At 70.7% G+C, this 57,671-nt stretch carries 12 protein-coding genes, 12 tRNA genes and 1 pseudogene (2 of these 25 cut by a window edge); all 25 read right to left on the reverse strand.

What is annotated here, in order from left to right; translation table 11 throughout:
* Window positions 1–4,634, reverse strand: partial view of a type I polyketide synthase gene (locus tag WMF43_RS31815; protein WP_437670502.1) — the start only. Its footprint begins 11,989 nt before the window's first position; the window shows 4,634 of its 16,623 coding nt (coding positions 1–4,634); it begins with the start codon at window positions 4,632–4,634; its stop codon lies off the left edge, out of view.
* Window positions 4,627–22,074, reverse strand: a pseudogene (locus tag WMF43_RS31820) (type I polyketide synthase); the annotation flags it as partial. The pseudogene WMF43_RS31820 and the gene WMF43_RS31815, both read right to left, overlap by 8 nt.
* 32 nt (window positions 22,075–22,106) lie before the next feature.
* On the reverse strand, window positions 22,107–44,576 hold the full coding sequence (locus tag WMF43_RS31825; protein ID WP_437670504.1) for a type I polyketide synthase: 22,470 nt from the start codon (window positions 44,574–44,576) through the stop codon (window positions 22,107–22,109).
* Between the two features lie 580 nt (window positions 44,577–45,156).
* Window positions 45,157–46,629, reverse strand: coding sequence for a flavin monoamine oxidase family protein (locus WMF43_RS31830; RefSeq protein ID WP_437670506.1), 1,473 nt, complete (start codon window positions 46,627–46,629; stop codon window positions 45,157–45,159).
* Between the two features lie 26 nt (window positions 46,630–46,655).
* Window positions 46,656–48,443, reverse strand: coding sequence for an ABC1 kinase family protein (locus WMF43_RS31835; protein ID WP_437670508.1), 1,788 nt, complete (start codon window positions 48,441–48,443; stop codon window positions 46,656–46,658).
* A gap of 216 nt (window positions 48,444–48,659) precedes the next feature.
* Entirely contained in the window at window positions 48,660–48,920 is a 261-nt protein-coding gene (locus tag WMF43_RS31840; protein ID WP_437670509.1) for a hypothetical protein, read from the reverse strand.
* A gap of 36 nt (window positions 48,921–48,956) precedes the next feature.
* The gene (locus WMF43_RS31845) at window positions 48,957–49,307 is read right to left on the reverse strand and encodes a hypothetical protein (RefSeq protein ID WP_437670511.1); all 351 of its coding nucleotides are present in this window, start codon (window positions 49,305–49,307) and stop codon (window positions 48,957–48,959) included.
* Window positions 49,308–50,544: 1,237 nt separating this feature from the next.
* Window positions 50,545–51,024 (reverse strand): hypothetical protein, encoded by a 480-nt coding sequence (locus WMF43_RS31850; RefSeq protein WP_437670513.1) that lies wholly within the window; start codon window positions 51,022–51,024, stop codon window positions 50,545–50,547.
* Between the two features lie 112 nt (window positions 51,025–51,136).
* Window positions 51,137–51,649, reverse strand: a complete 513-nt coding sequence (locus tag WMF43_RS31855; protein ID WP_437670515.1) for an HNH endonuclease — start codon at window positions 51,647–51,649, stop codon at window positions 51,137–51,139.
* A 59-nt stretch (window positions 51,650–51,708) separates the two neighbouring features.
* A tRNA-Leu gene (locus tag WMF43_RS31860) sits at window positions 51,709–51,781 on the reverse strand.
* A gap of 4 nt (window positions 51,782–51,785) precedes the next feature.
* Window positions 51,786–51,867 (reverse strand) — tRNA-Leu (locus tag WMF43_RS31865).
* A 24-nt stretch (window positions 51,868–51,891) separates the two neighbouring features.
* Window positions 51,892–51,965: transfer RNA gene (locus tag WMF43_RS31870), tRNA-Pro, on the reverse strand.
* 85 nt (window positions 51,966–52,050) lie between these two features.
* Window positions 52,051–52,125: transfer RNA gene (locus tag WMF43_RS31875), tRNA-Glu, on the reverse strand.
* A gap of 43 nt (window positions 52,126–52,168) precedes the next feature.
* A tRNA-Gly gene (locus tag WMF43_RS31880) sits at window positions 52,169–52,242 on the reverse strand.
* A 229-nt stretch (window positions 52,243–52,471) separates the two neighbouring features.
* A tRNA-Ala gene (locus WMF43_RS31885) sits at window positions 52,472–52,543 on the reverse strand.
* Window positions 52,544–52,648: 105 nt separating this feature from the next.
* Window positions 52,649–52,770: transfer RNA gene (locus WMF43_RS31890), tRNA-OTHER, on the reverse strand.
* A gap of 82 nt (window positions 52,771–52,852) precedes the next feature.
* Window positions 52,853–54,532, reverse strand: coding sequence for a TROVE domain-containing protein (locus WMF43_RS31895; protein WP_437670517.1), 1,680 nt, complete (start codon window positions 54,530–54,532; stop codon window positions 52,853–52,855).
* 115 nt (window positions 54,533–54,647) lie between these two features.
* Window positions 54,648–54,722 (reverse strand) — tRNA-His (locus WMF43_RS31900).
* A 13-nt stretch (window positions 54,723–54,735) separates the two neighbouring features.
* Window positions 54,736–54,808 (reverse strand) — tRNA-Pro (locus tag WMF43_RS31905).
* Window positions 54,809–54,907: 99 nt separating this feature from the next.
* Window positions 54,908–54,979, reverse strand: a tRNA-Asn gene (locus tag WMF43_RS31910).
* A gap of 166 nt (window positions 54,980–55,145) precedes the next feature.
* A tRNA-Gln gene (locus WMF43_RS31915) sits at window positions 55,146–55,218 on the reverse strand.
* An 11-nt stretch (window positions 55,219–55,229) separates the two neighbouring features.
* A tRNA-Lys gene (locus tag WMF43_RS31920) sits at window positions 55,230–55,303 on the reverse strand.
* Window positions 55,304–55,747: 444 nt separating this feature from the next.
* On the reverse strand, window positions 55,748–55,924 hold the full coding sequence (locus tag WMF43_RS31925) for a hypothetical protein (RefSeq protein WP_437670519.1): 177 nt from the start codon (window positions 55,922–55,924) through the stop codon (window positions 55,748–55,750).
* A gap of 86 nt (window positions 55,925–56,010) precedes the next feature.
* Entirely contained in the window at window positions 56,011–57,219 is a 1,209-nt protein-coding gene (locus WMF43_RS31930; protein WP_437670521.1) for a tetratricopeptide repeat protein, read from the reverse strand.
* 15 nt (window positions 57,220–57,234) lie between these two features.
* Window positions 57,235–57,671 carry the final stretch of a protoporphyrinogen/coproporphyrinogen oxidase gene (locus tag WMF43_RS31935; RefSeq protein WP_437670523.1) on the reverse strand. It continues 634 nt past the right edge of the window, so the window shows 437 of its 1,071 coding nt (coding positions 635–1,071); its start codon lies beyond the right edge, outside the window — the gene reads right to left on this strand; its stop codon occupies window positions 57,235–57,237.

A 57,671-nucleotide genomic window follows, 5' to 3' on the forward strand; every position in this document is an offset into this window, starting at 1 on the left:
TAGTAGGCGGTCAGGAACACCGCCGGCGTCGCCGCGCCCTGCGCGAACGACCAACCTTCGGGCATCCGGATCACCATGCGCGCGTCCGCTACCGCCAGCGGGCCGATGGACCGAGGGAACATGCCCATCACCCGGTCGCCGGGGGCAAGGCCGCTCACGCCCGGGCCAACCTCGGTGATCACCCCCGCGCCCTCGGCCCCGAGGGGGCCAGCATCGCCGGGATACATGCCCAGCGCGTTGAGCACATCGCGGAAGTTGAGGCCGGCGGCGCGGACCGCGATGCGAACCTCCCCGGACGCGAGCGGAGCGCTCCCATGCGACGACGCAACGAAGCTCAGCCCATCGAGCGACCCGCGCGTCGGGATGTCCAGGTGATACGACGCCTCGCCCGGGGGTATCGCCAGCACCTCGCCCGCCCCGAGCCGCCCCAGCCGCGGCACGCGCACCGCTCCGTCCCGCAACGCAAGCTGCGGCTCGCCGGCGTTCAGCGCCGACGGCAACGCCCCATACGACGCCTCACTCGCGTCCACATCGACCAGCTGGATCGGATGGTCGCCGTACTCGGATTGCGCCGTGCGACCAAGGCCCCAGAGCGGCGCGTGCTCCAGGTCCAGCACGTCCTCCTCCGCTCCGGCCGCGATCGCTCGGCACGTCAGCAGCACCAGCCGCGTGCTCGACAGCCGCTCGTCGCTCACCCACCGTTGCAACAGCGACAAGGCCCGATGGGTCGTGGCATGCACGGCGGCCGGAGACGCGCCCGTCGCGCCCACCCACGGGACGAGCACAAGCTCGGGCGCCTCGTCGCCGCCCTCCAGCGCCGCGCTCAACTCCTCGAGGTCCGCCATGCGGCAGACGCGTACCGACGACGCCTCCAGCGCCGCCGTGAGCCCGCGCGGACCTTCACCGAGCAGCACCCACGCGCCCGTCAGCGGCGGCGCGGAGCACTCCGCCAGCGTCGGCCAGTCGACACGATACAGCCCGTCGTGCGCAGCGGCGAGCGAGGAGTGCAGATGCGCGGCCGAAGCAGGCCTCGCGCGGAGCGCTTCCACGGAGGCCACCAGCTTCCCCGCGGCGTCAGCCAGGGTCACGGCGATTGAGCCGTCCACCTCGCGAGGTGACAACCTCACGCGCAGGCTGGAGGCTCCCGTCGCGTACAGGCGCACGCCGCTCCAGGCGAAGGGCAACAACACCCTCCCTTCGTCGGTGCCCGACAACGCCAGCGCGTGCAGCGCAGCATCGAAGAGCGCCGGGTGCAGAACGTAGTCGCCCGCCGTCTCCGCGATGGTCGCCGGCAGCCGGACTTCGGCCAGCACATCGGCTCCCTGCCTCCACGCCGCCACGAGCCCCTGGAAATCCTCCCCGCCGTACGCCAGCCCAGCTTCCGCAAGACGTTCGTAATGGCCCGTCAGGTCCAGCGGCCTGGCGCCTTCCGGCGGCCAGCTCTCCATGTCGACGTGCGCTTCTGCGATGACAGGGCCCAGCGTGCCGGAGGCATGGCGGCGCCACGGCGCCTCCGGGGCTGCGTCCGCCGCGCGCGTGTGGATCGTCACCGCCCGGCGCCTCGCCTCGTCGGGCGCCCCCACCGACAACTGGAGCTGCAGCGCGCCCTGAGGCGGAAGGGCAAGGGGGGACTCCAGCGTCAGCTCCTCCACGCAGCCGAGACCCACATGCTGGGCTGCCACGAGGCAAAGCTCCACAAGCGCCGTGCCCGGCAAGAGCACCGTGTCATGAACCCGGTGCCCGGCGAGCCACGGGTGCTCCGACAGCGTCAGGCGCCCGGTGAGCAACAGCCCATCGCTGTCTGCGAGGCTCACGGCCGCGCCCAGCAGCGGATGGCCGGCCGCTCCCAGCCCGGCCGAGGCGACGTCGGCGACGCGCCCCTTCGGCGCCTCCAGCCAGTGGCGCTGTCGCTGAAACGCGTAGGTGGGAAGCTCCACCCGGCGGCCGGCTGGCAAGATCTTGGTCCAGTCCACGGCCAAGCCCCGCGCAAACAGCTCGCCCACCGAGAGCAACACGCGCCCCAGCGTCCCGTCGTCGTTGCGCAGCGAGCCTACCACCGCTCCTTGCGCCTTCGAGGCGTGCAGCGAGGCCTGCAAGGCGAGCGAAAGCACCGGATGTGGGCTGACCTCGATGAAGAAGCGATGCTGATCGCTCAGCAGCTTATCCGTCGTCTGCGCGAAGCGCACCGGCTCGCGCAGGTTCTTCACCCAGTAGGCGGCCGACAGCTCATCGCCCGACAGCCGCTCCTCCTCCACGGTCGAGTAGAACGGAAGCACTGCCTTGCGCGCATGAAGCTCGCCCAGCGCCGACAAGAGCTCACCCTGGATCTCGTCGACATGGGTGCTGTGCGAGGCGTAGCTGACGCGCACCTTCCGCGCGAAGATCTGCGCGCCTGACAGCTCCGACACCAGCGCCTCCACCGCCTCCGCGTCCCCCGACACAAGCGTCGCGCTCGGACCGTTGTACGCCGCGATACCCACACGCTTCCCGTAACGCGCGAGGTGAGGCTCGAGCTCGGCTGCCGACAGCTCCACCGCACCCATCGCCCCTTTGCCCTCCAGCCTACGGAGCAATCGGCTGCGCACCGCGACGACCTTCGCCCCCTCCTCCAGCGACAGCGCACCGGCCACCACCGCCGCGGCCACCTCTCCCTGGCTGTGCCCCACCACCGCTTCAGGCTCGATCCCCATCGACCGCCACACCGCTGCCAGCGACACCATCATCGCGAACAGCACCGGCTGCACAACGTCCACCCGCTCCAGCGACGCGCTCCCCTCTTCTCCGCGCAGCACCGCCGTCAACGACCAGTCCACATGCGGCCCCAGCGCTCCGCTGCACGCCTCGATCTCCCTCCCAAACACCTCCGACGTCTCCATCAGGCTCCGCGCCATCCCCACCCACTGCGAGCCCTGGCCTGGGAACACGAAGACCACCCGCCCCGCGCTCCTCGCCTGCCCCTGCGCCGCGCTCGGCGAGGCCTTGCCCTCGCCGAGCGCGCCCAGCGCATCGAGCACCATCGCGCGCTCGCGCGCCACCACCACCGCCCGGTGCTCGAACCGCGTGCGCGTCGTGGCCAGCGACCACGCCACGTCGCTCAGCGACTGCTCCGGATGCGCCTCGATGTGCGCGCTCAGCGCTGCCGCCTGCGCCCGCAGCGCCGCCTCCGACTTGCCTGACAAGAGGAGCGCCAACGGCCCATCCCAGGCCGCCGGCGCCCCTTCGTTTTCTTGCCCGGCAGCGCTCTCCGGCGCGGGCGCTTCCTCCACGATGACATGGGCATTGGTGCCGCTGATGCCGAACGAGGACACTCCGGCACGGCGCGGGTGGCCACTCTCCAGCCACACGGCCGGCTCGGTCAGCAGCCGCACCGTGCCCGCAGACCAGTCGATATGGGGCGACGGAGGGTCGGCGTGCAGCGTCTTGGGCAACAGCCCGTGCTGCATCGAGAGCACCATCTTGATGACGCCCGCGACGCCGGCCGCCGCCTGGGTGTGGCCCAGGTTGGACTTGATCGTGCCAAGCCACAGCGGCCGCTCGCTCGAACGCTCCTGACCATACGTCGCGAGCAGCGCGTGGGCCTCGATCGGGTCGCCCAGCGCGGTGCCGGTCCCGTGCGCTTCCACCACGTCCACGTCCGCCGGCGAGAGTCCGGCGTTCTCGAGGGCCTTCTGGATCACCCGCTCCTGGGCGGGGCCGCTCGGCGCCGTCAATCCCTGGCTGCGCCCATCCTGGTTGGTGGCCGAGCCGCGGATGAGCGCCAGCACCGGATGACCGTTGCGGCGGGCGTCCGAGAGCCGCTCCAGCAGCAGCATGCCGGCGCCCTCCGACCAGCCCATGCCGTCCGCGGCTGCGGAGAAGGCCTTGCATCGACCATCCGCGGCGAGCGCCTTGAGGCGGCTGAAGCCGATGAGCCCGCCGGGCGTCGCAAAGACGCTGGCGCCTCCGGCCAAGGCCATCGTGCACTCGCCCGCGCGCAGCGCCTGGCAAGCCAGGTGGATCGCGACCAGCGAGGAGCTGCAGGCGGTATCGATGCTGACCGCGGGGCCTTGCAGCCCGAGGGTGTACGCGATCCGGCCCGAGGCGATGCTGGTGACGGTGCCAAGCAAGCTGTAGCCGTCCTTGGCGACCTCCAGGCTCGGGGCGAGCTCCTGGTAGTCGTCGGAGCAGATGCCGATGAATACCCCTGTAGAGCTCTCGTGGAGAGACGAGGGGTCTATGCCTGCGCGCTCGATCGCTTCCCAGGAGGACTCGAGCAGCAGCCGGTGCTGAGGACCGACCGCCACGGCCTCGCGGGGACTCAGGCCGAAGAAGTCGCTGTCAAACAAGTCCGGGCGGGCGACGAAGCCGACGCGCCGGGAGTAGGTGGTGCCGACGTGATCGGGGTCCGGGCTGTACAGCCGGTCGAGATCCCATCCGCGGTCTCCGGGGAAGCCCGTGATTGCGTCGGCTCCCAGAGCGAGCAGCTGCCAGAGCGCCTCGGGGGTCGTGGCGCCCCCCGGATAGCGGCACGCCATCCCCACGATGGCGATGGGTTCGTGCGACCTGGTCTCCGCCTCTCGCAGCAGCTGACGAGTCTCATGGAGCTGATGAGTGACGCGCTTGAGGTATTCACGGAGCTTCGACTCGTTACTCATAAGCGATTCCCTGGGCGTCGAGATCCTGGTCAATCAACGCGAACAGCTGGTCGTCGTCGGCGGAGTCAATCTGTTGAGCGAGGCTCGTGTCGGCCGGCGCCTTCACCGTCAGCTTCGCCAGGAGCGCCTGCAGGCGTGCGGCGGCGGCCTGCCGCGTGCGTTCGTCGTGGTCCCCGTGCAGGAGAAGGCTCTCGAGCTTGTTGAGCTCACCGAAGACGGTCGGTGACTCCGCCGGCGCATCAACGGCCAGCTTCGTGCGCAGGATCCTCACGAGCGCCGAGGCGGTCGGGTGGTCGAACAGCAGCGTCGAGGGCAGGCGCAGGTCGGTGGCGGCCCCCAGCCGGTTGCGCAGCTCCACCGCCATGAGCGAGTCGAGCCCGAGCTCCTGCAGCGGCCTCGCCGGGTCGAGGGCCTCCGGATGGGATAGACCAAGCACCGGCGCCACCTGGTTGCGCACGAACTCGAGCAGCGTCTTGTCGCGCTCGGTTGCAGGCAAGGCCGCGAGCCGCTGCTTGAGCGACGAGGCCGCGCCGCGACCATGCGCCGCCGCGCGCCGGGGCGACGTGCGCACGAGCGCGTGAAGAAGCCGCGGCGCTGAGGCCTGGGCCCGCAACGCCCCGAAATCGAGCCGGAGCGGCGCGAGCAGCGCCTCGGGGCGCCCGAGCGCCGCGTCGAACAGGGCAAGTCCCTCCTGGGGCGACAAGGGCAACACGCCCTGGCGGCGCAGCCGCGCTTGATCCGCCTCGGCAAGGCGCGCCGCTCGGCCCACTTCACCCCACGCTCCCCACGCGAGGCTCTGACCCGAAAGCCCCTGCGCCCGGCGATGCGCCGCGAGCGCGTCGAGGAACACATTCGCTGCCGCGTAGCTGCCTTGCCCCGCGTTACCAAAGACCCCGGCGCCCGACGAGAACAGCACGAACGATGACAGGTCCAGCGGGCGCGTGAGCTCCGACAGGTGCATCGCCCCATCGACCTTGGCCAGAAACACACGATCCACCCGCCCCGGGTCCAGGGCGCTCAGCACCCCGTCGTCCAGCACGACCGCGCCGTGGATCACCGCCGTCAGCGGGTGGTCCTGCGGAACGGACGCCAGCAGGTGCGCCACGGCCTCTCGGTCCGACACGTCACACGCCGCGATGGTGACCTGGGCGCCTTTGCCTTCGAGCTCGGCTTGCAGCGCTCCGGCTCCCGGAGCCGCAAGGCCCTGACGCGAGGTGAGCAGCAGATGGCGGACCCCATGTGTGTCCACGAGGTGGCGCGCCAGCAGCGCGCCGAGGCCCCCCGTTCCCCCGGTGATCAGCACCGTCCCCTCCGGCGCCAGCGCGCGCGGCATCGTGAGCACCAGCTTGCCCACGTGACGCGCCTGTCCGAAGAAGCGGAACGCCTCGGGCGCCCGACGCGCGTCCCACGCCTGGACCGGCAAGGGCTGGAGCACCCCGCGCTCGAACAAGGTCACAAGCTCCCGGAGCATCTGCTGAATGTGGTCGGGGGACAGCTCGGTGAGGTCGAAGGCCTGGTAGCGGACTCCAGGGTGGGTTTTGGCGATCGACGGCGCCTCGCGGACGTCGGTCTTGCCCATCTCGATGAACCGCCCTCCGCGCGGCAACAGGCGCAGCGAGGCGTCCACGTACTCGCGCGCGAGGCTGTTGAGCACCACGTCCACGCCCTGACCCTGCGTGGTGCGACCGAAGTGCTCCTCGAACCCGAGCGTGCGCGACGAGCCGATGTGGCTGTCCGTAAGCCCCTGCCCGCGCAGCACGCTCCACTTCCCAGCGCTGGCCGTCCCGAACACCTCGGCCCCCAGATGACGCGCCAGCTGGACCGCGGCCATGCCCACGCCTCCGGCCGCGGCATGCACCAGCAGCCGCTCGCCGGGCTGGAGGCGCGCCAGCTCCACAAGCGCATAGTAGGCCGTGACAAAGGCGCTCGGGGTCGCCGCGCCCTGCGCGAAGGACCAACCTTCGGGCATCCGGATCACCATCCGAGCGTCCGCTACCGCCAGCGGGCCGATGGACCGAGGGAACATGCCCATCACCCGGTCGCCGGGGAGCAGCCCTTGCACGTCCGGTCCAACCTCGGTGATCACGCCCGCGCCCTCGAGCCCGAGCGGGCCTGCATCGCCGGGATACATGCCCAGCGCGTTGAGCACATCGCGGAAGTTGAGGCCGGCGGCGCGGACCGCGATGCGAACCTGCCCGGACGCGAGCGGAGCGCTCCCGTGCGACGACGCGACGAAGCTCAGCCCATCGAGCGACCCGCGCGTCGGGATGTCCAGGTGATACGACGCCTCGCCCGGGGGCGGCACCAGCACCTCGCCCGCCGTGAGCCGCCCCAGCCGCGGCACACGCACCCCTCCGTCGCGCAACGCAAGCTGCGGCTCGCCGGCGTTCAGCGCCGACCGCAACGCCCCAAACGACGCCTCACTCGCGTCCACATCGACCAGCTGGATTGGCTGGTCGCTGTACTCGGATTGCGCCGTGCGACCGAGGCCCCAGAGCGGTGCGTGCTCCAGGTCCAGCACATCCTCCTCCGCTCCGGCCGCGATCGCTCGGCACGTCAGCAGCACCAGCCGCGTGCTCGACAGCCGCTCGTCGCTCACCCACCGCTGCAACAGCGACAAGGCCCGATGGGTCGTGGCATGCACGGCGGCCGGAGACGCGCCCGTCGCGCCCACCCACGGGACGAGCACAAGCTCGGGCGCCTCCTCGCCCCCCTCCAGCGCCGCGCTCAACGCCTCGAGGTCCGCCATGCGGGACAGGCGCACTGACGACGCCTCCAGCGCCGCCGTGAGCCCGCGCGGACCTTCACCGAGCAGCACCCACGCGCCCGTCAGCGGCGGCGCGGAGCACTCCGCCAGCGCCGTCCAGTCGACACGATACAGCCCGTCGCGCGCCGTAGGTACCGATGAGCGCAGCTGCGTCGGAGAGACTGGCCTCGTGCGGAGCGCTTCGATGAGGGCGACTGGCCTGCCCTCGGCGTCGGCCAGCCTCGCCTGGATCGCTCCCTCCCTATCCCCGGAGGACAGCCTCACGCGCAGGCGAGAGGCGCCGGTCGCGTACAGGCCGACCCCTCCGAACACGAAGGGCAAGGACGTCGTCATCTCATCGCCCGATAGCAGCGCCAGCGCGTGCAGCGCGGCATCGAAGAGCGCCGGGTGCAGGCCATAGTCGCCCGCCGTCTCCACGAGGCCCGCCGGCAGGCAGACTTCCGCCAGCACGTCGGCTCCCTGCCGCCACGCCGCCACGAGCCCCTGGAAGTCGTCTTTGCCGTACGTGATCCCAGCTTCGGCCAGACGTTCGTAATAGCCGGCGAGGTCCAGCGACGTCGCGCCTGCCGGCGGCCAGCTCGCTATGTCGAAGCGCGCTTCTGCGACAGAAGGGCCCAGCCAGCCGGACGCATGACGGGTCCACGGCGCCTCGGAGCCTGCCTCCGCCGCCCGCGTGTGGATCGTCACCGCCCGGCGCCTCGCCTCGTCGGGCGCCCCCACCGACAACTGGAGCTGCAGCGCGCCCTGAGGCGGAAGGGCCAGGGGGGACTCCAGCGTCAGCTCCTCCACCCAGCCGAGACCCACATGCTGCGCCGCCGCCAGGCACAGCTCCACAAGCGCCGTGCCCGGCAAGAGCACCGTGTCGTAAACCCGGTGCCCGGCGAGCCACGGGTGCTCCGCGAGCGAGAGACGTCCAGTGAGCAATAGCCCATCGGCGTCGGCCAGCGTCACCGCCGCGCCGAGCAGCGGATGATTCGCCGCACCGAGCCCGGCCGAGGCGACGTCGGTCGCGCGCCCCTTCGGCGCCTCCAGCCAGTAGCGCTGTCGCTGAAACGCGTAGGTGGGAAGCTCCACCCGGCGGCCGGCTGGCAAGATCTTGGTCCAGTCCACGGCCAAGCCCCGCGCAAACAGCTCACCCACCGAGAGCAACAGGCGCCCCAGCGTCCCGTCGTCGTTGCGCAGCGAGCCTACCACCGCTCCTTGCGCCTTCGAGGCGTGCAGCGAGGCCTGCAACGCGAGCGCCAGCACCGGATGTGGGCTGACCTCGATGAAGAAGCGATGTTGCTCGCTCAGCAGCTGATTCGTGGTCTGCGCGAAGCGCACCGGCTCGCGCAGGTTCTTCACCCAGTACGCGGCCGACAGCTCATCGCCCGACAGCCGCTCCTGCTCCACCGTCGAGTAGAACGGAAGCACTGCCTTGCGCGGATGAAGCTCGCCCAGCGCCGACAAGAGCTCCTCCTGGATCTCGTCGACATGGCTGCTGTGCGAAGCGTAGCTGACGCGCACCTTCCGCGCGAAGATCTGCGCGCCCGACAGCTCCGACACCAGCGCCTCCACCGCCTCCGCGTCCCCCGACACGAGCGTCGCGCTCGGACCGTTGTACGCCGCTATCCCTACACGCTTCCCGTAACGCGCGAGGTGTGGATCGAGCTCGGCTGCCGACAGCTCCACCGCACCCATCGCCCCTTTGCCCTCCAGCCTACGGAGCAATCGGCTGCGCACCGCGACGACCTTCGCCCCCTCCTCCAGCGACAGCGCCCCGGCCACCACCGCCGCCGCGACCTCTCCCTGGCTGTGCCCCACCACAGCTTCCGGCTCGACCCCCATCGACCGCCACACCGCTGCCAGCGACACCATCATCGCGAACAGCACCGGCTGCACCACGTCCACCCGCTCGAGCGACGCGCTCCCCTCTTCTCCGCGCAGCACCGCCGCCAGCGACCAGTCCACATGCGGCCCCAGCGCTCCGCTGCACGCCTCGATCTCCCTCCTAAACACCTCCGACGTCCCCATCAGGCTCCGCGCCATCCCCACCCACTGCGAGCCCTGGCCCGGGAACACGAAGACCGTCTTCCCCGCGCTCCTCGCCTGCCCCTGCGCCGCGCTCGGCGAGGCCTTGCCCTCGCCGAGCGCGCCCAGCGCATCGAGCACCATCGCGCGCTCGCGCGCCACCACCACCGCCCGGTGCTCGAACTGCGTGCGCGTCGTCGCCAGCGACCACGCCACGTCGCTCAGCGACTGCTCCGGATGCGCCTCGATGTGCGCGCTCAGCGCTGCCGCCTGCGCCCGCAGCGCCGCCTCCGACTTGCCTGACACCAGGAGCGCCAACGGCCCATCCCACGCCGCCGGCGCCCCTTCGTTTTCTTGCCCGGCAGCGCTCCCCTCCAGCGCTGGAGCCTCCTCGAGCACGATATGCGCGTTGGTGCCCGACAGACCGAAGGCGGACACGCCCGCGCGCCGGGGGCGACCGTCCGGGCGGCGCGGCCACGGCTCGAGGGTATCGACCACACGCACCGGCAGCGCGTCCCACTCGATGTACGGATTCCGGGGCGTCGTGTGCAGCGTCGCTGGCAACGCCTCGTGCCGCAGCGCCGCGACCATCTTGGCGAGACCCGCGAGCCCGGCACCGCTCTCCAGGTGACCGATGTTGGTCTTGACCGCACCCAGCAGCAGCGGCTGATCCGCAGGACGCCCTTGACCATAGACCGCGGCCAGGGCCTGCACCTCGATCGGGTCGCCCAGCGACGTGCCCGTGCCGTGGCACTCCACGACGTCGACCTCCGCCGGCGAAAGCCGCGCGTCCTGGAGCGCTGCCCGCAGCACCTTCTGCTGCGAGGTGCCGTTGGGGGCGGTGATCCCGCTGCTCTCTCCATCGTGGTTGATCGCGCTGCCCCGGACCAGGGCGAGCACCGGGAGGCCCTGCGCGCGCGCGTCGCTCAAGCGAGAGAGCGCGACGACCACGACGCCCTCGCCCCGGCCATAGCCGTCGGCGTTCGCGGAGAACGTCTTCGAGCGGCCGTCGCCGGCAGCCGCCCGCGTGCGGGAGAGGAGCTGGAAGGATTCGGCGGCGAGCATCACCTGCACACCGGCGGCGAGCGCGAGGCCGCACTCGCGCTTCCGCAACGCCTGACAGGCGAGGTGCATCGCCACGAGCGACGACGAACAGGCGGTGTCGACCGAGAGCGCTGGCCCCTGCAGCCCCAGGGTGAAGGCGAGGCGACCGGCGGCAAACGAGGTGGCCGTCCCCATGATGGTATAGGCCTCCCCCTCGCCGGAGTTGCCCTGGAGGAGCGCGTACTCGCTCGCTCCGATGCCCACGAAGACGCCCGTCTGCGAGTCCTTCAGCGACGCCGGGACCACCCCAGCCTGCTCCAGCGCCTGCCATGCCGCCTCGAGCAACAGCCGGTGCTGCGGATCGATGTGCCTCGCCTCCCGCGGGCTGATGCCAAAGAACGTGGCATCAAACACGTCAACCCCCTCGATGAAGCTCGCCTCGCGGACGTAGCTCTTGCCCTTCGCCTCGGGATCCGGGTCGTACATCTCCTCGGCGTTCCAGCGCATCACCGGGATCGGCCCGGCGGCGTCGATCCCCTGCGAGAGCACGCTCCAGAAGCTCTCCAGATCCACCGCGCCTCCGGGCAGCCGCAGCCCGACGCCGACGATGGCGATCGGGTCGTCGCCGGCCGCGGAGGCCGCGCGCGGGCTCCCCTCCTCCACGGCGGCGCGGGCGTCTTGACCGAGGCGCGGCAGAAGGGCGTCATGCAGGAACCCGGCGAGCCGCCGGGGCGAAGGCTGGTCGAAGACCACCGTCGCTCGCAGGGACGCCGAGGTCTCCTGCTGAAGCCGTCGACGCAGCTCGACCGCCATGAGGGAGTCGAGGCCAAGGTCGGAAAAGCCCCGGTCGGGGTCGATCGAAGCGACGTCGGCGTGGCCGAGGACCGCGGCGACATGGCCCTTGACCACGGAGAGCAGATGCTCGCGCTGCTCGCGCGCTGCCAGGGCACGGAGGCGAGCCATGAGCGGCGCTTCGCGCTCGCGGAGCGAGAGAAGATCCAGTCCGGCCAGAGCCTGCTGCGCTTCGGGCAGCTCATCGAGCAGCGGGCGCGGGCGCCCTGCGGCGAACGACGGCGCGAAGCGCGCCCAGTCCATGTCCGAGACGACCAGCGCGGACTCATCGCGGCCCAGCGCCTGCTCGAGCGCGGTGAGCGCCAGCTCGGGCGGCATCGCAGAGACACCACCGCCGCGGAGCCGGCCCACAACCGTCCTGTCGACCATTCCGCCATCAGCCCAGGCGCCCCAGGCCACGGAGGTGGCGGCAAGGCCGAGGGCCCGGCGGTGGTCGGCCAGCGCGTCGAGGAAAGCGTTGGCGGCGGCGTAGTTGCCCTGCCCCGCATTGCCGAGGACCCCTGCGAGCGAGGAGAAGAGCACGAAGGCCGAGAGGTCGAGCGCGCGGGTCAGCACGTGAAGGTTCAAGGTGGCATCCACCTTGGGCGAAAACGCGCGCTCCATACGCTCGGGGGTGAGGGCGCCGAGCACACCATCATCGAGCACACCGGCGGTATGGAAGACAGCCGTGAGAGGAGCGTCCTCGGGGATGAGCTCGAGGACCTTGCTCAGCGCGTCGCGGTCGGCCGCATCGCAGGCCGCGATGGTGACGCGCGCCCCGAGGGTCGTGAGCTCGGCGGCAAGATCGGCGGCGCCGGGGGCCTCGGGACCACGACGGCTGATCAGCACCAGGTGCTCGGCGCCGCGCCGGGCGAGCCAGCGCGCGACGTGCGCGCCGAGCGCGCCCGTTCCGCCGGTGATCAGCGCGGTCCCGCTCGGCCTCCAGGCTCGGACGGACGCCGCATCTCCCAGCGGCGCGCGCACGAGCCGGCGCGCGAACAGGCCTGTTGAACGCAATGCGAGCTGGTCTTCCGACGCTTGATTGCCGAGCGCAGACACGAGCCGCTCTCTCGCCATGGAATCCAGCGTGGGAGGCAGATCGAGCAATCCACCGAAGCGCTCGGGGTGCTCGAGGGAGACCACACGACCAAGCCCCCAGAGGAGCGCCTGCAACGGGTGAGTCAGCGGCTCGGCGCTCGTCACGGAGACCGCTCCGCGCGTCAGGAGCCAGAGTGGCGCTTCGATGCCAGCGTCGCCGAGCGCTTGCACCAGCGAGAGCGTCACGCCGCTCTGCAAGGCGGGCTGCTCGGGCAGCGGGGTCTCGTCCAGCGCGAGCAGCGAGAGCACGCCGCGCGCCGCGACGCCCTCGCCGAGCGCCTGGCGCAGCTGCGCGGCCAGCCGGGCGCGGTCGGTCTCCGCCGCGGAGACCGCGCAGACCACGACCGTCGCGCCGGCCGCCGTGAGCGCTTCCGTCAAGGGGGCGACGAGGTCAGCGGCCGTCGACACCACCAGCAGCCACGTCCCCGACACGTCTCCCTTCGGCCCCAGCGACGCCGGCTTCCAGAGGACACGGTAACGCCACGCATCCACCGTGCCCTGGTCCTTTTGCTTCCGCCGCCACGTCGACAGCGCCGGCAGCAAGCTCGCGAGCGATGCCTGCTGGTCCTTGTCCTCCACACGCAGCGTCTGCGCCAGGGCGTCGACGTCGCTCCTGTCCACCGCCTCCCAGAAGCCAGCGTCGGTCGCCGAGGATGAGCCCTCGGCGGCTTCGGCGCGGTGCGCGCTCGTGTTCTCCAGCCAGTAGCGCTCGCGCTGGAACACGTACGTGGGCAGCGCCACCCGCCGCGCGCCGAGCGGCGCAAAGTAACGCTGCCAGTCGAGCGCGACCCCTCGCGCGTGCAGCCCTCCCACCGCCGCGGTCAGCGCCTCCACCTCGGCGCTCCCCTTGCGCAGCGACGGCAGCAACACCGCCCCGCGCTGCGCCTCCTCCGACAGGCAGTCGGCCGCCAGGCCGCACAACACGCCATGCGGCCCCACCTCCAGGAAGCTCGTCACTCCCTCCGCTTCCAGCGTCCGCACGCCCTCCAGGAAGCGCACCGCTTGCCTCACGTGCATGACCCAGTAGTCCGGAGAGCTCAGCTCCTCCGCGCTCGCTCGCCTCCCCGTCACGTTCGACACCAGCGGGATGCTCCCCGCCGAGAACCGCAGCCCCTGCACCACGCTGCGGAACTCCTCCAGCATCCCCTCCATGTGCGGAGAATGAAACGCGTGGCTGACCATCAGCCGCGTCGCCTTGCGGCCCTGGGCTTCCAGCTTCTTGCCCACCTCCACCACGGCCTCTTCATCCCCGGACAGCACCGTCGACCGGGGGCCGTTGAGCCCGGCCACGTCCACGCGGCCCGCGTGCCCGTTCAACAGGCCTCGCGCCTCCTCCTCCGAGGCCTGCACCGCGATCATCGCTCCCCCGCGCGGCAGCGCCTGCATCAACCGACCACGCGCCGCCACCAGCGTGCACGCGTCCCCGAGCGACAGCACCCCGGACACCTGCGCCGCCGCGATCTCCCCGATCGAGTGCCCCAGCAGCACATCCGGCTTGACTCCCCAGCCCTCCCACAGCCGATACAGCGCCACCTCCAGCGCGAACAGCGCGGGCTGCGTGAACGCCGTCTGGTCGAGCAGCGCCGCCTCGTCCGAGCCCTCGGCGCTGAACATCACCTCGAGCAGCGGTCGGTCCAGGTGCCCGTCCAGCTGCGCGCACACCGCGTCCAGCGCGTCCCGGAACGCAGGATAGGCGTCGTACAGCTCCCGGCCCATCCCGGGGCGCTGGCTGCCCTGGCCGGTGAACAGCATGGCCAGTCGACCCCCCTCCCTCGCCTGCCCCACCGCCATGCCCGCACAAGGCTTGCCCTCGCCCAGCGCGCCCAGCGCCGCCCGCAGCGCGGCAGCCTCACTCGCCACCACCACCGCCCGGTGCTTGAAGTGCGTCCGCGCCGTCGCCAGCGAATACGCCACGTCGCTCAGCAGCTGCTCCGGGTGCGCCTCGACATGCGCGCACAGCTCCGCCGCTTGCGCCCGCAGCGCTGCCTCCGATTTCCCGGACACCAGCACCGGCAACGGCCCAGCCCACTCCCCGCGCGCGCTTGCGCTCTGCTCTGCGCCTGCAGGTCGCTCCGGCGCCGGGGCCTCCTCAAGAAGGACGTGCGCATTGGTGCCGCTGATGCCGAAGGACGACACGCCAGCGCGGCGCGGATGGCCGCCCTCTCGCCAGGCGATGGGTTCGTTCAGGAGCCGGACGGTGCCCTTGGACCAGTCGATGTAAGAGGACGGCGTCTCCGCGTGCAAGGTCCTCGGCAAGAGCCCGTGCTGCATGGCAAGGACCATCTTCATCACCCCGGCGACGCCAGCGGCCGCCTGGGTATGGCCCAGGTTGGACTTGATGGATCCAAGCCAAAGAGGGCGCTCGCTCGAATGGCCTTGCCCATAGGTCGCGAACAGCGCGTGGGCCTCGATGGGGTCTCCAAGCGCAGTGCCGGTCCCATGGGCCTCCACCGCGTCGACGTCGGCCGGCGACAGCCCGGAGCTCTCGAGCGCCTTCTGGATCACGCGCTCCTGGGCGGGGCCGTTGGGGGCTGTCAACCCCTGGCTGCGCCCGTCCTGGTTGATAGCCGATCCACGGATCAGCGCCAGCACGGGACGATTGTTGCGGCGAGCGTCCGAGAGCCGCTCCAGCAGCAGCATGCCGACCCCCTCCGACCAGCCCATGCCGTCCGCGGCTGCCGAGAAGGCCTTGCTCCGACCATCGGGGGCGAGCGCCTTGAGCCGGCTGAAGGTGATAAGGCCGTTCGGGGTGGCAAAGATGGTCGCCCCCCCGGCCAAGGCCAACGTGCACTCCCCCGCGCGCAGCGCCTGGCAAGCGAGGTGGATCCCCACCAGCGAGGAGCTGCAAGCGGTGTCGACGCTGACGGCGGGGCCCTGCAGCCCCAGCGTGTACGCGATGCGGCCCGAGGCGATGCTGGTGGCGGTGCCGAGCATGGCGTAACCATCCTTGGCGACATTCACGCTCGGGGCGAGGTGCTGGTAATCGTCGGAGCAGATGCCGACGAAGACGCCCGTCGGGCTCTCGTTCAGCGAGGATGGAGCGATGCCTGCGCGCTCGATGGCCTCCCAGGAGGTCTCGAGCAGCAGCCGGTGCTGGGGATCGATCGCCACCGCCTCGCGGGGACTCAGGCCGAAGAAGTCGCTGTCGAACAAATCCGGATGGGCAACCGAGCCGACGCGCTGGGCGTACGTGGTGCCGACGGTATCGGGGTCAGGGTGATAGAGCCGGTCGAGATCCCATCCACGGTCTCCGGGGAATGCCGTGATCGCGTCGATGCCGTCGGCGAGGACCTGCCAGAGGGCTTCAGGGGTCGTGACCCCGCCCGGGTAGCGGCACGCCATGCCCACGATGGCGATGGGCTCGTCCGCCGCTGCGTCCGGGAGCCCCTGACGCGCAGGCGCCACAGGCCGCGGCGACCCCTCGTTGGGCAGAAGCTCGGCCGAGAGCTTCTGCACCAGCGCCGAGGCGGTCGGGTAGTCGAACAGCAGCGTCGAGGGCAGGCGCAGGTCGGTGGCGGCGCCCAGCCGGTTGCGCAGCTCCACCGCCATGAGCGAGTCGAGCCCGAGCTCCTGCAGCGGCCTCGCCGGGTCGAGGGCCTCCGGATGGGATAGACCAAGCACCGGCGCCACCTGGTTGCGCACCAGCTCGAGCAGCGTCCTGTCACGCTCGGTTGCAGGCAAGGCCGCGAGCCGCTGCTTGAGCGACGAGGCCGCGCCGCGACCATGCGCCGCCGCGCGCCGGGGCGACGTGCGCACGAGCGCGTGAAGAAGCCGCGGCGCTGAGGTCTGGGCACGCAACGCCCCGAAATCGAGCCGGAGCGGCGCGAGCAGCGCCTCGGGGCGCCCGAGCGCCGCGTCGAACAGGGCAAGTCCCTCCTGGGGCGACAGGGGCAACACGCCCTGGCGGCGCAGCCGCGCTTGATCCGCCTCGGCAAGGCGCGCCGCTCGGCCCACTTCTCCCCACGCTCCCCACGCGAGGCTCTGACCCGAAAGCCCCTGCGCCCGGCGATGCGCCGCGAGCGCGTCGAGGAACACATTCGCTGCCGCGTAGCTGCCTTGCCCCGCGTTACCAAAGACCCCGGCGCCCGACGAGAACAGCACGAACGATGACAGGTCCAGCGGGCGCGTGAGCTCCGACAGGTGCATCGCCCCATCGACCTTGGCCAGAAACACACGATCCACCCGCCCCGGGTCCAGGGCGCTCAGCACCCCGTCGTCCAGCACGACCGCGCCGTGGATCACCGCCGTCAGCGGGTGGTCCTGCGGAACGGACGCCAGCAGGTGCGCCACGGCCTCTCGGTCCGACACGTCACACGCCGCGATGGTGACCTGGGCGCCTTTGCCTTCGAGCTCGGCTTGCAGCGCTCCGGCTCCCGGAGCCGCAAGGCCCTGACGCGAGGTGAGCAGCAGATGGCGGACCGCATGTGTGTCCACGAGGTGGTGCGCCAGCAGCGCGCCGAGGCCCCCCGTTCCCCCGGTGATCAGCACCGTCCCCTCCGGCGCCAGCGCGCGAGGGAGCGTGAGGACGAGCTTGCCCACGTGACGCGCCTGTCCGAGGTAGCGGAACGCATCGCGCGCACGGCGCGCGTCCCACGCCTGGACCGGCAAGGGCTGGAGCACCCCGCGCTCGAACAAGGTCACCAGCTCCCGGAGCATCTGCTGAATCCGCTCGGGCCCCGCTTCGCCCAGCTCGAAGGCCCGGTAGCGGACTCCAGGGTGGGTCCTGGCGATCGACGACGCCTCGCGGACGTCAGTCTTGCCCATCTCGATGAACCGCCCGCCGCGCGGCAGCAAGCGCAGCGACGCGTCCACGTACTCGCGCGCCAGGCTGTTGAGCACCACGTCGACGCCCTGACCCTGCGTGCTGCGGCGGAAGTGCTCCTCGAACTCGAGCGTACGCGACGAGCCGATGTGACTGTCCTCGAGCCCCTGGGTGCGCAGAACGCCCCACTTGCCCGCGCTCGCCGTCCCGAACACCTCGGCCCCCAGATGACGCGCCAGCTGGACCGCGGCCATGCCCACGCCTCCGGCCGCGGCATGCACGAGCAGCCGCTCACCGCGCTGGAGCCGCGCCAGCTCCACAAGCGCGTAGTAGGCGGTCAGGAACACCGCCGGCGTCGCCGCGCCCTGCGCGAACGACCAACCTTCGGGCATCCGGATCACCATGCGCGCGTCCGCTACCGCCAGCGGGCCGATGGACCGAGGGAACATGCCCATCACCCGGTCGCCGGGGGCAAGGCCGCTCACGCCCGGGCCAACCTCGGTGATCACCCCCGCGCCCTCGGCCCCGAGGGGGCCAGCATCGCCGGGATACATGCCCAGCGCGTTGAGCACATCGCGGAAGTTGAGGCCGGCGGCGCGGACCGCGATGCGAACCTCCCCGGACGCGAGCGGAGCGCTCCCATGCGACGACGCAACGAAGCTCAGCCCATCGAGCGACCCGCGCGTCGGGATGTCCAGGTGATACGACGCCTCGCCCGGGGGTATCGCCAGCACCTCGCCCGCCCCGAGCCGCCCCAGCCGCGGCACGCGCACCGCTCCGTCCCGCAACGCAAGCTGCGGCTCGCCGGCATTCAGCGCCGACGGCAACGCCCCAAACGACGCCTCACTCGCGTCCACATCGACCAGCTGGATTGGCTGGTCGCCGTACTCGGATTGCGCCGTACGACCAAGGCCCCAGAGCGGCGCGTGCTCCAGGTCCAGCACGTCCTCCTCCGCTCCGGCCGCGATCGCTCGGCACGTCAGCAGCACCAGCCGCGTGCTCGACAGCCGCTCGTCGCTCACCCACCGTTGCAACAGCGACAAGGCCCGATGGGTCGTGGCATGCACGGCGGCCGGAGACGCGCCCGTCGCGCCCACCCACGGGACGAGCACAAGGTCGGGCGCCTCGTCGCCGCCCTCCAGCGCCGCGCTCAACTCCTCGAGGTCCGCCATGCGGCAGACGCGTACCGACGACGCCTCCAGCGCCGCCGTGAGCCCGCGCGGACCTTCACCGAGCAGCACCCACGCGCCCGTCAGCGGCGGCGCAGAGCACTCCGCCAGCGTCGGCCAGTCGACACGATACAGCCCGTCGCGCGCCGCAGGCACCGAGGAGCGCAGCTGCGTCGGAGAGACAGGCCTCGTGCGAAGCGCTTCGATGAGGGCGACCGGCCTGCCCTCGGCGTCGGCCAGTCTCGCCTGGATCCCTCCCTCCCCACCCCCGGAGGACAGCCTCACGCGCAGGCGAGAGGCGCCGGTCGCGTACAGGCCCACCCCTCCGAACACGAAGGGCAAGGAGGTCGTCATCTCATCGCCCGATAGCAGCGCCAGCGCGTGCAGCGCGGCATCGAAGAGCGCCGGGTGCAGGCCATAGTCGCCCGCCGTCTCCACGAGGCCCGCCGGCAGGCAGACTTCCGCCAGCACGTCGGCTCCCTGCCTCCACGCCGCCACCAGCCCCTGGAAGTCGTCTTTGCCGTACGTGACTCCCGCTTCGGCCAGACGTTCGTAATAGCCGGCGAGGTCCAGCGACGTCGCGCCTTCCGGCGGCCAGTTCGCCATGTCGAAGCGCGCTTCTGCGACAGAAGGGCACAGCCAGCCGGACGCATGCCGGGTCCACGGCGCCTCGGGGCCTGCCTCCGCCGCCCGCGTGTGGATCGTCACCGCCCGGCGCCTCGCCTCGTCGGGCGCCCCCACCGACAACTGGAGCTGCAGCGCGCCCTGAGGCGGAAGGGCAAGGGGGGACTCCAGCGTCAGCTCCTCCACGCAATTGAGCCCCACATGCTGGGCTGCCACCAGGCAAACCTCCACAAGCGCCGTGCCCGGCAAGAGCACCGTGTCGTAAACCCGGTGCCCGGCGAGCCACGGGTGCTCCGCCAGCGAGAGACGTCCAGTGAGCAATAGCCCATCGGCGTCGGCCAGCGTCACCGCCGCGCCGAGCAGCGGATGATTCGCCGCACCGAGCCCGGCCGAGGCGACGTCGGTCGCGCGCCCCTTCGGCGCCTCCAGCCAGTAGCGCTGTCGCTGAAACGCGTAGGTGGGAAGCTCCACCCGGCGGCCGGCTGGCAAGATCTTGGTCCAGTCCACGGCCAAGCCCCGCGCAAACAGCTCACCCACCGAGAGCAACAGGCGCCCCAGCGTCCCGTCGTCGTTGCGCAGCGAGCATGCCGTGGCGCCCTGAGGAATGGACGCTTGCAGCGAGGCCTGCAACGCGAGCGTCAACACCGGATGCGGGCTGACCTCGATGAAAAAGCGATGCTCGTCGCGGATGAGCTTGTCCGTCGTCTGCACGAAGCGCACCGGCTCGCGCAGGTTCTTCACCCAGTACGCGGCCGACAGCTCATCGCCCGACAGCCGCTCCTCCTCCACCGTCGAGTAGAACGGAAGCACTGCCTTGCGCGCATGAAGCTCGCCGAGCCCCGACAAGAGCTCACCCTGGATCTCGTCGACATGGGTGCTGTGCGAGGCGTAGCTGACGCGCACCTTCCGCGCGAAGATCTGCGCGCCCGACAGCTCCGACACCAGCGCCTCCACCGCCTCCGCGTCCCCCGACACAAGCGTCGCGCTCGGACCGTTGTACGCCGCGATCCCCACACGCTTCCCGTAACGCGCCAGGTGCGGCTCGAGCTCGGCAGCCGACAGCTCCACCGCACCCATCGCCCCTTTGCCCTCCAGCCTCCGCAGCAATCGGCTGCGCACCGCGACGACCTTCGCCCCATCCTCCAGCGACAGCGCTCCGGCCACCACCGCCGCGGCCACCTCCCCCTGGCTGTGCCCCACCACCGCTTCAGGCTCGATCCCCATCGACCGCCACACCGCTGCCAGCGACACCATCATCGCGAACAGCACCGGCTGCACAACGTCCACCCGCTCGAGCGACGCGCTACCCTCTTCTCCGCGCAGCACAGCCTTCAGCGACCAGTCCACATGCGGCCCCAGCGCTCCGCTGCACGCCTCGATCTCCCTCCCAAACACCTCCGACGTCTCCATCAGGCTCCGCGCCATCCCCACCCACTGCGAGCCCTGGCCTGGGAACACGAAGACCACCCGCCCCGCGCTCCTCGCCTGCCCCAGGGCCACCGTGGGAGAAGCGTCCCCCTCGGCGAGCGAGTGAAGCGCCGAGAGCACCTCCGCACGCTCGCGCGCGACGACCACCGCCCGGTGCTCGAACTGCGTGCGCGTCGTGGCCAGCGACCACGCCACGTCGCTCAGCGACTGCTCCGGATGCGCCTCGATGTGCGCGCCCAGCGCTGCCGCCTGCGCCCGCAGCGCGACCTCCGACTTCCCGGATACGAGCAGGCACAATGGCGCTGCCGGAGCCGCAGCAGCGCCTTCGCTGGCTTCCGCAGCAGCGCGCGCGGGGGCAGGCGCCTGCTCCAGAAGGACATGCGCATTGGTGCCGCTGATGCCGAAGGCAGACACGCCGGCGCGGCGGGGACGGCCGCTCTCCGGCCAGGCGATGGGCTCGTTCAGGAGCTGGACGGTGCCTGTGGACCAGTCGATATGGGTGGAAGGGGTGTCCGCATGCAGGGTCCTGGGCAAGAGCCCGTGCTGCATGGAAAGGACCATCTTGATGACGCCGGCGACCCCGGCGGCCGCTTGCGTGTGGCCGAGGTTGGACTTGATCGAGCCAAGCCACAAGGGCTGCTCGCGGGAGTGAGCTCTGCCGTAGGCGGCGATCAGCGCCTGGGCCTCGATGGGGTCGCCGAGGGTGGTCCCGGTGCCGTGGGCCTCGATGGCATCGACATCTCCGGCGGAGAGCTGGGCGCTCTGGAGGGCCGCCTGGATGACGCGCTGCTGAGAGGGACCGTTGGGCGCGGTCAGGCCCTGGCTCCTGCCGTCCTGGTTGACGGCGGAGCCGCGGACGAGGGCGAGGATGGGATAGCCATGGCGCCGGGCGTCTTCGAGCCGCGCGAGCGCCAGGATGCCGACGCCCTCCGCCACGCCGAAGCCGCTGGCGTCCGCCGAGAAGGCTCGCGAGCGACCGTCGACCGCGAGCCCGCGCAGCCGGCAAAACTCGGTGAGCGTGAATGGCGTGGACATCACGGTGGCCCCGCCGGCCAGCGCGAGGGTGCACTCGCCACGGCGCAAGGCCTGGCAGGCGAGGTGGAGCGCGACGAGGGAGGAGCTGCAGGCCGTGTCGACGGTGATGGCGGGGCCTTCCAGCCCCAAGGCGTAGGCGATACGCCCGGACGCCACGCTGAAGGCGCTGCCGACCCCGATGTACCCCTCGAGCTCACCGCGATTGTCGCCGAGGCGCGATCCGTAGTCGGCCGCGAGGATGCCGACGAAGACGCCCGTCTGGCTGCCATGAAGTGAAGAGGGCTCGATCCCGGCGCGCTCGATCGCCTCATAGGAGGTCTCGAGGAGCAGGCGCTGCTGAGGGTCGATCGCGAGCGCCTCGCGGGGGCTGATACCGAAGAAGGCGGCGTCGAAGCCATCGGCGTCGCGCAGGAAGCCGCCTTCGCGGACGTAGATCTTGCCCCTCTTGTCGGGATCGGGATCGTAGAGCTCGTCGAGGTTCCAACCGCGGGTCTCGGGGAGCGGGGCGATGGCGTCCCTCCCCTCGCGGAGCAGCTCCCAGAGCGCCTCGGGAGTGCGCACGCCGCCGGCGTAGCGGCAGCTCATCCCGACGATCGCGATAGGCTCCCGGTCCTTCGCCTCGACCTCCCGCAGGCGAAGGCGAGTCTGGTGCAGGGCGGACGTCACGCGCTTCAGGTATTCCTGAAGCTTCTCTCCCTCAGTGGTCACTGAACCGACTCCATTTCTTCCATCTCGCGGTCGATGAGCTCAAAGAGCGCGTCCTTGGTGACGGTTTTCAGCTCCTCGTCGAAGCCGCTGTCGACCGTCGTGTCGTGGAGGCCGGTCCACCTCGAATACAGCGCCTTCAGGCGCGCCGCGACGCCGGCGCGCGCGGCCTCGTTGGGCGTCATCGCGGAGAGGGCGCGCTCCAGCTTGTCGAGCTCTGCGAAGATAGGGGGAGTCGTGGCTGCTTCGTCGGGGACGATGTCCTCCCGTAGCCGCTGGACGAGGGCCGAGGCCGTCGGGTGGTCGAAGAGCAGCGTGGCGGGCAGGCGCAAGCCGATGGCGGCGCCGAGGCGGTTACGAACTTCCAGCGCCATGAGCGAGTCGAGGCCAAGCTCCCGGAGCGGCCTTGTCGGGTCGAGGGCTCCGGGATGAGGCAAGCCGAGGACGGGCGCCACCTGGCCGCGCACGAGATCGAGCAGCGCCTTGTCGCGCTCGCCCTTCGTCAGGGCGGCGAGCCGCTGCTTGAGCGACGACGCGGCGCCGGGCCCCTGCGCGGCCGCGCGCCGCGTCGAGCTGCGCACGAGCGCGCGCAGGAGAGGCGGCAGCGCCGAAGATTGCGCGCGCAGGGCGGCGAGATCGAAGCGGACGGGCGCGAGGAGAGCGTCGGAGCGCCCGAGCGCCGTATCGAACAAGGCGAGGCCCTCTCGGGGCGAGAGGGGCTGTGCGCCCAGGCGACGCAGACGAGCTTGGTCCACCGCGGCGAGATGCGCGGCCCGGCCCACCTCTCCCCAGGGGCCCCACGCGAGGCTCTGGCCGGCAAGACCCAGCGCGCGACGGCGGGCGGCGAGCGCGTCGAGGAAGGCGTTGGCCGCGGCATAGTTGCCTTGACCCGCGGCGCCGAGGATCCCTGCGACCGACGAGAAGAGCACGAAGGCCGAGAGGTCGAGCGCGCGCGTGAGCTCGTGCAGGTGCACGGCGGCGTCGACCTTGGGCGAGAACACGCGATCGACGCGCGCGGGGTCGAGCGCGCTGAGCACGCCATCGTCGAGGACGGCGGCGCAGTGGATCACCGCGGTCAAGGGGTGGTCCTGGGGAACCGAGCCGAGGAGCTGCGCCAGGGCTTCTCGGTCCGAGGCGTCACAGGCGGCGATGGTGACTCGAGCGCCGCTCGCTTCGAGCTCGGCTCGAAGCGCGTCAGCGCCCGGGGCCGCGAGGCCCTGCCGCGACGTGAGCAGCAGATGGCGGACAGCCTGCGTGTCCACGAGGTGGCGCGCGAGGAGCGCCCCGAGGCCGCCCGTGCCGCCGGTGACCAGGACCGTCCCCGCCGGGGCAAAGGGGCGCGGTGGCGCGTCGACCGAAGCGGCCACCCGCCCGAGCCGCGGCGCGCGCAGGGCGCCGTCGCGCAGGGCGAGCTGCGGCTCGCCTGCGCCGAGCGCCGCGGGCAAGGCCGAGAGCGAAGCCGCGCTCGCGTCGACGTCGACGAGGAGGATGGATTGCCCGGCGAACTCCGACTGCGCCGCGCGCCCAAGACCCCAGAGCGGCGCGTGCGTCAAGTCGAGCACGTCCTCATCCGGGCCCGCGGCGATCGCGCGAGACGTCAGCAGCACCAGCCGTGTGCCGGCGAGGCGGTCGTCCTTCACCCAGCTTTGCAGGAGGGCGAGGGCGCGGTGCGCGGCGTCGTGAACCGCGGCGACGGACGCGTCCGCGGCGCCCGCAAAGGGGGCGATCACGACCTCGGGTGCATTGGCGCCGCCGTCGAGCGTCGCGCGCAGGGCAGCGAGATCAGCCATGCGGGAGACGCGCACCGAGGACACCTCGAGGGACGCCGTGAGCCCGAGCGGATCTTCCCCGAGCAGCACCCAGGGTCCTGCGAGCGGCGAAGCGGAGAGCTCTGCCGGCGTGGCCCAGTTGACCCGGTGGAGCCACTCGTGCGCACCTGGGAGCGACGAGCGGATCTGCGCCGGAGAGGTGGGCCTCGCACGGAGCGCTTCGACGGAGGCGACCGGATTGCCCAGGGCGTCCGCGAGCGTCACCGCAAAGGAGCCTTCCGCGTCGCAAGGCGACAGCCGCACACGCAGGCTGGAGGCGCCGGTCGCGTGGAGGGAGACCCCGCTCCAGGCGAAGGGCAGCGACACCGTCCGCTCACCGCAGCTCCGCAACGCCAGCGCGTGCAGGGCGGCATCAAAGAGCGCCGGGTGCAGGCCATAACTGCCCGCTGCCCCCGCGATGGCGGCCGGGAGGCGAACTTCAGCCAGGATGTCGGCGCCGTGCTCCCACGCGGCGACGAGCCCTTGGAAGTCGTCTTTGCCGTACCCGATCCCGATCTCGGCAAACCGGTCGTAGTGCCCCTCGAGGTCCAGCGGGATGGCGCCATCGGGCGGCCAGCTCTCCACATCGAAGCGGGCTTCTGCGGCAGGAGGACCCAGGACTCCGGAGGCGTGGCGGGTCCACGGCGCGTCGTGGCCCGCGTCGGCGACGCGCGAGTGGATGGCCACCGCGCGGCGATTGGACTCGTCGGGTGCGCCCACGGAGAGCTGCACTTGCACGGCGTCCCTCGGCGGCAGGATCAGCGGGGCCTCGAGGTTGAGCTCGTCCACGCGCTCGAGCCCTGCATGCTGGGCCGCCACGAGGCAGAGCTCGACAAAGGCCGTGCCCGGCAAGAGCACCGAGTCGTACACCTTGTGCCCTGCGAGCCAGGGCTGCTCCGAGAGCGACAGGCGGCTCGTCAGCAAGAGGCCATCCGCGTCCGCCAGGGCCACAGCGGCGCCGAGCAGCGGGTGGTTGGCGGCGCCGAGGCCGGCGGAGGCGACGTCGGTCGCGCGCGCCTTCGATGCGTCCTGCCAGAAGCGCTGTCGCTGGAAGGCATAAGTGGGCAAGGGCACCCGCTTCCCCTCGGGCAAGATCCTGGTCCACGGGACGGCGACCCCGCAGGTGAACATCTCGGAGAGCGAGAGGAGCACGCGCTCGTAGGTGCCTTCGTTCCGGCGCAGCGAGCCGACCACCGCGCCAGAGAGCCCCGCCGCCTCCAGCGCTCCGTTCAAGGCGACCGACAGCATCGGATGAGAGCTCACCTCGATGAAGACCCGGTGGCCGTCCGCGAGCAGCTCTTGCATCGTGTCGGCGAACCGGACCGGCTCACGCAGGTTTCGGAACCAGTAAGCCCCGTCGAGCTCGCTCCCGTCGAGCCTCTCCGCAGCGACCGTCGAGTAGAACGGGACCTGCGACGAGCGCGGGGCGAGCCCCGCGAGGACCTCCTCGAGCTCCTCGCGGAAGACATCCATCTGCGCGCTGTGGGCCGCCACATCGGTGCGCACCTTCCGCGCGAACACCTGCGCCGACTCGAGCTCGCGGAGCAGCGCGTCCACGGCCTCCGGGTCTCCCGACACCACCGTGGAGTGAGGACCGTTCACCGCCGCGACCGACAGCCGCTCGCCCCACCTCTCCATGCGCTCGAGCAGCTCCGCCGCGGGCATCTCCGCCGCGATCGTGGCGCCGCGGCCGGAGTGTCTCCTCAGCATGCGGCTGCGCAGCGCCACCACCTTCGCCGCGTCCTCGAGCGACAGCGCGCCGGACACGTACGCTCCGGCGATCTCCCCCTGACTGTGGCCGATCACCGCCTCCGGCTCGATTCCGAGCGAGCGCCACACCGCCGCGAGCGAGACCATCATGCTGAACAGCACCGGCTGCACCACGTCGATCCGCTCCATCGACGGCGCGCCCTCCTCGTCCCGCAGCGCGCTCAGCAGCGGCCAGTCCAGGTACTGCGAGAACGCCTCCGCGCACGCCTCGATCTGCTTCCGGAACACCTCCGACGTCGTCAGCAGCGCTCGCGCCATCCCCACCCACTGCGAGCCCTGGCCCGGGAACACGAAGACGACTCTGCCCGTGCTCTTGGCCTGTCCCTCGACCACCCGCGGCGAAGGCTCGCCCTCGGAGAGCGCCCGAAGCGCCTCGAGCAGCGCGGCGCGCTCGCTCGCCACGACCACCGCCCGGTCGTCGAAGTGCGTCCGTGTGGCGGCGAGCGAGAACGCCACATCGCTCAGCGATAGCTCCGGATGCGACTCGAGGTGGGCGCCGAGCGCCGCCGCCTGCGCCTGCAGCGCGGCCTTTGATTTGCCCGATACGAGCAGGGCCAGCGCCGAGGCGCTGGGCGCGGCCCCCCCTTCCCTGTCCTGCGCGGCCGGGCCCTCCGCGGCGAGCGCTCGGTCTTGAGCAGGCGCCTGCTCGATGATGACATGGGCATTGGTGCCGCTGATGCCGAACGAGGACACGCCCGCGCGGCGAGGATGACCGTTGGCTGCCCACGCGATGGGCTCGGTCAGGAGCCGGACCGTGCCCGGAGACCAGTCGACGTGAGGCGAAGGCGGGTCCGCGTGCAAGGTCTTGGGCAAGAGCCCATGCTGCAACGACAGGACCATCTTCATGACGCCGGCGACGCCAGCGGCCGCCTGGGTATGGCCGATGTTGGACTTGACGGTGCCCAGCCACAGGGGGCGCTCGCTCGAGCGGCCTTGCCCGTACGTCGCCAGCAGCGCATGCGCCTCGATGGGGTCGCCGAGCGCGGTGCCCGTGCCGTGGGCTTCCACCACGTCCACGTCCGCCGGCGAGAGGCCGGCGTTCTCGAGGGCCTTCTGGATCACCTGCTCCTGGGAGGGGCCGTTGGGGGCCGTCAACCCCTGGCTGCGCCCGTCCTGGTTGATCGCCGAGCTGCGGACCAGGGCCAGCACGGGATGGCCGTTGCGGCGAGCGTCCGAGAGCCGCTCGAGCAGCAGCATGCCGACGCCTTCCGACCAGCCCATGCCATCCGCTGCCGCCGAGAAGGCCTTGCAGCGACCGTCGGGCGAAAGCGCCTTGAGCCGGCTGAAGGCGAGGATGGCATCCGGGGTGACGTAGATGGTGGCGCCTCCGGCCAGGGCCAAGGTGCACTCGCCCGCGCGCAGCGACTGGCAAGCCAGGTGGATCCCGACGAGCGAGGAGCTGCAGGCGGTGTCGACGCTGACGGCGGGGCCCTTCAGCCCGAGCGTGTACGCGATGCGGCCCGACGCGATGCTCGTGGCCGTGCCGAGCAGCGCGTATCCATCCTTGGCGACATCCATGCTCGGCGCGAGATCCTGGTAGTCATCGGCGCCGATGCCGACGAAGACGCCGGTCAGGCTCTCGTGCAGCGAAGAGGGATCGATGCCTGCGCGCTCGATGGCCTCCCAGGAGGTCTCGAGCAGCAGCCGGTGCTGGGGACCGACGGCCACCGCCTCGCGGGGGCTCAGGCCGAAGAAGGTGCTGTCGAACAGATCCAGATGTGCGATGAAGCCGCCACGCTGGATGTACGTGGTGCCGGCGGTGTCGGGATCAGGGTCGTACATCCGGTCGAGAGCCCACCCGCGGTCGGTGGGCAGGGGGGTGTTCACCTCGCCGCCGAGCGCGAGCAGCTGCCAGAGCGCTTCGGGGCTCGTGACACCCCCCGGGTAGCGACACGCCATCCCCACGATGGCGATGGGCTCGTCCGCGACAGGCTCCGACGGCTCCTGAGGCACGGGCGCTGCGGTCCGCGGTAGATCCTCCTTGGGCAGGAGCTCGGCCGAGAGCCTTCGCACGAGGGCCACGACGGTCGGGTAGTCGAACAGCACCGTCGCGGGCAGGCGCAGGTCGGTTGCGGCTGCGAGCCGATTGCGGAGCTCCACCGCCATGAGCGAATCAAAGCCGAGCTCCTGGAGCGGCCTCGTCGGGTCGAGGGCCTCTGGAGGAGACAACCCGAGGACGGGCGCGACATGGCTGCGCACGAGCTCGAGGAGCGCGTTGTCGCGCTCGGCCTTCGAGAGCGCCGCGAGGCGCTGCTTGAGCGACGAGGCCGTGCTGGGATCGTGGGCCGCCGCGCGCCGGGGTGCCGCGCGCACGAGCGCGCCGAGCAGGCGCGGAGGCGCCGAGAGCTGCGCGCGCAGGGCCGCAAGATCGAGGCGGATGGGCGCGAGGGCGGCTTCGGGGCGGCTCCACGCCGCATCGAACAGGGCAAGACCCTCCTGGGGCGCGAGAGGCGGCACGCCCTGACGACGCAGGCGAGCGCGGTCCCCATCGGCGAGGCGCGCGGCCATACCCACTTCCCCCCAGGCGCCCCAGGCGAGGCTCTGGCCGGCAAGACCCAGCGCGCGACGGTGGGCGGCGAGCGCGTCGAGGAAGGCATTGGCGGCGGCGTAGTTGCCTTGCCCCGCCGTGCCGAGCAGCCCTGCGCCTGACGAGAAGAGCACGAAGGCCGACAGGTCGAGCGTGCGCGTGAGCTCGGAGAGGTACACGGCTGCATCGAGCTTGGGCAGAAACACCCGATCGACGCGCGCCGGGTCGAGGGCGGTTATCACGCCGTCGTCGAGGACGGCGGCGGTGTGGATCACCGCCGTCAGCGGGTGGCCCTGCGGAACGGACGCCAGCAGGTGCGCCACGGCCTCTCGGTCCGACACGTCGCACGCCGCGATGGTGACCCGGGCGCCTTTGCCTTCGAGCTCGGCTTGCAGCGCTCCGGCTCCCGGGGCCGCAAGGCCCTGACGCGAGGTGAGCAGCAGGTGGCGGACCGCATACGTGTCCACGAGGTGGCGCGCCAGCAGCGCGCCGAGGCCCCCCGTTCCCCCGGTGATCAGCACCGTCCCCTCCGGCGCCAGCGCGCGAGGGAGCGTGAGGACGAGCTTGCCCACGTGACGCGCCTGTCCGAGGTAGCGGAACGCATCGCGCGCACGGCGCGCGTCCCACGCCTGGACCGGCAAGGGCTGGAGCACCCCGCGCTCGAACAAGGTCACCAGCTCCCGGAGCATCTGCTGAATCCGCTCGGGTCCCGCTTCTCCCAGCTCGAAGGCCTGGTAGTGGACTCCAGGGTACGCTTCGGCAATCGATGCCATGTCGCGGACATCGGTCTTGCCCATCTCGACGAAGCGCCCGCCGCGCGGCAGCAAGCGCAGGGAGGCGTCCACGTACTCGCGCGCGAGGCTGTTGAGCACCACATCCACGCCCTGACCCTGCGTGCTGCGCCGGAAGTGCTCCTCGAACTCGAGCGTACGCGAAGAGCCGATGTGACTGTCCTCGAGCCCCTGGGCGCGCAACACGCTCCACTTGCCAGCGCTCGCCGTCCCGAACACCTCGGCCCCCAGATGACGCGCCAGCTGGACCGCGGCCATGCCCACGCCTCCGGCCGCGGCATGGACCAGCAGACGCTCGCCGGGCTGGAGGCGCGCCAGCTCCACAAGCGCATAGTACGCGGTCAGGAAGACCGCCGGGGTCGCTGCGGCCTGCGCGAACGACCACCCCTCGGGCATCCGGATCACCATCCGAGCGTCCGCTACCGCCAGCGGACCGATGGCGCGAGGGAACATGCCCATCACCCGGTCGCCGAGGGCAAAGCCGCTCACGCCCGGGCCAACCTCGGTGATGACGCCCGCGCCCTCGATCCCGAGGGGGCCGGCCTCGCCCGGAATCATCCCCAGCGCGTTGAGCACGTCGCGGAAGTTGAGGCCGGCAGCGCGAACGGCGATGCGAACCTGGCCTGACGCGAGAGGCGCTGTGCCGTGCGACGACGCGACGAAGCTCAGTCCATCGAGCGAACCACGCGTGGGGATATGCAAGTGGAACGACGCCTCACCGCCAGGTGGGACGAGCATCTCGCCTGCGGGAGGCCGCCCGAGCCGCGGCACGCGCGCCGCCCCGTCGCGCAAAGCGAGCTGCGGATCGTCGGTGTTCAGCGCTGCCGGCAATGCCGCGAGCGAAGCCTCGCTCCCGTCCACGTCGACCAGCAGGATGGACTGGTCGGGATATTCGGACTGGGCCGTGCGCCCCAGGCCCCAGAGCGGCGCGTTCGCCAGGTCGAGCACATCCTCCTCCGGTCCGGAGGCGATCGCGCGGCAGGTCAGCAGCACGAGCGGCGTGCCCGCGAGCCGTTCGTCGCTCACCCAGCGTTGCAAGAGCGCCAAGGCCCGATGGGTGGCGGCGTGCGCTGCGGCCGGGGAGGCGCCCGCGGCGTCGATGCAGGGGACGAGCACCAGATCGGGGGGCGCCTTGCCGCCGCGGTCCAGCGTCGCGCGCAACGCCTCGAGGTCCGCCATGCGGGACAGGCGCACAGAGGAGGCCTCCAGCGCCGCCGTGAGCCCGAGCGAATCTTCGCCGAGCAGCACCCAAGCGCCCGCGAGCGGAGCGGAGGGCGCGGCGGGGGTCGTCCAGTCGACACGATAGAGCCCATCGTGCGACGTGGTGAGCGAGGAGCGGATCTGCGTCGAAGCGGCGGGCCTCGTGCGGAGCGCCTCGACCGAGGCCACCGGATTGCCGGCGGCGTCGGCCATGGCGATCGCGAAGGAGCCTTCGGTGTCGCAAGGCGACAGGCGCACCCGCAAGCTGGAGGCGCCGGTCGCATGGAGCGAGACCCCGCTCCAGGCGAACGGCAACGACACCGTCTGGGCGCCGATGCCCCGCAGCGCCATCGCGTGCATGGCCGCGTCGAAGAGCGCGGGATGCAGGCCATACGAGCCCGCCGAGTCTGCAATGCCGGCCGGGAGGCGGACCTCGGCGAACACATCCGTGCCCCGCGTCCAGGCGGCGACGAGACCTTGGAAGTCGTCTTTGCCGGCCCCGAGCCCCACCTCGGCGAGACGCTCGTAGTAGCCCGTGAGGTCCATCGAGGTAGCGCCTTCGGGCGGCCAGCTCTCCAGATCGAAGCGCGCTGGGGCGGCAGCAGGGCCCAGGGTGCCGGAGGCATGACGGGTCCAGGGCGCGTCGGGGGCGCCGTCCGCGAGGCGCGAGTGGACGGCCACCGCGCGCCGGCTGGCCTCGTCGGGCGCCCCCACGGAGAGCTGGAGTTGCACAGCGCCTCGAGGCGGCACGATCAACGGGCTCTCGAGGGTAAGCTCGTCCACGCGATCGAGCCCCGCGTGCTGGGCGGCGACGAGGCAAAGCTCGACAAAGGCCGTTCCCGGCAAGAGCACCGTGTCGTAGATCTTGTGCCCTGCGATCCAAGGGGGATCCGTGAGCGAGAGCCGACCGGTGAGCAGCAGACCATCGGCGTCGGCCAGGGCCACGGCGGCGCCGAGCAGCGGGTGGTTGGCCGCACCGAGCCCGGCCGAGGCGACGTCGGCCGCGCGCCCCTTCGTGTTCTCCAGCCAGTAGCGCTCGCGCTGGAACACGTACGTGGGCAGCGCCACCCGCCGCGCGCCGAGCGGCGCAAAGTAACGCTGCCAGTCGAGCGCGACCCCTCGCGCGTGCAGCCCTCCCACCGCCGCGGTCAGCGCCTCCACCTCGGCGCTCCCCTTGCGCAGCGACGGCAGCAACACCGCCCCGCGCTGCGCCTCCTCCGACAGGCAGTCGGCCGCCAGGCCGCACAACACGCCATGCGGCCCCACCTCCAGGAAGCTCGTCACTCCCTCCGCTTCCAGCGTCCGCACGCCCTCCAGGAAGCGCACCGCTTGCCTCACGTGCATGACCCAGTAGTCCGGAGAGCTCAGCTCCTCCGCGCTCGCTCGCCTCCCCGTCACGTTCGACACCAGCGGGATGCTCCCCGCCGAGAACCGCAGCCCCTCCACCACGCTGCGGAACTCCTCCAGCATCCCCTCCATGTGCGGAGAATGAAACGCGTGGCTGACCATCAGCCGCGTCGCCTTGCGGCCCTGGGCTTCCAGCTTCTTGCCCACCTCCACCACGGCCTCTTCATCCCCGGACAGCACCGTCGACCGGGGGCCGTTGAGCCCGGCCACGTCCACGCGGCCCGCGTGCCCGTTCAACAGGCCTCGCGCCTCCTCCTCCGAGGCCTGCACCGCGATCATCGCTCCCCCGCGCGGCAGCGCCTGCATCAACCGACCACGCGCCGCCACCAGCGTGCACGCGTCCCCGAGCGACAGCACCCCGGACACCTGCGCCGCCGCGATCTCCCCGATCGAGTGCCCCAGCAGCACATCCGGCTTGACTCCCCAGCCCTCCCACAGCCGATACAGCGCCACCTCCAGCGCGAACAGCGCGGGCTGCGTGAACGCCGTCTGGTCGAGCAGCGCCGCCTCGTCCGAGCCCTCGGCGCTGAACATCACCTCGAGCAGCGGTCGGTCCAGGTGCCCGTCCAGCTGCGCACACACCGCGTCCAGCGCGTCCCGGAACGCAGGATAGGCGTCGTACAGCTCCCGGCCCATCCCGGGGCGCTGGCTGCCCTGGCCGGTGAACAGCATGGCCAGTCGACCCCCCTCCCTCGCCTGCCCCACCGCCATGCCCGCACAAGGCTTGCCCTCGCCCAGCGCGCCCAGCGCCGCCCGCAGCGCGGCAGCCTCACTCGCCACCACCACCGCCCGGTGCTTGAAGTGCGTCCGCGCCGTCGCCAGCGAATACGCCACGTCGCTCAGCAGCTGCTCCGGGTGCGCCTCGACATGCGCGCACAGCTCCGCCGCTTGCGCCCGCAGCGCTGCCTCCGATTTCCCGGACACCAGCACCGGCAACGGCCCAGCCCACTCCCCGCGCGCGCTTGCGCTGGCTCGCGCGGCGGCGTCCTCCTCGAGGGCCGGGGCTTCCTCGACGAGGACATGCGCGTTGGTGCCCGACAGGCCAAACGCGGACACTCCCGCGCGGCGGGGGCGACCGTCCGGGCGGCGCGGCCACGGCTCGAGGGTATCGACCACACGCACCGGCAGCGCGTCCCACTCGATGTACGGATTCCGGGGCGTCGTGTGCAGCGTCGCCGGCAACGCCTCGTGCCGCAGCGCCGCGACCATCTTGGCCAGGCCCACGAGCCCCGCCCCGCTCTCCAGGTGACCGACGTTGGTCTTGACCGCACCCAGCAGCAGCGGCTGGTCCGCAGGACGTCCTCGGCCATAGACCGCGGCAAGCGCCTGCACCTCGATCGGATCGCCCAGCGAGGTGCCCGTGCCGTGGCACTCCACGACGTCGACCTCCGCCGGCGAAAGCCGCGCGTCCTGGAGCGCTGCCCGCAGCACCTTCTGCTGCGAGGTGCCGTTGGGGGCGGTGATCCCGCTGCTGTCCCCGTCGTGGTTGACCGCGCTGCCCCGGACCAGGGCGAGCACCGGGCGGCCCTGCGCGCGCGCGTCGCTCAGGCGAGAGAGCGCGACGACCACGACGCCCTCGCCCCGGCCATACCCGTCGGCGCTCGCGGAGAACGTCTTCGAGCGGCCGTCAGGGGCGAGCGCCCGCGTGCGCGAGAGGAGCTGAAAGAGCTCACCCGCGAGCATCACCTGCACACCGGCGGCGAGCGCGAGGTCGCATTCGCCCTTGCGCAGCGCCTGGCAGGCGAGGTGCAGCGCCACGAGCGACGACGAACAGGCGGTGTCGACCGAGAGCGCCGGACCTTGCAGCCCCAGGGTGAAGGCGAGGCGACCGGCGGCAAACGAGGAGTGCGTGCCCAGCAGAGAGTAGCTCTCCGCCTCTCGCTCGCCGCCTTGAAGCAGCGCGTACTCGCTCGCGCCGATGCCCACGAAGACGCCCGTCTGCGAGTCCTTCAACGACGCCGGGACCACCCCGGCCTGCTCCAGGGCTTGCCATGCCGCCTCGAGCAGAAGCCGATGCTGCGGATCGATCTGCCTCGCCTCCCGCGGGCTGATGCCAAAGAAGGCAGCATCGAACAGGTCAATCCCGTCGATGAAGCTCGCCTCGCGGACGTAGCTCTTGCCCTTCGCCTCGGGGTCCGGGTCGTACATCTCCTCGGCGTTCCAGCGCGTCACCGGGATCGGCCCGGCGGCGTCGGCGCCCTGCGAAAGCACGCTCCAGAAGCTCTCGAGGTCCACCGCGCCGCCGGGCAGCCGCAGCCCGACGCCGACGATGGCGATCGGGTCGTCACCTGCGGCGGGGGCCACGCTGAGCCTCCCCTCCTCGTCCGCGGCGCGCACGGCCTGACCGAGGCGCGGCGAAAGCGCGCCATGCAGCAGCTCGGCGAGGCGCCGGGGCGAAGGGTGGTCGAAGATCGTCGTCGCTTGCAGGGCCACCGAGGTCTCCTGCTGGAGGCGTTGACGGAGCTTGACCCCCATGAGGGAGTCGAGACCAAGCTGGGAAAAGCCCGTGTCCGGATCGATCGAAGCGACGTCAGCGTGGCCGAGGACCGCGGCGACGTGGCCCTTGACCACGGACAGCAGATGCTCGATCTGCTCACGCGACGACAAGCTGCCGAGACGGGTGACGAGCGGCGCGCTGGGCTCGCGGATCGAGGAGGCTGCCAGCGCCGTCAGGGCTTGCCTCGCCTCGGGCAGCTCGTCGAGCAGCGGGCGCGGGCGCCCCGCGGCAAACGCCGGCGCGAAGCGCGCCCAGTCCATGTCCGAGACGACGAGCGCGGCCTCGTCATGGTCGAGCGCCCGCTCGAGCGCGGCGATGGCAAGCTGCGGCGCCATCAAGTTGAGGCCGCTTCCGCGAAGGTGGTTCAGAACCGTCTTGTCCACCATCCCGCCCTCGGCCCAGGCGCCCCAGGCCACCGCGGTGGCGGGGAGGCCAAGGGCCCGGCGGTGCTCGGCCAGCGCATCGAGGAACGCGTTGGCGGCGGCGTAATTGCCTTGCCCCGGGTTGCCGAGAGCGCCTGCGACCGCCGAGAAGAGCACGAACGCCGAGAGGTCGAGCGTGCGGGTCAGCTCGTGCAGGTGCAACGCGGCGTCCACCTTGGGCGAGAAGACGCGCGCCACTCGCTCCGGCGTCAGGGCGCTGAGCACGCCATCGTCGAGCACGCCGGCCGTATGGAAGACCGCGGACAGGGGAACGTCGGCGGGGATGGCCTCGAGGACCTCCCGAAGGGCATCGCGGTCGGCGGCGTCGCAGGCAGCGAGGGTGACGCGTGCTCCGAGGTTCGTGAGCTCGGCCGAGAGCTCGGCGGCGCCCGGGGCGTCGAGGCCACGACGGCTGAGCAGCACCAGGTGCTCGGCGCCGCGCCGGGCGAGCCAGCGCGCGACGTGCGCGCCGAGCGCGCCCGTCCCGCCGGTGATCAGCGTCGTCCCGCGCGGCCTCCAGGATCGGACGGGGGCCGCATCGCCCAGCGGCGCGCGCGCGAGCCGGCGCGCGAACAGGCCAGTTGAACGCAACGCGAGCTGATCTTCTGACGCTCGATTGCCGAGCGCGAGCAGGAGCCGCTCTTTCGCCTTGGCGTCGAGCGTGGGGGGCAGATCGATCACGCCGCCGAAGCGCTCGGGGTGCTCGACGGAGACCACGCGGCCTAGCCCCCAGGAGAACGCCTGCCGCGGGCGCGTCAGCGGCTCCGCGCGCGCGACCGAGACCGCTCCGCGCGTCAGGAGCCACACGGGCGCTTCAATGCCAGCGTCACCGAGCGCTTGCACCAGCGAGAGCGTGAGCGCAATCCCGCTCTGCAGGGCCGGCAGCCCGGGCAGCGGCGCCTCGTCCAGCGCGAGCAGCGAGAGCACGCCCCGCGGGGCAACGCCCGCGCCGAGGGCCTCACGCAGCCGCGTGGCGAGCAGGGCGCGGTCAACCTCCGCCGCGCCGACCGCGCAAACGACGGCCGTCGCGCCGGCCGCGGTCAGCGCTTCCGTCAGCGGGGCGACGAGGTCATCGACCGTCGACACCACGAGCAGCCAGGCGCCCGACAGGTCGCTCCTCGAAGCGACGCGAAGCGGCTTCCACGCGACGCGGTAGCGCCAGGCGTCCACGGTGCTGAGCTCGGTCCGCTTGCGCCGCCAGGTCGACAGCGCCGGCAGCAACGTCGCGAGGGCCGCCTGCTGGTCGTTGTCCCCCACGGAGAGCGCCTGGGTGAGTGTGCCGACATCGCCCTTGTCCACGGCGTCCCAGAAGCCCGCGTCCGCGGGGGCGGATGCCCTCTCCTCGACGCCCGGGGTGCGCGCCTTCGGCGCGTCCAGCCAGTAGCGCTGTCGCTGGAAGGCGTAGGTGGGCAACACGACGTGCCGCGCCCCGAAGGCGGAGAAGAAGGCTGCCCAGTCGAGCTCGTGGCCAGCGGCGTGCAGGCCTCCGAGAGCGGCGGTGAGCGCGCGGAGGTCGGGCTGGTCGCTGCTGAGGGCGGGCAAGACGGCCGCGCTGGCCTGGGCCTGGTCGGAGAGGCAGTCTGCGGCCATGGCGCAGAGCACGCCGTGCGGGCCGAGCTCGAGGAAGCTGGTCGCGCCCTCGGCCTCGAGCGTGCGCACACCGTCGAGGAACCGCACAGCTGCTCGGACATGGCGCACCCAGTAGTCGGCCGAGCCGAGCTCCTCGGCGCTGGCGAGCTTGCCAGTGACGTTGGAGACGACGGGAAGGCGCGGTGGATGGAAGGTGAGCCCGCGCGCGACCTGGCCAAAGGCCTCCAGCATTCCGTCCATGCGCGGAGAGTGGAAGGCATGGCTGACCGAGAGGCGCTTCGTCTTCCGCCCCAGGGCCGCGATGTGGCCTGCGGCCTCCGCGACGGCCCCTTCGTCGCCTGCCACCACCGTGGACAGCGGACCATTGATGGCGGCGATGGACATGCGATCGCCCTCGCCGACGAGCAGCGGAGCGACCTCCGCCTCCGAGGCCTGGAGCGCGATCATGGCGCCGCCTCGCGGAAGAGCCTGCATGAGGCGCGCGCGCGCGGCGACGAGGGTGCACGCGTCATCGAGCGACAGCACGCCGGCGACGTGGGCCGCCACGATCTCGCCGATGGAGTGGCCGAGCAACAGGGAGGGGCGCAGACCCCAGGCCTCGACGAGGCGGAAGAGGGCGACCTCGAGGGCAAAGAGGGCCGTCTGGGTAAAGGCGGTCTGGTCGAGCAACGAAGCGTGCTCGGAGCCCTCGGGGGCGAACAGGATCTCGCGCAGCGGCCGCTCGAGCTGCGGGTCGAAGCGGGCGCAGATCGCGTCGAGGGCGTCGCGGAAGACGGGGAAGGCCTCGTAGAGGTCACGTCCCATGCCCGGACGCTGGCTGCCCTGCCCGGTGAAGAGCAGCGCGAGCTTGACTTCGCTCCTGGCGCGGCCGAGCACCAGGCTCGGCGCAGAGGTACCCTGGGCGAGCGCGTCCAGGGCCCGAGCGGCGGCGACGCGGTCGCTCGCGACCACCACCGCGCGCTGCTCGAAGTGCGTGCGCGTGGTGGCGAGGGTCGAAGCGACATCCACGAGCTCGAGGCTCGGATGGGAATCGAGGTGCTCTCTGAGCCTGCCGGCCTGGTCCCGGAGGGCCGCTTCGGTCTTGCCCGACACGAGGAGCGGCAACCACGACGGCGTCGGTGCTTGCGCCGCCCGCACGACCGGCGCGGCGGCCGTGGCCCCTTCGACGATGACGTGGGCATTGGTGCCGCTGATGCCGAAGGAAGAGACGCCGGCGCGGCGTGGATGGCCATTGGCCGGCCATGGAGTGGGCTCGGTCAGGAGCCGGACCGCGCCCGAAGACCAGTCGATGTGGGGCGAAGGGCTGTCCGCATGCAGGGTCTTGGGCAAGAGCCCGTGCTGCATGGAAAGGACCATCTTGATGACGCCGGCGACGCCCGCGGCGCCCTGGGTGTGGCCCAGGTTGGACTTGATGGATCCAAGCCACAAGGGCTGCTCTTTCGAATGGGCCTCTCCGTAGGTGGCGATGAGCGCCTGGGCCTCGATGGGATCGCCGAGGGCGGTCCCGGTGCCGTGGGCCTCGACGGCGTCCACCTCGTCCGCAGAGAGCGCGGCGCTCTCAAGCGCCTGACGAACGACGCGCTGCTGGGAAGGGCCGTTGGGGGCGCTCAGGCCCTGGCTCCTGCCGTCCTGATTGACGGCGGAGCCGCGGATGACGGCGAGGACCGGATACCCGTTGCGCCGGGCATCTTCGAGCCGGGAGAGAAGCAGCATCCCGGCGCCTTCCGCCGGGCCGAAGCCGTTGCTGTCCGCGGCGAAGGCCCTCGAGCGGCCGTCGGCGGAGAGCGCGCGCTGGCGTGAGAACTCGATGAGCGTGGTCGGCGTCGCCATGACGGAGACCCCACCGGCGAGCGCAAGGGAGCACTCGCCGTTGCGCAGAGCCTGGCAGGCGAGGTGAATCGCGACGAGGGATGAGCTACAGGCCGTGTCGACGGTGACGGCAGGACCCTGGAGGCCCAAGGTGTAGGAGATGCGTCCGGACGCGACGCTGGGGTAGCTGCCGAGGAGGACGTAGCCTTGGAGCTCCTCCGGGGCGTTGTACAGGCGCGCTCCGTAGTCGTTGAAGATGCTGCCGACGAAGACGCCGGTCTGACTGCCGTGGAGCGAAGCGTGCACGATGCCGGCGCGCTCGATCGCCTCCCAGGAGACCTCGAGGAGCAAGCGCTGCTGCGGATCGATGGCGACCGCCTCGCGGGGGCTGATCCCGAAGAAGGAGGGGTCGAAGTGGTCGGCGTCGTAGAGGAAGCCGCCCCCACGCACGTAGCTCTTGCCCGCGGCGTCCGGGTCAGGGTCATAGAGCGCTTCGAGATCCCATCCGCGGTTGTCGGGGAGCTGCGCGACGGCGTCGGTACCGCCCCGGAGCAGCTCCCAGAGCTCCTCGGGCGTGCGCACGCCGCCGGGGTAGCGGCAGCTCATCGCGACGATCGCGATCGGCTCGTTCTCGGAAGCCTTGAGCAGAGACCGGGGAGAGGCCTCCTTGAGGGACTCATGGCCGACCAGCTCTTCCTGCAGGCGCAGGACCAGGGCGATGGGGGTCGGATGATCGAAGAGCAGCGTGACCGGCAGGCGCAAGCCTGTGGCAGCGCCGAGGCGATTCCGGAGCTCGACCGCCATGAGCGAGTCGAGGCCGACCTCTTTGAGGGGCCGGCCAGGCTCGATGCTCGCGAGCGACACGTGCCCGAGCACGGTGGCCACCTCGGCGCGCACGAGGTCGAGCAGGGCACGCTCGCGATCGGCGAGCGCGAGCGCCCCCAGACGCTGCTTGAGGGAGACCTTCGCGCCGGGCTCCTCCACGTCCGCCTGCTGCACCGTGGTGCGCACGAGACCCCGGAGCAACGGCGGGATGGCGCTCTCCCCTGCGCTCCATCCCGCGGTGAGCAGGCGCGCGGGGACCAGCGCGGCCTCTGGGCGACCCAGGGCGAGGTCGAAGAGGGCCAGACCCTCCTCGGGCGAGAGGGCTCCCATCCCGAGGCGCGCCATGCGCGCGATGTCGGCGTCCGTCAGGTGGGCGCTCATGCCGGCGCGCTCGGCCCAGAAGCCCCAGGCGAGCGAGAGGGCGGGCAGCCCTGTCGCCCTGCGGTGATGCGCGAGCGCGTCGAGGAAGGTATTGGCCGCAGCGTAGTTGCCCTGGCCTCCGCTGCCGAGCAGGCCAACCAGCGACGAGAAGAGGATGAACGCGGAAAGGTCGAGCTCTCGGGTCAGCTCGTGCAGGTGCAAGGCGGCGTCCACCTTGGGTCGCAGCGCGCGAGAGACCCGCTCTGGCGTCAGGGCGCCGAGGACGCCATCGTCGAGCACACCAGCCGCGTGGATGACGGCGGTCAGGGGGCGCTCGGCGGGTACACAGGCGAGCAGCTGCCCCAGCGCGTCGCGATCGGCCGTATCACAGGCCGCGAGCGTGACGTGGGCGCCTCGGGATTCGAGCTCACGCTGGAGGACCTCAGCGCCCTTCGCGGCAGGGCCCTGGCGCGAGGTGAGGAGCAGCCAGCGGACGCCGTGCTTGTCGACGAGGTGCCGAGCGAGCAGCGCGCCGAGCGTGCCGGTGCCGCCGGTGATGAGCACCGTGCCTTCGGGATCCAGGGAGCGCGTCGCCGCCGCGGGAGCCGCCGCTGCGCGCGTGAGCCTCGGGACACGCACGACGCCGGCTCGCAAGGCGAGCTGCGGCTCGCTTCCGGCGAGGGCATCCGGCAGGGCGCGAAGCGAGGCCTCGTGCTCGTCGAGGTCGACGATGACCATCGCGCGATCGGGGTGCTCGGACTGCGCGGTCCGCACGAGGCCCCAGAGGGGCGCGTGGCCGAGGTCTGCCACATCCTCGTCGGGCTGTAGGGCGATGGCGCGGCAGGTGAGCAGCACAAGCCGAGAGGAGCCGAGGCGCTCGTCGGCGATGAAGGCTTGCAGCAGCGAAAGTACGCCGTGGGTCTCGACGTGAGCCGCGCGCGCGAGATCCGTCGATCGGGCCGTGCAGGCGACGACGACGACCTCGGGCGCGGGCTCTCCTCGCGCGAGGCCCGCCTGGAGCGCCTCGAGGGACTCGTACCGCTCGAGCGCCCCCGTATCGGCCTGAAGCGCCGCTGCCAGCTCGCGGTCGACGCCGCCGCTGGAGAGCAGCGCCCAGCGCCCCCTGAGCGCCGGGCGCGCGGGCAGGGGCTGGGCCGTCCAGTCGACGCGGTAGAGCGATTCTTCGCGTGAGCCGCGAGCAACCCCCGGTGAGCTTGGGGCCTGCGCCTCGATCCAGTAACGCTCCCGCTGAAAGGGGTAGGTCGGCAAGGGGACGCGAGCGCCCCTGGGAATGACCTTCGTCCAGTCGAGACCGAGACCGCGGGCGAACAGCTCGGAGAACGAGAGGAGCACGCGCCCGTAAGTGCCTTCGTTCCGACGCAGCGAGCCGACCACCGCGCCAGAGAGCCCCGCCGCCTCCAGCGCTCCGTTCAAGGCGACCGACAGCATCGGATGAGAGCTCACCTCGATGAAGACCCTGTGGCCGTCCGCGAGCAGCTCTTGCATCGTGTCGGCGAACCGGACCGGCTCACGCAGGTTTCGGAACCAGTAAGCCCCGTCGAGCTCGTTCCCGTCGAGCCTCTCCGCAGCGACCGTCGAGTAGAACGGAACCTGCGACGAGCGCGGGGCGAGCCCCGCGAGGACCTCCTCGAGCTCCTCGCGGAAGACATCCATCTGCGCGCTGTGGGCCGCCACATCGGTGCGCACCTTCCGCGCGAACACCTGCGCCGACTCGAGCTCGCGGAGCAGCGCTTCCACGGCCTCCGGGTCTCCCGCCACCACCGTGGAGTGAGGACCGTTCACCGCCGCGACCGACAGCCGCTCGCCCCACCTCTCCATGCGCTCGAGCAGCTCCGCCGCGGGCATCTCCACGGCCAGCGTGGCGCCGCGGCCGGAGTGTCTCCTCAGCATGCGGCTGCGCAGCGCCACCACCTTCGCCGCGTCCTCGAGCGACAGCGCGCCGGACACGTACGCTCCGGCGATCTCCCCCTGACTGTGGCCGATCACCGCCTCCGGCTCGATCCCGAGCGAGCGCCACACCGCCGCGAGCGAGACCATCATGCTGAACAGCACCGGCTGCACCACGTCGATCCGCTCCATCGACGGCGCGCCCTCCTCGTCCCGCAGCGCGCTCAGCAGCGGCCAGTCCAGGTACTGCGAGAACGCCTCCGCGCACGCCTCGATCTGCTTCCGGAACACCTCCGACGTCGTCAGCAGCGCTCGCGCCATCCCCACCCACTGCGAGCCCTGCCCTGGAAAGACGAACGTGAGCTTGCCCTGGAGCTTGGCCTCGCCGAGCACCAGGTTGGGAGCGGCGTTACCGTTTGCGAGGGCGCCGAGCGCCTCACGGAGAGAGCCGCGGCCGCTCGCGACCACCACCGCGCGCCGCTCGAAGTGGGTCCGCGTCGTGGCGAGCGAATACGCCACATCCGCGAGCTCGAGCTCGGCGTGGACGTCGAGGTGCGCCCTCAGCCGTTCGGCCTGAGCCGCGAGGGCGGCTTCGGTCCTGCCAGACAGCAGGAACGGCAAAGGCGCGGACGCCTCGTCCGGTCGCATTGCCTCCTCGGGCGAGGCGGTGGGTGGAAACAGCTCCTCCAGCGCCACGCCTGCCGGCTGCGTCGCGGGATAGAGCTTCCGAAAGGCCACCTGTTGGCCGCGGGTGTAGAGGATACCCACCGAATCGAGGAGCACCGCCCTCCCGGGCTCCTCTCGGCGCATCGACGGCAGCGCGATCCCGTCCACGCCCGCGTGCGCGAGGCACTGCCCGACGGACCGCGCGAGGAGCGGGTGTGGGCTGACCTCGAGGAAGACCTCGTGCCCGGCGCGCGCGAGCCGCTCGACGGTCTCCGCGAAGCACATGGGCTCCCGGAGGTTCTTGCACCAGTAGCTCGCGTCGAGCTCCGCGCCATCGACGCGGTCGCCCGTGACGGTCGAGTAGAACGGCACGGCGGCGCTTCGCGGCCGGATCCCGTCCAGCGACGCCGCGAGCTCCGGCAGGAGCGGATCCATCTCCGGGCTATGCGCCGCATAATCGATGTGGATCGCTCTGCCGTAGACGCCCCGCCGCTCGAGCTCGGAGAGCACCGCGTCGATCGCGGCGGAGTGACCCGAGATCACCGTGGAGCTCGGGCTGATGCGCCCCGCGACCCAGACCTTGTCCTCCCGGCCGAGGAGGAGCTGGCGCGCCTCCTCCAAGGACAGCTCGACGACGGCCATGGGGCCACGGCCGGCGCCGCGCCGCACGATGCGGCTCCAGGCGCAGATGACGCGCGCGGCGTCCGACAGGCTCAGGCCCCCGGCGACGTGGGCGGCAGCGATCTCGCCGATGCTCTGCCCGACCACCGCCGAGGGCTCCACGCCCCACGACCGGACGAGGGCCGAGAGGCTGACCTGAAGGGTAAAGATCGCGGGCCCGACCCACGCCGTATCCTCGAGCCACGCCGCATCGCTCGAGAGGAGCGCTTCGACCAAGGATCCGCCGAGGTACGGGCGCATCACCTCGTCGCACCGCTCGACCGAGGCCCGGAAGGCCGGCTCGCGCAGCAGGTCCGCGCCCATGCGGAGCCACTGCGATCCCTGCCCGCCGAACAGGAAGACCGGACCGGCGCGCCGCTCCCAGGCGGCGCCCCTGACCGCCCCCGGCAGCGCGCGGCCTTGCAGGAGACCGTCGAGCCGCGCGGCGAGATCGCCGCGCGTCCGGGCCGTGATGGCCATCCGGTGATGGCCGCGGTCGGCGTGCGGGGCAGCGGCCGCGCAGAGCTCCCGGACCGAGAGGTGTTGAGCGCCGTCCAGGCAGATGTCCCTCAGCCTGGCAGCCAGCCCGGAGAGGCGCTCCGGGTCCTGCGCGGCGAGAGGCACCAGGACCACGTCCTCCGGGCTCTCGCCCTCGAGGACGACGTGGCAGTTCGTCCCGCCGAATCCGAAGGAGCTCACGCCCGACAGGGCCCGTCCTTCCCGCTCGGGCCAGGGCTCGCACGACGTCGGAACCTTCAGGCGGAGCGCGTCGAAGGGGATGTACGGATTCGGGGTCTCGAAATGGAGGTTGGGCGGGACCGTCCGGTGCTTCAGCGCGAGGGCTGTCTTGATGAGCCCCGCCATCCCCGCAGCGGCCTCGAGGTGGCCGATGTTCGTCTTCACCGCGCCGAGGAGGAGCGGCCGATCGGCGGGGCGATCCTTCCCGAGCACCGCGCCGAGCGCGCCGGCCTCGATCGGATCGCCGAGCACGGTACCCGTCCCGTGCGTCTCGATGTACTGTACGTCTCTCGGGTCGACGCCGGCGCTGCTGTACGCGTCCCGGAGCACGAGCTCCTGCGCCGCCGGGCTCGGCGCGGCGAGGCCGTTGCTGAATCCATCGTTGTTGATGGCGCTCCCGCGGATGACGCAGTAGATGGGATCCCCGTCCAGGAGGGCACGGGACAGCGGCTTCAAGACCACGACGCCCCCGCCCTCGCCTCGCCCATAGCCGTCGGCGCGGGCGTCGAAGGTCTTCGACCGGCCGTCGGGGGCCAGGGCCCCGAGCTTGGATAGCGCGACCGACGTGTCCGGCGCGATCATGAGGCTCACGCCGCCGACGAGCGCGAGCGTGGACTCGCCGAGGAGCAGGCTTTGGCGAGCGCTGTGGAGCGCGGCGAGCGACGACGAGCACGCGGTGTTGACGGCGACGCTCGGGCCGCGCAGGCCGAGCGTGTACGACACGCGCGCGGGGATGATGCTGAGATCCTGCCCTGTGGCGGAGTGCTGGGTGATGCGATCGATCGCCGACAGCCTGGCGTAATCTTGCCACATGGCGCCAAAGAACACGCCAGTCCGGCTGTCGAGCAGAGAGCGCGGAGAGATGCCCGCGTCTTCGAGGGCCTCCCAGGAGAGCTCGAGCATCAGGCGCTGCTGTGGATCCATCTCGACGGCCTCTCGCGGGGAGACGCCGAAGAACATGGGATCGAAGCCGTCGACGCCGCCGATGAAGCCGCCCCAGCGCGTGTTGATCTTGCCAGGTGCACGGAAGTCCGGATCATAGAGCGCGCCGCTGTCCCATCGGCCGGGAGGCACCTCGGTGATCGCATCGCGCCCTTCCAGGAGGAGCTTCCAGAAGCTGAGGAGGTCCGGCGCCCCGGGGAACCGGCAGGCTATCCCGATGATCGCGATGGGCTCGCTCTGCGCTGCTTCTCGCCGGGCCGCGAACGCCTCGCGCTCGCTCGCCCCCCCAGTCAGGTAGCGCGCGAGCGCCTCAGGGGTGGGATATTGCCATACGAGAACGGGCGACAGGGGGCGCCCGAGCATCCGGCCGAGCTCGGCGAGCAGCTCGGTCGCGCCGCGCGAATCGAGGCCGTAGCGATTGAACCGTTCCCGTGGTTCGATCGACTGCGCATCAACGCCCAGCCGCTCCGCCAGCCGGGACACCATCAAGCTGCAGATTTCGCCTTCGGTCAGCGTGGTCGACCGCGGATCGGTGCGCTCGTCTGTCATGCCATTGCTCCGGATACTGAAATTGGCCCATTACACACAGCGCGGGATCACGCGTGCGGCCCAGGCCTCGTGCTGATGAGTTGGCGAAGGGTCGCGGCGGAGGGCTCGTGTTCACATGGTCATGTGAACACGAGCCCTAACAACATCGCCGCGCCAGGGGAGCGCCTAGACCATCGCAGCCACAGTGGACGCGCGAGCCTGACAATGACATCTCCGACGCCCTAATACATGACCCATGCCTCTCCGTCAAGCAGGGAACACCAGCGAGCAAATTCGCCAATCATTGCATAGTTTTACGCCGTCCCCTGATCAACCGGTCAACCGGTCAACCGGTGCATCGCCTCGAGGCTCTCAGTTCGCAAATGCTCGCCGGAGATTCAATGCCCTGGTGCGGCACCGAGGTAGCGGCGGTCGCATCATTTGCCTGCGCGATGTGGCACGTGGGTCCCTCCGCATCGATAGGGCGGCGAAGCGCGGCGCGATCTGGCGCCGTCGGCTACACCCAGGCAGCGCCGCCTGGTCCGCCGACCGTTGGGTGTGAATGGTTGCCTGCCGACAGAGAGTCTACCACCTCAACGTTTCACCCTGATTTCGCCGGCGGCGCCGAAGCGTCGCCCTTGAGCACCAGGGCGGCGACCTCGCTTGCCACGCGCTCCCCGGATCGCACGGCTCCCTCCATGAAGTTGCTCCAGATCGGCGACGTGTCGGTACCGGACCAATGAATTCGACCGGACGGCTCGCGCAGGGTTTGGCCGAAGGAGGTCAAGACCCCCGTCCGCAGCGCCGAGGCGCAGCCGCTCGACCACTTTTCGCTCAACCAGTCCGTCTCGATGAAGCCGGTGGTGTTCTTGGCGTCTTTCCCGAATAGATTCGCCAGATCTTCGGTGACGGCGTGGTGGCGCGTCTCGAGATCGCTCGGCAGCTCCTCGCCCGCGCCGAAGGCGACCAGCACGCCAGGCGTCCCCGAGAGCGGCGAGGCGTCAAAAGCGAAATCAATCGCCTTCCCGTCGCCGAGGGCCGTCCCGCTCATTCCTAGGTCACGCCAGAACGACGTCTTGTAGACGACGTGCACCTTGTAGTCCGCCACGCCCTTCCAGCGCGCTACCAGGCCGCTGCGCGCTGCTGGCAGATCCGGCTCGAACTTGATGCGCCGCGTGTCCGCCGGCATCATCGCCACGATCACGCGTTCGGCCTCGATGGCCAGCCGATCCGTCTCGACGACCACCGGCCGCGACGGCTCGTCGACGATGCGAGTCACAGGCGAGCCGAGGATCACCCGGTCGCCGAGCTCCTCGGCCATCTTGATCGAGATCCGCTGCGCACCGCCGACCACGACCTTGTCGTTCCCCTCCGCGGAGACGGGCATCAACTGGTCGACCGATCCGCAGCCGCGGATCTGGGCGAGGAACGCCAGGAGCGAGATGTCCTCGGGCTCCACGCCGTACGTGAAGTTGATGGCGCGCTCGATCATGCGCATTCCCCAGTGGGTCGCCGTGTTCTCCCGCAGCCAGGCGAACATCGACTGGTTGTCATACTCGGCCGCGCGCGGGGCGTTCCAGGGAGCATCGAGCGGCAGCTCCGCCGCCATCCCGTCGAGAGCGGCGTAGAGCTTGGCCAGCTCCTCCCTCTCCTCGCGGTTGAGGACCTCGAGGATCCCCGTGCTGCGCACGCCCTCGAAGAAGAAGACCGGCACCCCTCTCTCGAAGCTCTCCACCAGCTCCAGCCCGAGCTCCTCGATGAGACCTTTGACCCGCGTGTGCTCGGGGCTGACCCACTCGCCGCCGCCGTCGAGCATCGTCCCCTCGCCCAAGGGGAGGCTCAGCGTGAGGCCGCCGACCCGATCGCGCGCTTCCACGACGAGGACCGAATCGACGCCCGCCTTCACCAGCGCGCGTGCCGCCATCAGGCCGGACAGCCCGGCCCCGACGATGACGACCTCGGCCCGCCTCGTCTCCCGCGGCACCGGGGTCGAGCCACAACCGCGTTGATGGCAGCCCACGAGCAGGGTCGCCGCCGTCCCGACAGAGCCCTTGATGAGGCCCCTTCGCGTCATGGGGCCGAGGGGCATCCGCGCTCGCTTCACGTGCCGCCTCCGAGGTACGGGTTCGTCCCGACCCCGCGGAACCCGAGGATCCTCACGAGCTTTGCCATGTTCTGGAGCAAATAGAAGGACAGGATGATGACGACGACCCACATGCCGCCGGAGAGGCGCGGCATCGACGCGAAGAGGTCCCTCACCGGCAGGTAGGCGATGACGTCTTGACCCACCGCGGTCTGCTTGTTCAGGTAGCGGGCGATCATGAGCACCATGGCGATCAGGCCGATGTTCATCAGCATGGACACCAGGACCTTCCCGACCTCTGCCGCCTTGGAGATCTGCCCCTGGAAGCTTATCGCGCGCTTCCTGACGAGCTCCGCCTGGAAGACGATGTTCTCCCCCAGCTTCGCCGGCAGCTGCATGAGGTCGTTGATGGCGCTCACCGCCTCGTTGCGGCTACTCTTCGAGGCCATGTACTTGAGCATCCGCCCGCGTCGGCTCTCGTAGTGGCGCTGCGTCAGCTTGAAGAAGTTGATCTCCGGCAAGAGGAAGCGGAGCGAGGCGTCGACCGCGGCCGTGGTCCGAGTGAGGCGCAGGAGCTCCCAGAAGGGCGGGAACCTGTACCTCCCCATGATCTCGTTGAACCGCGAGTTCAACCCGGTCACGGATCTCTGCTCGTAAGGCACTCCCTTGACGTCGGTGAGGCTCTCCCAGGCCTCCAGCTCTCGCATCATCTCCTGTTTCATCGTGTCGATATCGACGTTGGGGAGCCCCGGGGCCATGGTCATGAGGACGTCGACGTACTTGGAAAAGTCGCGCCGCAGCATGGCCTTCAGGCACAGGTTGTACTTCTCCAGGAACCCTACGTCCATGCTCCCGACGGAGCCGAGGTCGATGAGCGCGAATCGGCTGTTCTTCAGGAGCATGATGTTGCCGGGGTGGAGGTCGCCGTGGATCAAGTTGTCCTCTGAGCCCTGCTTGAGGACGTTGAGGTAGAGCCGGCGGCCGATCTTCTTCGGCTTGACGTTGTTCTCCTTGCACCACGCGTGCGCTTGTGCCGGGCGATCATGGATCGCATGGATGTACTCGGACATCAGCACGCCGTCGATGAACTCCATGACGATGACGCGCTTCTTGCTGTAGCGCGTGAACGCCTTGGGTATGTAGACCTTGTCTTTGCGGAGCGTCCGCCGCATCCGCCGCATCGACGCGACTTCCAGGCGGTAGTCGAGCTCGTCGGAGAGGGTCTGCTTGAGCGACCAGTACATGTCGTCCCATCGAGCCCAAGGCCTCACTTGCAGGAGCTTGAGGAGACTCAGGTACGTGCGCAGGATCTGCAGGTCGCGCGCGAAGGAGATCGCGATCGTCGGCCGCTGCACCTTCACCGCGACCTTCACTCCATTTTCACGGAGGCGACCGACGTGGACCTGGCCGATCGAAGCCGCAGCGATGGGGATGAGGTCGAACTGCTCGAACACCTCTTCGAGGGGGCACCCCAGCTCTTCCTCGATGATCTTGCACGCGACCTCACCCGGGAAGCCATGAGCGTGGTCGTGCAGCTTGCCGAGCTCGTCGCAGAAGACCTTGCTGAAGAGGTCCCGGCGCATGGCCAGGATCTGGGCAGCCTTGATCCACAGCCCGCCGAGCCGCTCGATGGCGACTCGCACGTGGCGTGCCATGAACTCCGGGGTATACTTCCCGCCGGGCCCATAGGGCTTCTTCACCCGTCGGAGGAGCATGTACCAGAGGACCGTGATGAGGAACCCGGTGAAGAAGAGAAGGCGCCACTTGAGCACTGGCTTCGGCGGCGGATCTTTGCCTGCTGTCACAGGCGTCCGATGGACCAATGGTGTTGGGATCAGTCTCTTCTTCAACATGCCGTAACCGAGAGCGGCTTGTACGAGCCGGCGCGCACGCCGGCTCCCGGGGGAGCTGATTGAAGCCTCAGCTACGCATCTTCAGGGAGTAACGAGGGGTAGCCGACGCCCTTCGGTGATCGGCTTCCCGAGCGTTCGTAAGCGCGGTGCGGGAGTCCGCGCCCGGAGCTATCCCCACAGCCTTCCGAGCTTGTTCTTTCGGCGCTCGCGCACGATGACGACGACCGGCTGGGTGGAGCGAGGCAGCGCGCCCGCCTCGCTGATCTCGGCGATGACCTCGTGCACCTTGTCCAGGAGCCTGCCGGGCTTGCCCTTGCGGAGCTTCTTGACGCGCTTGCGGCTCTTCTTGCCGAGATCGATGATGATCGGCTGCTGCACTACCGCAGCATCCGTCGTCGCGCTGAGGGAATTCGTAGTATCAATCGTCATGCTGTCCTCTCCAATCTGCGTCGTGACGACGCTACCTCACAACAGTTTGCTGAGCTTCAGGCTCTTCTGCCCCTTGCGGTTACTTCGCATGATGTTGTAGGACAGATCGCGCAGCCAGCCGTTCCGCTTCTTGCGATTGGAGCGGCGGTGCCGATCGAGGTACGCGTCGCTGCTCCTGATGTTGGCCCGAGCCAAGCGCCTGGCCAGCCTCTCGAAGCCGCGGCTGCCCCGGGACAGCTTCTTCCGCTTCTTCTTGTGCTTGAGCACGTAGGCGCCGCCAAATGAGCTGCCAGGCAGCGTGCGGAGCGCGCCCGGCGTCGCGCCCAGCGTCGCGCCCGGCGTCGCGAGCGCGGCCGCGATGTGCGGCGGAAGCACGACCCTCTTCACTGATTTACTCAGTCTCAATTTCATAATGGTCCCTCGGCTGGTGCAGTGTAGCGCGTGCTATGCACGCTTATCTGGTATCGAAAGGGTCCTTGTCTCCGGAGGGTAGGGTGCTCGCAACCGTCCTGTCAATCCTGATTCTCGAAATATTCCATGACACGGGATACGAGGCGGGCGCGTCCGCTTCGGGGCGATCACGGCGAGCGCTGACGGTCCCCTTGATTGCCCCGCCGAGCTGACTGAAAAGCCGGGCGAAGAGCCGGCCGTGACAAACGCCAGCGCGCCTGCCGCCGTGCCGTTTTCCGTGCTGTAGCGAGGTCCGCTCGACGTCATAGCTCGCGCCGGGGTCGGTGAAGACGAGTGTGGGCGCGGGGCTGTTGCAGTCCGGACGTACGAACGCCTTTTCCATGACGCCGCGCCGCCGCGAGATGCGCTGGCCGACCGGAGCTCGCTGAGCGCCTTGGCTTCGTCAGGATAGCCATAGAGCCCGAAACGCCTGCTCTGCGAATTCTGATCGGTGAAGACGGCGTGCTCGTCGGGCTGATGCCGAGTCTACGTTGGAGATCGCCACCCCCGTGCTGTCACCGAGCCAGCTCATTGATGGCCATGAAGTCTGTCTGAATGATGGCCGTCATCGCGCGGCTGCACGCCCACCACGGACGCGATGGTGCTGGCGTACTCGGGCGCGTCAAGGGTGCGCTCCCTGCCGGTCGCCGCTGCGCGCCCTTGAACAGCCCTGCGTGCGCCCGCTGGGTGGCGCTCCGGGTGATGTGCGTACGGATGCCGCCGGCGGGGGTTCCAGGCTCCGGATGGCCATCAAGAAGTCGGCTCACAAAGTGCCCCAAAAGGCGCATCCACCGAGCGCGATAACACGCGTCATGAGCATTCTCCGTGCGACGAGGCGACGAGCTACAAGAGTTGCGACCGATACCGCGCAGAAAACGTTGCCAGCGCGCTCAGTCGTGTTCAGCAAGAGCCGCGCCATGGCGTCGTGGGGGATGAGGCAAGCGGTCAATGCCGCGGACGCATGGGCCTCGTGTCAAGCTGACCGGGTTTTATTGAAGCGAGCAAGGAATATTTCAATTGGACGGGTGATGGCTGCAGCAAGCACTGCTGCGTGCTCCAGCAAGCACCGCTCGAAGGCGGCGCGCAGGTCGGCGAGGATCGATGGCGCTCGGGGCCGGTCGATGGCGGAGCGCGGCGCGAGGACGCGTCGAATCCGGTCCCGTGGGAGGTACGGTTACGGACGTAGAACGACCGGATGTCTGCATCGAGCACCCAGCTCGTCTTCCGGCTGATGGCCTCTGCGAGCGCGTTCAGGGCGTCGTGCTGTCCCCGGCCAGGCCGGAAACCCTACGAAAAAACCCAGGAACGCTCGCTCGTAGATCGGCTCCAGCACCATTCGCGCCGCCTGCTGGACGAGCTTGTCTTCCAGCGCCGGGATGCCGAGCGGTCGCGTACGCCCATCGCCTTTCGCGATGTGCACGCGCCGCACCGGCTGCGGGTGGTAGCTGCCGCGATGGATGCGATCCTGGAGGTCGAGCAGGCGAGCGTCGAGATGCTCGCCGTACTCTTCCCACGTGACCCCATCCACTCCGGGCGCCGCGCGCCTACGCAGGCGCTCGTACGCCTCCTTCAGCAACGGCGCCTTGATCGCGCTCAGCAGGTTGTCGAACCGCTCCCCTTTCTTCTCCTTCGCTCGCTGTCCGATCCGCACCACTTGCGTGGGCGCGCCTTGCCGGTCCTGAGCCCGGGGCGCGTTACGTGCTGCGGATTTCCCCGGCCCGCTCATTCGTCCCCCTACGCTTCGCCGCTTGGGTCGCCCCCGGCGCTCAGGTAACGCAGTACCCCGCCCACGCCTCGGGGATCCGCCGCTCCTCCAGCCCCACGACCGGCGCCGGCGGCAGCCACTTCGGCTTCACCGGCGCGCGCAGCAGCTTCATGCCCGCCTCCTCCGGCGTCCGCCCGCGCTTCATCGAGTTGCACGCGTAGCAGGACGACACGATGTTGTCCCACCCCGTCACCCCGCCCTGCACGCGCGGGATGACGTGGTCGTAGTTGAGCTCCCGGGCCGCCTTCTTGACGCCGCAGTACTGGCACCGAAACCCGTCGCGCAGGAGCACGTTGATCCGGGAGAACTTCACGCCGCGCTTCATCCCGAGCGTCGGCCGCTTGAGCCGCACCACCGCGGGCGCCCGGATGGCGACCGACGGCGACCGGATGACGTCGTCGTACTCCTCGATGACCTCCACCTTGCCAAGAAAGCTCATCGTGACAGCGGTCTGCCACGAGATGATCTTATGAGGCACCATCCATGGCGTCAAAAGCAGCGTCTGCGCGGTCATGTCCCACCTCGTTATCGCCTCTTCTTCTTCATGGTATCGCTCCAGGTTGCCTGCGGAGGTGCCCGGGGAGGGAGTCGAACCCCCAGTAAGCTGGGTCTAAGCCAGCAGCGTTTGCCGTTTCGCCACCCGGGCAGGGTGTCACCGGTGGGACTCGAACCCACATACCCCGAAGGGCGCAGGATCTCAGCCTGCCACGTATGCCGTTCCGTCACGGTGACTCGTCGCGCGTCCGCGCGCGCGGGTCTGGGTGGAGGGATTCGAACCCCCGATCCCCGGCTCCCGAAGCCGGTGCTCTACCAGGTTGAGCCACACCCAGGGCTCTGTCGTCGCTGTGAAATGGCAGGCTCGCTCGCTCGGGCGCGGGCTCCCGAAGTAGCACGCTGGCGAGCGGAGCGGCCCGGTGTCCCCAGCGGGATTCGAACCCGCGTTTCCGGACTGAGAATCCGGCTGCCTGGGCCATCTAGCATGATGGGGACGTGTTCAGGAGAGCCTCGCCCCGGCCGGGGCGAGGCTCATGCCTGGAGCGGTGAGAGAGAATCGAACTCTCGTCGCGAGCTTGGCACGCTCGCACTCTACCATTGAGCTATCACCGCGTGGTCATGGGTACCGTCGTTGCACGGATCAGCAAAAAAAGAGGCGGGCCGACCGGCGCCGCGCGGCCGCACGTCGATCGCGACGGTCGCGTCTGTCGCGTCTGTCGCGTGTGTGCGGCTCACCGGCCGACGGCCCGCCTCGGCGGCGAGGGAAAGGACGGGCGAGGGGCGCCCGTGGGGTATTTTCCAAGGAACAGTTGGGGTAACCCACGTGCTTCGGCCCGTCCAGTGGAGCGACGAGGAATCGAACCTCGATCCCTACCGTGCGAGGGTAGTGTTCTCCCGGTTGAACTATCACCCCGGAACGCTCGCGTCAGATTTTCATCTCACCTCCTTGTTCATTGCTCATTGGACGATCATCCATCCTGTTTGTTTTGTCCATCCCTCGATCTTTTCTCGTCGTCGGCGCCGCCGGCGGGATTCGAACCCGCGACATCCCAAGGTACGATAACCGTCCTCCTTCGGCCCGGATCGGGCAAGTGGGTGAAGAACGGCGTTAGGTGCTCTTCCGGGCTGAGCTACAGCGGCAAGGTCGGATCCGCGAGGATCCGTCGCACGTCTCCAGTCCTGGGACGGACGGGCCGGCGGAGCCCGTCCGTCACGTCCTCTGTCACGCATCACCCCGGGTGAAATCCGCCATCACCTGGGGGGCCGCCCCGTCGAACCCCACGACGTCGAGCATGCCGGGGTCCGATGGATCGGCGATCGAGAAGCCGGTCGACGTCATGCCGACGACGATCAGCCTGGCCGGACGGCCCATGACCTGCCGGTACTCCCGGAGCGCCTGGAACGGGTGCACGTCGCCCGCCCAGGTCTCGTTGTCCGTGTAGATGACGAACGAGTCGACCTCTACCCGGTTCCGCGTCGCCCAGATCATCGGCAGAGCACAGTCGGTGCCGCCGAAGGGGAGATCCTTGACGGAGCGCAGCACGTCGTCGAGCCGCTGCTTCGGCGAGATCGACAGCGGCAAGAGGCTGGAGGCTCCGCCGCCCCACTTGCCGCCGTAACCGCCCGCGGCCGCCGAGAAGCCGACCACGGAGTACTCGCGCTCGAGCCGCGCCGTCGCCATGGCCATCGCCGCGCTCGCCACGCGCGGCGTCAGGCCAGGGACGCCGGCGATCTGGCCGCTCGTCATCGAGCCGGAGATGTCGAGCGCCAGGAGGTGCTTCTTCCCGGTGGGCTCGACCGCCTGAAACGCGAGGTAGAACGCCTCGTTCAGCGCGTCGACGACCTCGCGGACCGGGGTCCACGAGAGCGCGTTCTGGCGCCGGCGGGCGAGCTCGCCGTGGCCCTGCTCGTAGACCCGGAGGGCCGAGAGCACGGCGATCGGGTGGACCCGGGCCGCGGACAGGCGCGCGGCGTCGGTGAGCTGCCGCGCCACCTTGCGGGACGCGTCGCTCATCGGCGCGAGCAGGCCGACCGCGGTCATCTTGCCCAGGTTCCGGAGCAGCGCCGTCTGGGGCATGTGCGGGAGCAGCGCCTCCCATACCGCGGGATCGTTCTTCCACTCGGTCTGGAGCATCTCGTGCGTGAAGTGGTGCTGCGCGATGAGCGCGGCGACCTGCTTCCGGTTCGTCGCCGCCCGGAGCGACTCGAACCCGCGCACGAGGCCAGGAAGCGCCTCCGGCGACAGCGCCTTGCCGCGCGAAGACTCCCTGGCGAGCGCCTCGACGCCGCCGACGATCCAGCGGTACAGGGCGTCGTGCTCCGGGCTCGGCGCCACCGGGTGCGCGAGCCGCAGGAGATCGCGGTGGCTGAAGCCGTCGCGCTGCTGGTACTTGATCACCTGGTACACCAGCCTGTCGATCGGCTTGCCGTTGTACCAGGCAGCGACGGCGGACCGCAGCCCGCGGCCCCACTTGCGGAACCCCTGCACGTCGCGGGCGAAGTGGAAGAGATCCGTCCCGGTGCGGCACACGTCGGGCAGCGCCGCGAGGGCGGCCCGGCGCGTCTCGAGCTTCACGTCGCCGGCGGCGATCGCAAGCGCGAAGATCGCCGGCGCGTTCTTCGGCGCTCGCCCCGAGCGGCTGATCTCGACGATGCGCCGCACGGCGCGGGGCCCGTCCGCGGCGAGGCAGGCCTCGACGGCGCGGGCGTTCTCCACGGTGAGCTTCCGCTCGGACGTGTAGTAGGTACCCCCCTCGGCGCCCAGGATGAGCCAGCGGTCGAGCCTCGCCCAGTCGTCCAGGGCGAAGGTGTACCCTCCGGCGCTGTTGCGCGCCTGGTCGGCGCGGGCCTTCTGCCGCTGCGGGGTGACCAGCGCGGCGAAGTGCTTTCGATAATCGGGCATGACACCACCTCCGGCCCGAGGGCTCGGGCAAAAAAGGACATGCAAGAAAAGGACGGATAATGTGCTCGCGCTCGGGCCTATCTGGAAATGATAACCGAGCGCGTTCGACCCGCCCTGGGTGGACGTACGGGAATCGAACCCGCCTCCGCAGGGTCACAACCTGCCCTCGTCACCAGACGAGTAACATCCACACAAACCTGTCGTCGGGATGGCCGGAATCGAACCGACGGATCTCCTCACCCCAAATGAGGCGCCTTTCCACTAGGCTACATCCCGGAGCGCCTGCTCGAGGCAGGCGCGCGCGGTCCCCCGGCCGGACGCGGAGCGGGCCTCGTCGAGACGAGGCGCGATCCGCGCCCGGGGAGGGGCGCGCGGCTCCGGCGGGAGGACTCGAACCTCCAACCCTCCGCTTAACAGGCGGGCGCTCTGCCATTGAGCTACACCGGAACATGAAGGCGCAAGGCGCCTCCATTCACAATTGCGCACGATGGGTTGTCATGGACCGGGTGACCGCTCCGCCTGCGCCGCGCGCAGGCCAGGGTCGGCGCGGGCGCCCCCTCCCCGCGCGCCCGCTCCGGGTGGGAGCGGGCGGCAGAGCGAGCGCGCCGCGCGGTTCCGGGGGCAGGAGTCGAACCTGCCTCTGCGGCTTCAGAGACCGCCGTCTTCGCCACATAGACGACCCCGGAGCGCGATGAGGTGGACTCGAGAGGAATCGAACCTCCAGCCGTCCGCTTAAGAGGCGGCTGCTCTGACCAGTTGAGCTACGAGTCCGCGCGGAGGGCGCACCTCCGCATTGCCTGCCGCGCCGACAGGCCATTCCCATTTCAAGAGCTCGAACCTCCGAAGCAAAAGGGCAAACAAGCCGGAGCCGCCCGGGCTCACGAAAGCCTGATTGCACGCACATAACCCCTGCGCGCGCCGCAACCGCCGCGCGCGACCATTCCCCTCAACAACCAAGCAGACCGCTCGGCCCACCCAGGGCGACCATTGCCCTCAACAACCCAACAGGCCGCTCGGCCCACCCAGGCAATGCCCACACGTCACCATGGACGTGGGACTTGGACGTCCAGGGCTGCACCCCGAGCGCAATGCCGTCAAGCCGCCCGGCCGACCGGAGAACGAGGCGAAATCAGCGCGCAGAAACGCCGAAGGCCGCCTGCGGTTCCCCGAGGCGGCCTTCGCAAACGTCGCGGATCGACGCGTGCCTTGCCGCCTCTAGGCGCTATTCTCCGGGTTCTCGAGCTTCCGCGACAGGCAGACGCCGCCGAGATCGCCGGGGTTGTACGCCAACGACTTGCCACCCTGCAGATGCTCCCATCCCATCGGCGCTTTGGGGCCTTCGGCCTTGGGCAGGGTGGAGATGCGCTGCGTGCTGTCGGAATGGCGAAGCATGACGAATCCTCTCGTGCCCAATGAGTACTCTCCTTCGAGAGACTGCGCAATACAAAAGTTCCTTGGAGGGATTCTTTTTTTGCGGGCTACTCCGCGCCCGCGTCGAGGCGGAATCGCTCGTTGCACCCGGCGCCCGAGACGACCACATGGCCGCCCTCCACCTTCACGTGCACCTCGCTCGACCCCGGCCAGCGCAGCGCCACCACCGCTCGGCCGGTGCGCACGTCATAGTACGTCCGCTCGCGGTGGCTCACGCCGTTCAGACACACGAACTCGTCGTTCACCATTTTATCGAAGACGGAGCCCGTGCCGTCGAAGGAGGCGTCCACCACAAGCAGACCCCCCTGGACCGATCCGGCCACCTCGCGGATCCCGTGGCAACGCGCGGGCCAACCCCCGGTGTGGCCGCCATCGACGACCACGAACCCCGCCGGCTTGCGAGGGAGGACCACGTGATTCCGGTGGTGGGCAAACATCATGTAGTCGCGCGCGAAGATCCACGGGGGGTCGCCCGCGCACGGGCGGTCGATCCCGCCTTTCGGCTCGCACAGGCGCGCCCTCGCCGCGGCCTCCCCCGCCGCCTCGCCGGCGCCCTCCTCGTCGCTCGGGAGGCCGACCCGCGCCAGCAGCTCGGTCCAGCTCGGGACGATCTCGGCGTTCTCTAGGTCCGTCTTGCGGATCTCCACCGCGCAGGTCGACCTTCCGGCCAGCTTGGCGCGCGTCGCCGGCGACGGCTTGAGCAGGTGCGCGTTGGCGTAGGCGACCCGGGCGGCGCCGGCGTCGCCGGCCTTGTCGCGCAGGAGGCCGAGGTTGTACCAGACCTGCGCGCGGAGCTCGGGCTCCCCCGCGCTCGTGAGCGCCGCGCTGAAATCGCTCTCCGCCTCGGCGCTGTCGCCGGCGGACAGGTGCGCGAAGCCCCGCTCCGCGACCGCCCGCGCGTCGGTCGGATCCGCCTCGACGGCCTCGGTGAACGCCTGGATCGCCGCCTTGAAGTCCCGCCGCTGGGTCGCGAGCCGGCCCCTCGCCAGGGCGGCCTTGTACGTGGCGAGCGCCTGCTTCTCCTTCTCGGTGAGCGGGCGGGCGCTCGACGCCGGCGGGGTCGGCGGCGCCGGCGGGGCCGGCAGCGCGGCGCTGCTCGCGGAAGGCGCCGGCGCGGCGGCGCTCGTCGCGGCGGGCGGTGTGTTGTCGGGCGCCGGCTGGGGCGCGTCGCGGCGGCAGCCCGGCGCGAGGCACACGGCGGCGGCGCCGAGCGCGAGGGAACGAGGGATGGATCGCAGTCGGCTGGTGTTCGTCATGAGGGCGGATCCGGATCACGAGGCGTCGACGCGCGCCGCCGCCGCCTCGGCCGAGCGCACGGCGGCGTCGATGCCGGAGCCGTGGAACGCCGAGCCGGCGAGGAGCACGCCGCTGCCGGAGAGCGCCGCCTCGACCTCCTGGACGCGCGCGGCGTGCGCCGGGGTGGAGACCGGGAGCGCGCTCGCCCAGCGCGAGACCCACGCCCGCTCGGCGCCGCCGCGCACGGGGAGCACGCGCGCGAGCGACGCCTCGGCGCGCGCCGCCCAGCCGGCGTCGTCCAGCTGCTCCAGGTCGGCCGGCTCGGGGCGGAAGAAGAGGCGGAGCGTGACGTGGCCCGGAGGGGCGCGGCCCGCGAACTTCGAGGTCGTGAACGTGCACGCGCGGAAGCCGTGCCGCTGGTGCGCCGCGGCCACGATGAAGCCGGTGCCGTCGAGCGGGTGCTCGATCGCGG

The sequence above is a fragment of the Sorangium sp. So ce131 genome, from assembly GCF_051519095.1.
Taxonomy (GTDB): Bacteria; Myxococcota_A; Polyangia; order Polyangiales; family Polyangiaceae; genus Sorangium.

What these genes read in the sequence shown, in the direction of transcription:
- WMF43_RS31825 (WP_437670504.1), bottom strand. Translation starts at nt 44,576, where the DNA reads ATGACAGACGAGCGCACCGATCCGCGGTCGACCACGCTGACCGAAGGC.
- WMF43_RS31830 (WP_437670506.1), bottom strand. Translation starts at nt 46,629, where the DNA reads ATGACGCGAAGGGGCCTCATCAAGGGCTCTGTCGGGACGGCGGCGACC.
- WMF43_RS31840 (WP_437670509.1), bottom strand. Translation starts at nt 48,920, where the DNA reads ATGACGATTGATACTACGAATTCCCTCAGCGCGACGACGGATGCTGCG.
- WMF43_RS31855 (WP_437670515.1), bottom strand. Translation starts at nt 51,649, where the DNA reads ATGACCGCGCAGACGCTGCTTTTGACGCCATGGATGGTGCCTCATAAG.
- WMF43_RS31895 (WP_437670517.1), bottom strand. Translation starts at nt 54,532, where the DNA reads ATGCCCGATTATCGAAAGCACTTCGCCGCGCTGGTCACCCCGCAGCGG.
- WMF43_RS31925 (WP_437670519.1), bottom strand. Translation starts at nt 55,924, where the DNA reads ATGCTTCGCCATTCCGACAGCACGCAGCGCATCTCCACCCTGCCCAAG.
- WMF43_RS31930 (WP_437670521.1), bottom strand. Translation starts at nt 57,219, where the DNA reads ATGACGAACACCAGCCGACTGCGATCCATCCCTCGTTCCCTCGCGCTC.